The 56,331-nt window shown below is 63.6% G+C and carries 56 protein-coding genes and 1 other RNA gene (2 of these 57 running past the window's edge); 37 read left to right on the plus strand and 20 right to left on the minus strand.

Annotation, left to right across the window (positions count from 1 at the left end):
* The 6 genes in view from O0880_RS26435 to O0880_RS26460 are tightly spaced (at most 52 nt apart) and all read left to right on the plus strand, a layout consistent with a single transcriptional unit that may run on beyond the window.
* Positions 1-177 carry the final stretch of a hypothetical protein gene (locus O0880_RS26435; protein ID WP_289889455.1) on the plus strand. 1,311 nt of this gene lie to the left of the window's left edge, so 177 of the gene's 1,488 nt are visible here — the last part of the coding sequence; the start codon falls outside the window, past its left edge; the stop codon is at positions 175-177.
* Positions 174-1,643 (plus strand): hypothetical protein, encoded by a 1,470-nt coding sequence (locus O0880_RS26440; protein WP_289889456.1) that lies wholly within the window; start codon positions 174-176, stop codon positions 1,641-1,643. Before O0880_RS26435 ends, O0880_RS26440 begins: the two co-directional genes overlap by 4 nt.
* Positions 1,644-1,695: 52 nt before the next feature.
* Positions 1,696-2,142 (plus strand): hypothetical protein, encoded by a 447-nt coding sequence (locus tag O0880_RS26445; RefSeq protein WP_071325338.1) that lies wholly within the window; start codon positions 1,696-1,698, stop codon positions 2,140-2,142.
* 36 nt (positions 2,143-2,178) lie between these two features.
* A complete protein-coding gene (locus O0880_RS26450) occupies positions 2,179-5,898 on the plus strand; it encodes a tubulin-like doman-containing protein (RefSeq protein WP_289889457.1) in 3,720 nt (1,239 codons plus the stop codon).
* A 33-nt stretch (positions 5,899-5,931) separates the two neighbouring features.
* Entirely contained in the window at positions 5,932-7,224 is a 1,293-nt protein-coding gene (locus tag O0880_RS26455; protein WP_289889458.1) for a hypothetical protein, read from the plus strand.
* Positions 7,225-7,237: 13 nt separating this feature from the next.
* Positions 7,238-7,996 carry a hypothetical protein gene (locus O0880_RS26460; protein ID WP_289889459.1) on the plus strand — a complete coding sequence of 253 codons (759 nt, stop codon included), beginning with the start codon at positions 7,238-7,240 and terminating at the stop codon, positions 7,994-7,996.
* Positions 7,997-8,109: 113 nt separating this feature from the next.
* Here O0880_RS26460 and trmL read toward each other — a convergent pair whose 3' ends face one another.
* Together trmL and O0880_RS26470 are read right to left on the minus strand one after the other, a co-directional pair.
* The gene (trmL, locus tag O0880_RS26465; protein ID WP_289889460.1) at positions 8,110-8,580 is read right to left on the minus strand and encodes a tRNA (uridine(34)/cytosine(34)/5-carboxymethylaminomethyluridine(34)-2'-O)-methyltransferase TrmL; all 471 of its coding nucleotides are present in this window, start codon (positions 8,578-8,580) and stop codon (positions 8,110-8,112) included.
* Positions 8,581-8,630: 50 nt separating this feature from the next.
* Complete coding sequence (locus O0880_RS26470) at positions 8,631-9,380, minus strand: ComF family protein (protein WP_289889461.1); 750 nt, start codon at positions 9,378-9,380, stop codon at positions 8,631-8,633.
* Positions 9,381-9,464: 84 nt separating this feature from the next.
* On the opposite strand from O0880_RS26470, the gene O0880_RS26475 reads away from it, so the two are divergent.
* From O0880_RS26475 to O0880_RS26505, 7 genes are all read left to right on the plus strand, one after another.
* Positions 9,465-10,361: a methyltransferase domain-containing protein gene (locus tag O0880_RS26475; RefSeq protein WP_289889462.1), complete on the plus strand. Its 897-nt coding sequence runs from the start codon at positions 9,465-9,467 to the stop codon at positions 10,359-10,361.
* Between the two features lie 465 nt (positions 10,362-10,826).
* Positions 10,827-12,035 carry a cytochrome c oxidase subunit II gene (coxB, locus tag O0880_RS26480; RefSeq protein WP_071325330.1) on the plus strand — a complete coding sequence of 403 codons (1,209 nt, stop codon included), beginning with the start codon at positions 10,827-10,829 and terminating at the stop codon, positions 12,033-12,035.
* Positions 12,036-12,048: 13 nt separating this feature from the next.
* On the plus strand, positions 12,049-13,653 hold the full coding sequence (gene ctaD, locus O0880_RS26485) for a cytochrome c oxidase subunit I (protein WP_289889463.1): 1,605 nt from the start codon (positions 12,049-12,051) through the stop codon (positions 13,651-13,653).
* Between the two features lie 55 nt (positions 13,654-13,708).
* Entirely contained in the window at positions 13,709-13,825 is a 117-nt protein-coding gene (locus O0880_RS26490; RefSeq protein WP_232250973.1) for a cytochrome oxidase small assembly protein, read from the plus strand.
* A gap of 1 nt (position 13,826) precedes the next feature.
* Positions 13,827-14,399 carry a cytochrome c oxidase assembly protein gene (locus tag O0880_RS26495; RefSeq protein ID WP_083412010.1) on the plus strand — a complete coding sequence of 191 codons (573 nt, stop codon included), beginning with the start codon at positions 13,827-13,829 and terminating at the stop codon, positions 14,397-14,399.
* Positions 14,400-14,408: 9 nt separating this feature from the next.
* Complete coding sequence (locus O0880_RS26500; RefSeq protein WP_289889464.1) at positions 14,409-14,615, plus strand: DUF2970 domain-containing protein; 207 nt, start codon at positions 14,409-14,411, stop codon at positions 14,613-14,615.
* Positions 14,616-14,671: 56 nt separating this feature from the next.
* Positions 14,672-15,532 carry a cytochrome c oxidase subunit 3 gene (locus tag O0880_RS26505; protein WP_071325327.1) on the plus strand — a complete coding sequence of 287 codons (861 nt, stop codon included), beginning with the start codon at positions 14,672-14,674 and terminating at the stop codon, positions 15,530-15,532.
* Between the two features lie 122 nt (positions 15,533-15,654).
* On the opposite strand, the gene O0880_RS26510 is transcribed toward O0880_RS26505, so the two are convergent.
* Positions 15,655-15,855: a twin transmembrane helix small protein gene (locus O0880_RS26510; protein ID WP_034748996.1), complete on the minus strand. Its 201-nt coding sequence runs from the start codon at positions 15,853-15,855 to the stop codon at positions 15,655-15,657.
* Between the two features lie 78 nt (positions 15,856-15,933).
* On the opposite strand from O0880_RS26510, the gene O0880_RS26515 reads away from it, so the two are divergent.
* The 6 genes from O0880_RS26515 to O0880_RS26540 are packed head-to-tail and all read left to right on the plus strand — an operon-like array spanning position 15,934 to position 21,049.
* The gene (locus tag O0880_RS26515) at positions 15,934-16,647 is read left to right on the plus strand and encodes an SURF1 family protein (protein WP_354669908.1); all 714 of its coding nucleotides are present in this window, start codon (positions 15,934-15,936) and stop codon (positions 16,645-16,647) included.
* Positions 16,648-16,663: 16 nt separating this feature from the next.
* A complete protein-coding gene (locus O0880_RS26520; RefSeq protein WP_289889466.1) occupies positions 16,664-17,251 on the plus strand; it encodes a cytochrome C oxidase subunit I in 588 nt (195 codons plus the stop codon).
* 18 nt (positions 17,252-17,269) lie between these two features.
* Complete coding sequence (locus O0880_RS26525; protein ID WP_071326700.1) at positions 17,270-18,439, plus strand: COX15/CtaA family protein; 1,170 nt, start codon at positions 17,270-17,272, stop codon at positions 18,437-18,439.
* Positions 18,440-19,339, plus strand: a complete 900-nt coding sequence (gene cyoE, locus O0880_RS26530) for a heme o synthase (protein WP_289889467.1) — start codon at positions 18,440-18,442, stop codon at positions 19,337-19,339.
* Positions 19,336-19,929, plus strand: coding sequence for an SCO family protein (locus O0880_RS26535; RefSeq protein ID WP_071325323.1), 594 nt, complete (start codon positions 19,336-19,338; stop codon positions 19,927-19,929). Before cyoE ends, O0880_RS26535 begins: the two co-directional genes overlap by 4 nt.
* Positions 19,930-19,972: 43 nt before the next feature.
* The gene (locus tag O0880_RS26540) at positions 19,973-21,049 is read left to right on the plus strand and encodes an AI-2E family transporter (protein WP_071325322.1); all 1,077 of its coding nucleotides are present in this window, start codon (positions 19,973-19,975) and stop codon (positions 21,047-21,049) included.
* Here O0880_RS26540 and O0880_RS26545 read toward each other — a convergent pair whose 3' ends face one another.
* The 3 genes from O0880_RS26545 to nhaR form a co-directional block, all read right to left on the minus strand.
* Positions 21,050-22,390 (minus strand): hemolysin family protein, encoded by a 1,341-nt coding sequence (locus O0880_RS26545; protein ID WP_071326699.1) that lies wholly within the window; start codon positions 22,388-22,390, stop codon positions 21,050-21,052.
* Between the two features lie 117 nt (positions 22,391-22,507).
* Complete coding sequence (locus tag O0880_RS26550) at positions 22,508-23,842, minus strand: MFS transporter (protein WP_289889468.1); 1,335 nt, start codon at positions 23,840-23,842, stop codon at positions 22,508-22,510.
* Positions 23,843-23,964: 122 nt separating this feature from the next.
* Positions 23,965-24,879 (minus strand): transcriptional activator NhaR, encoded by a 915-nt coding sequence (gene nhaR, locus O0880_RS26555; RefSeq protein WP_071325320.1) that lies wholly within the window; start codon positions 24,877-24,879, stop codon positions 23,965-23,967.
* A gap of 115 nt (positions 24,880-24,994) precedes the next feature.
* Between nhaR and O0880_RS26560 the strand changes: the two genes are divergently transcribed.
* From O0880_RS26560 to O0880_RS26580, 5 genes are all read left to right on the plus strand, one after another.
* Positions 24,995-26,074, plus strand: a complete 1,080-nt coding sequence (locus O0880_RS26560; RefSeq protein ID WP_289889469.1) for a DUF475 domain-containing protein — start codon at positions 24,995-24,997, stop codon at positions 26,072-26,074.
* A gap of 151 nt (positions 26,075-26,225) precedes the next feature.
* The gene (locus O0880_RS26565; protein WP_071325318.1) at positions 26,226-26,801 is read left to right on the plus strand and encodes a TerD family protein; all 576 of its coding nucleotides are present in this window, start codon (positions 26,226-26,228) and stop codon (positions 26,799-26,801) included.
* 191 nt (positions 26,802-26,992) lie between these two features.
* Positions 26,993-27,688 (plus strand): TIGR00266 family protein, encoded by a 696-nt coding sequence (locus O0880_RS26570; RefSeq protein ID WP_071325317.1) that lies wholly within the window; start codon positions 26,993-26,995, stop codon positions 27,686-27,688.
* A gap of 34 nt (positions 27,689-27,722) precedes the next feature.
* The gene (locus O0880_RS26575; protein ID WP_034784902.1) at positions 27,723-28,304 is read left to right on the plus strand and encodes a TerD family protein; all 582 of its coding nucleotides are present in this window, start codon (positions 27,723-27,725) and stop codon (positions 28,302-28,304) included.
* A gap of 80 nt (positions 28,305-28,384) precedes the next feature.
* A complete protein-coding gene (locus tag O0880_RS26580) occupies positions 28,385-28,603 on the plus strand; it encodes a hypothetical protein (RefSeq protein ID WP_010394888.1) in 219 nt (72 codons plus the stop codon).
* Positions 28,604-28,694: 91 nt separating this feature from the next.
* On the opposite strand, the gene O0880_RS26585 is transcribed toward O0880_RS26580, so the two are convergent.
* The 7 genes from O0880_RS26585 to O0880_RS26615 form a co-directional block, all read right to left on the minus strand.
* Entirely contained in the window at positions 28,695-29,687 is a 993-nt protein-coding gene (locus tag O0880_RS26585) for a zinc ribbon domain-containing protein (protein ID WP_289889470.1), read from the minus strand.
* Positions 29,688-29,736: 49 nt separating this feature from the next.
* Positions 29,737-30,078: a hypothetical protein gene (locus O0880_RS26590; protein WP_289889471.1), complete on the minus strand. Its 342-nt coding sequence runs from the start codon at positions 30,076-30,078 to the stop codon at positions 29,737-29,739.
* A gap of 254 nt (positions 30,079-30,332) precedes the next feature.
* Complete coding sequence (locus O0880_RS26595; protein ID WP_289889472.1) at positions 30,333-31,985, minus strand: patatin-like phospholipase family protein; 1,653 nt, start codon at positions 31,983-31,985, stop codon at positions 30,333-30,335.
* Between the two features lie 72 nt (positions 31,986-32,057).
* Positions 32,058-34,382 carry a CPBP family intramembrane glutamic endopeptidase gene (locus tag O0880_RS26600; protein ID WP_289889473.1) on the minus strand — a complete coding sequence of 775 codons (2,325 nt, stop codon included), beginning with the start codon at positions 34,380-34,382 and terminating at the stop codon, positions 32,058-32,060.
* The gene (locus tag O0880_RS26605) at positions 34,379-35,110 is read right to left on the minus strand and encodes an ABC transporter ATP-binding protein (protein ID WP_289889474.1); all 732 of its coding nucleotides are present in this window, start codon (positions 35,108-35,110) and stop codon (positions 34,379-34,381) included. The genes O0880_RS26600 and O0880_RS26605 overlap by 4 nt, the downstream gene beginning before the upstream one ends.
* A gap of 73 nt (positions 35,111-35,183) precedes the next feature.
* On the minus strand, positions 35,184-36,029 hold the full coding sequence (locus O0880_RS26610; RefSeq protein ID WP_289889514.1) for a DUF3667 domain-containing protein: 846 nt from the start codon (positions 36,027-36,029) through the stop codon (positions 35,184-35,186).
* Positions 36,030-36,258: 229 nt separating this feature from the next.
* A complete protein-coding gene (locus O0880_RS26615; protein WP_289889475.1) occupies positions 36,259-36,957 on the minus strand; it encodes a helix-turn-helix transcriptional regulator in 699 nt (232 codons plus the stop codon).
* Between the two features lie 76 nt (positions 36,958-37,033).
* Here O0880_RS26615 and O0880_RS26620 point away from each other — a divergent pair, with 76 nt between their 5' ends.
* Together O0880_RS26620 and O0880_RS26625 are read left to right on the plus strand one after the other, a co-directional pair.
* Positions 37,034-38,197: a cytochrome P450 gene (locus tag O0880_RS26620; protein ID WP_289889476.1), complete on the plus strand. Its 1,164-nt coding sequence runs from the start codon at positions 37,034-37,036 to the stop codon at positions 38,195-38,197.
* A complete protein-coding gene (locus tag O0880_RS26625) occupies positions 38,194-38,547 on the plus strand; it encodes an antibiotic biosynthesis monooxygenase (protein WP_289889477.1) in 354 nt (117 codons plus the stop codon). The genes O0880_RS26620 and O0880_RS26625 overlap by 4 nt, the downstream gene beginning before the upstream one ends.
* Here the strand turns inward: O0880_RS26625 and O0880_RS26630 are convergent.
* Positions 38,544-38,996 (minus strand): hypothetical protein, encoded by a 453-nt coding sequence (locus tag O0880_RS26630; RefSeq protein ID WP_289889478.1) that lies wholly within the window; start codon positions 38,994-38,996, stop codon positions 38,544-38,546. The two genes, O0880_RS26625 and O0880_RS26630, sit on opposite strands and share 4 nt — an antisense overlap.
* Before the next feature lie 178 nt (positions 38,997-39,174).
* Here O0880_RS26630 and O0880_RS26635 point away from each other — a divergent pair, with 178 nt between their 5' ends.
* Positions 39,175-39,441, plus strand: a complete 267-nt coding sequence (locus tag O0880_RS26635) for a hypothetical protein (RefSeq protein WP_071325305.1) — start codon at positions 39,175-39,177, stop codon at positions 39,439-39,441.
* A gap of 90 nt (positions 39,442-39,531) precedes the next feature.
* Here O0880_RS26635 and rpoH read toward each other — a convergent pair whose 3' ends face one another.
* The 5 genes from rpoH to O0880_RS26660 all read right to left on the minus strand — a co-directional run bounded on the left by rpoH (position 39,532) and on the right by O0880_RS26660 (position 44,736).
* Positions 39,532-40,431: an RNA polymerase sigma factor RpoH gene (rpoH, locus tag O0880_RS26640; protein ID WP_198043802.1), complete on the minus strand. Its 900-nt coding sequence runs from the start codon at positions 40,429-40,431 to the stop codon at positions 39,532-39,534.
* A 456-nt stretch (positions 40,432-40,887) separates the two neighbouring features.
* Positions 40,888-41,808, minus strand: a complete 921-nt coding sequence (gene ftsX, locus O0880_RS26645) for a permease-like cell division protein FtsX (protein ID WP_071325303.1) — start codon at positions 41,806-41,808, stop codon at positions 40,888-40,890.
* Positions 41,805-42,554 (minus strand): ATP-binding cassette domain-containing protein, encoded by a 750-nt coding sequence (locus tag O0880_RS26650; protein ID WP_071325302.1) that lies wholly within the window; start codon positions 42,552-42,554, stop codon positions 41,805-41,807. The genes ftsX and O0880_RS26650 overlap by 4 nt, the downstream gene beginning before the upstream one ends.
* Before the next feature lie 8 nt (positions 42,555-42,562).
* Positions 42,563-43,630: a signal recognition particle-docking protein FtsY gene (gene ftsY / locus O0880_RS26655; RefSeq protein WP_289889479.1), complete on the minus strand. Its 1,068-nt coding sequence runs from the start codon at positions 43,628-43,630 to the stop codon at positions 42,563-42,565.
* A 155-nt stretch (positions 43,631-43,785) separates the two neighbouring features.
* Positions 43,786-44,736 carry a MerR family transcriptional regulator gene (locus O0880_RS26660; protein WP_289889480.1) on the minus strand — a complete coding sequence of 317 codons (951 nt, stop codon included), beginning with the start codon at positions 44,734-44,736 and terminating at the stop codon, positions 43,786-43,788.
* A 200-nt stretch (positions 44,737-44,936) separates the two neighbouring features.
* Here O0880_RS26660 and O0880_RS26665 point away from each other — a divergent pair, with 200 nt between their 5' ends.
* The 9 genes from O0880_RS26665 (at position 44,937) to O0880_RS26705 (ending at position 54,122) form a co-directional block, all read left to right on the plus strand.
* Positions 44,937-46,247: an FAD-dependent oxidoreductase gene (locus O0880_RS26665; RefSeq protein ID WP_289889481.1), complete on the plus strand. Its 1,311-nt coding sequence runs from the start codon at positions 44,937-44,939 to the stop codon at positions 46,245-46,247.
* Between the two features lie 16 nt (positions 46,248-46,263).
* A complete protein-coding gene (locus O0880_RS26670) occupies positions 46,264-47,034 on the plus strand; it encodes a DUF1365 domain-containing protein (protein WP_289889515.1) in 771 nt (256 codons plus the stop codon).
* Positions 47,031-48,260, plus strand: coding sequence for a cyclopropane-fatty-acyl-phospholipid synthase family protein (locus O0880_RS26675; RefSeq protein WP_289889482.1), 1,230 nt, complete (start codon positions 47,031-47,033; stop codon positions 48,258-48,260). The genes O0880_RS26670 and O0880_RS26675 overlap by 4 nt, the downstream gene beginning before the upstream one ends.
* A gap of 2 nt (positions 48,261-48,262) precedes the next feature.
* On the plus strand, positions 48,263-48,811 hold the full coding sequence (locus O0880_RS26680; protein ID WP_289889483.1) for a chalcone isomerase family protein: 549 nt from the start codon (positions 48,263-48,265) through the stop codon (positions 48,809-48,811).
* Positions 48,808-50,094 carry an MFS transporter gene (locus O0880_RS26685; protein WP_289889484.1) on the plus strand — a complete coding sequence of 429 codons (1,287 nt, stop codon included), beginning with the start codon at positions 48,808-48,810 and terminating at the stop codon, positions 50,092-50,094. The genes O0880_RS26680 and O0880_RS26685 overlap by 4 nt, the downstream gene beginning before the upstream one ends.
* A gap of 55 nt (positions 50,095-50,149) precedes the next feature.
* A complete protein-coding gene (locus O0880_RS26690) occupies positions 50,150-50,917 on the plus strand; it encodes an SDR family NAD(P)-dependent oxidoreductase (RefSeq protein WP_289889485.1) in 768 nt (255 codons plus the stop codon).
* Positions 50,918-50,931: 14 nt separating this feature from the next.
* The gene (locus O0880_RS26695) at positions 50,932-51,375 is read left to right on the plus strand and encodes a nuclear transport factor 2 family protein (RefSeq protein WP_071325296.1); all 444 of its coding nucleotides are present in this window, start codon (positions 50,932-50,934) and stop codon (positions 51,373-51,375) included.
* A 976-nt stretch (positions 51,376-52,351) separates the two neighbouring features.
* A complete protein-coding gene (locus O0880_RS26700; RefSeq protein WP_071325295.1) occupies positions 52,352-53,416 on the plus strand; it encodes a porin in 1,065 nt (354 codons plus the stop codon).
* A 151-nt stretch (positions 53,417-53,567) separates the two neighbouring features.
* Complete coding sequence (locus O0880_RS26705; protein ID WP_289889486.1) at positions 53,568-54,122, plus strand: hypothetical protein; 555 nt, start codon at positions 53,568-53,570, stop codon at positions 54,120-54,122.
* A 70-nt stretch (positions 54,123-54,192) separates the two neighbouring features.
* Here O0880_RS26705 and O0880_RS26710 read toward each other — a convergent pair whose 3' ends face one another.
* On the minus strand, positions 54,193-55,896 hold the full coding sequence (locus O0880_RS26710; protein ID WP_289889487.1) for a thiamine pyrophosphate-binding protein: 1,704 nt from the start codon (positions 55,894-55,896) through the stop codon (positions 54,193-54,195).
* A 243-nt stretch (positions 55,897-56,139) separates the two neighbouring features.
* Between O0880_RS26710 and rnpB the strand changes: the two genes are divergently transcribed.
* Positions 56,140-56,331, plus strand: an RNA gene (rnpB, locus tag O0880_RS26715) — RNase P RNA component class A; it runs 170 nt beyond the window's last position.

Consider the following 56,331-nt stretch of genomic DNA (forward strand, 5'->3'; position numbering starts at 1 on the left):
CGCTCGACGGACCGCCTGGCGGCGCAGCTGGTGCAGGACGACGAGTTGCGCGAAACGGTGTTCCACACGTTCGCCGTCAGCGAGCCGTGGCGCGTGCGCCTGTTTGTCAGCGAAGGCAAGCTGTGGGCCTACCACCCGCTGCTGTCGCGCATCGATGGCTGGAACTTGCAGGCATGAAGGCGCGCTTATTGACCGTGCTTGCGGCCCTGGCCGTGTCGGCCGGCGCCGCGCACGCGGCTGGCATCCAGCAGGCGTTCCTGGTGCAGAATTCCGGCTGGATGGAACCGTTCTATACGGACGAGCATTCGCAGCTGAAGGCCCTGGTGGGCGCCGTGGCGCAGGCGGCCACGAGTCCGTCCGACAAGGTGTATACGCTGGCCTTCAGCCAGAGCAGCGGCGCGCATGTGTCGCCGTCGCTGCTGGGCCAGGGCCAGGGCGGCGCCGGCGTGGCGGGCCAGCTGGCCAGCCTGGGCCTGGCGCGCAAGGGCAATGGCGGCGCGCTGGCCGACACGGATTTCCAGGAAGCCGTGACGAAGACCATCACGGGGCCGTTCCAGTCCGCCTCCGGCATCGTGTGGATCTTCACCAACAACAAGAACAGCCCGAACAACGACAGCCAGACGGCGGAACGCAACCGCGACTTTTACCGCCTGCTGCACCTGGAACCGTCGATCACCAAGACGGTGGTATTTCCGCTGCGCATGCCCGTGCAGGGCAAGCTGTACAGCGCCAAGGGCTTGATGGTGTATGCGCTCGCGTATGGCCAGCCGGCTTCCGATGCGCTGAACCGCATCCTGGCCGAAGGGCGGCTGTCGCAAGTGCTGACGCGTCCGCCCGCGCGCCTGAAACCGGTCGACCAGGATGCCGTGCGCATCGTGCCGCAATCCGTCAAGAACAGCGACAACGTGCACGCCAGCCTGGGCCGCGACGGTCGCACCATCGTGCTCGACGTCGATGCGGCCAGGCTGGTGCCGCAGGTGGTGCTGCAGGCGTCCCTGCAAAACATGTTTTTCCCGTACGTGATCGACAGCGCCAGGGTGCACGCCACCCTGGCCGGCCAGAACGCGCCGCTGCAGGTGACGCCGGACCGGATCCGCCAGCTGCAGCCGGGCGCCAGCCAGTCCGTGCAGGTGCAGTTTGCGTTGCCGATGGCGCAGATTCCGTCGCCCTGGTCGGGTCAGGCCATCGCCGCCATGGGCAAGCAGGTGATGCTGCCGATGCAGGCGCAGGTGGGCCTGTCGGAACAGCGGCTGGCGCTGGCCTCCAGTTTTGGCAAGGATTTGCAGGAACTGTTCCCCGGCGACCCGATCTCGGACATGTTTACGCCGCCCGACAGCGTGCGCGCGTCGCAGGCGACGATACCGCTGCTGGTGCGCATCCAGTATCCGCTGCTGCCCGTGCTGGTGATCCTCGGCGGCATCCTGGCGCTCGTGCTGGGCTTGCTGGCGCTGGGACTGCTGGGCACGCGCGCCACGCGCTACAAGGTGCTGGCCGATGGCGTGCAGCGGCAAGTGCTGCTGCATCCGTTCAAAAGCGTGCAGATCCGCGACGATGACGGCCGCGACATTGGCGAGCTCAAGCGTGGCCTGGGCAAGCCGGCCGTCGTGCGCGTGGCCGATGGCCATACGCTGAGCGTGGCTTGAGCCAGATCCATCACTACTTATAAAAACATTTTTAATCCACCAGAGGCATACCATGGCTCAAGACACTCCAAAAGACAACGCAGGTTTTACCTTGCCAGCCCCGGCCTCCGCGCCGCCGGCAGCGGACGCTACCGCTGCGCCGGCGGCAGCCAGCGCCACGGCCGGCACCACCGAGCCGGCGCCCGCGTTCGATGCGGCCGGCACCACCGACACCTCGTCGCGCGACACCCTGGTGGGTGGCGTGGTGCTATTGCTGCTGTTCATCGCCTTTTTCTTCGCCAAGAATGCCTATGCGAATGGCCTGGTGGCCAAGCGCGTGCCGCCGAACAAGGCCAACGCCTCGGGCTGGTGGCTGTTCATCTTCCTGGCCAGCCTGGCGACCGGTGTCGTGCTGGCTGCCGTGAACGCGCATAAATTCCTCGCGCCATTGTTCATGGGACCGCTGGTACTCGTGGGCCTCGTTGCCCTGTTGCTCACATTTACCTCCAGCCGCCGCTAAGAAAACGCCGTAACACGCTTTATCCAAGGAATCACCATGGCAGAGAACCTGAACCAAACCATCACCGGCGGCGCCAGCGAGCGCAAGCAGGACAAGATCATCGAACTGCGCCCGACCCTGTTCATCGGCATCGGCGGCACGGGCATGCAGGTGCTGATGCGCGTGCGCCGGCGCATCCTCAACACCCTGTGGGGCGGCGCGGGCAACCGCACGCGCATCGAGGGGCTGGCGGACTTTCCCATCGCGCAATTCATCCATTTCGACCTCGACAATGGCGCCGTGATCGAGAGCGGCGAATCGCAGGCGAAAGACTTGCAGTTCGACCAGGTGAAGTTCACGGATGACGACAAGGTGGTCGAATCGTTCGACATGGACAAGTACAGCCGTGATGAAGATTCCTTGGAGAAATATCCGCATATCAAGGAATGGCTGCCGCTGACGCCGCAGCGCATCCGCGAACTGCGTTTCGACATGAGCAGCGGCGCCGGCCAGATCCGCGCCGTGTCGCGCCTGTACTTCTTCGACAAGTACGCAAAGATCCGCGACAAGATCCGCCTCAAGCTCAAGGCGCTGAAGGCGGGCCTGTCGCACGAGCGCCAGCTGGCCGAACTGGGCTTGCGCATGGAAACGAACCGTTTCCGCATCGTCATCGTCGGCTCGGTAGCGGGCGGCACGGGCTCCGGTTCCTTCCTCGACATGGGCTTGCTGGCGCGCTGGCTGGCGCGCAGCGAAGTGGGCGCGGCCGACGTCGAACTGATGCTGTTCTTGCCGACCGGCTACACCAAGGCCAACAAGGACCGCGTCGAGGCCAATGGCTATGCGGCGCTGATGGAACTGGAATCGGCGATGATGGGCAACAAGGGCTACGTGGGCCGCTGGGATGCGTACGACCGCCCGGAACTGTCGCGCGAGCCGTACAGCGAGGTTTACCTGATCGATTCGGGCAACCTGGCGCAGCAGCACACCAAGGATGTCAGCGACGTCTACCACATGGTGGCCGATTCGCTGTTCGAGGATTTCGCCTCGGCCGACTTCGCGCGCGCCAAGCGCTCGATCGCCGTCAACCAGGCGCAGCACAAGAATTCCCTGTACAACGCGCCCGTGCCGCAAGACCGCTTCGGCGACATGCGCCTGTATTTCTCGAAGCGCTTTTCCTCGTTCGGCATGGCCGTGCTCGATACGCGCCAGGAAGCGGCGCGCGACGAGCGGGCCCACCGCTGGGCCGGCGCCATGCTGCAAGCCTTCTTTGGCGTGGGCGGCACCGATGCCGGCGCCAACCGCGCCACGGATGCGCAGCGCGACAATTTCCTCGCGGCAAATATGTTCCTGAAGGGTACGCCGTTCAGCGATTTCCCCGAGTTTTCCGACAAGAGCATCGAACTGAAGCGCTCCAGCGGCGACTTCATCGATTACCGCGCCGTCGAGGAATTGCTGGAAGACCGCCACGGCCACCTGCTGGCCGGTGTGGAAAACCGGGTCAATACGCGCATCAACGATATCCGCACGGGTTTTGAGCGCAGCGAATGGCCGGCCCAGGTGCGCGATGCCATGAAGCATCTGGAGCGTGACGCCGTGCGCGACCAGGATTCCACGGCCGACACGACGGAAGACCGCATCAGCAAGCGCCGCCGCGAAGTGCTCGACGATATCAAGAAAGTCGTGCGCGACCAGCTGTATGGCTACCTGGACAACAAGGAATTCGGCGGCCTCGAATACGTGCTGTCGCTGGTGGAACAGATCAAGGACCGCATCGAGGCGCCCGGCAGCGGCTTGACGGCGCAGATCGGCGCGAATGCCGAGCGCTACCGCGAGATCAAGGAAGCCGTGCGCTCGCGCGAATACGAGCGTCTGTTGAACAACCTCGAGCAGACGCGCAGCACCTTCGGCTTCCTCAGCAACAGCGAGAAGCAGGCGGGCGTGGTGATGGACCATCTGCGCACGGAAATGGCGAATGCGCTGAAATTCCACCTGCGCGCCAAGGCGGCCGACGAAGCCGTCATCCTGCTGGGCGAACTGTCGCGCTGGCTGGGCAACCGCATCGGCGTCGATGGACAGGGCCGCGCGCAATGGAATGGCCTGGTGGGCGAGCTGCAGGCGGGCCGCGAAGGCGTGCTGGCCATGCTGGCCGAACTGAAGACGGCCAATACCATCCTGCGCAAGGACCTGGACAAGGAACACGCGACCCTGATCGTCATTCCCGTCACGGAAAAAGACGTGGCGTTGCCATCGGCGTCCACCTTGCGCCAGTGGGCCGATGAAGCCTTCAAGGACATGGGCGGCTCGAAAGCGCTGTTCCCCATGCTGGGCGAACCGGCGCAGCGCGCCTTGATCCTGGCCAAAGTCACGCGCATGGCTGAAAACATGATTGCCAGCACGGGCCTGGCCGAAGGCGCCACCAGCGTGCCGGACCCGCTGTTCGAGGCGCTCGAGCAGATGGATGTGTCCGAACGCCTGGACCGCTTCCGCAAGCTGCTGGCCTGCTCCATGCCGTGGATCGACGCCAACATGGCGGGCGACTTCACGGTGGTGTCGGACCAGTTCAAGTGCGTGATCGGCGTGGCCAACGCGGCCGCCTTCAAGGCGAAATTCGGCGCCGAACTCGAATCGTGCGTGCCGACCCAGGTGGGCATCACGGTGAGCCAGCTGGAAATCGTCGAGACGGGCTTGCGCGGACGCGCCGTCTGCTATTGCGAGCTGGCCGGCGTGCCGATGACGGTGCTGCGCGGCCTGGAAGGCTGGCGCACCAGCTACCGCAAGGAAGGCGACAACGACAAGGCGCCGACGCACACGCATATCGATCCGACGCAATTCACGCATCCGATCGCACCCAATACGGACGAGATGAAGCGCCTGGCCGAAGACTTCGGCGAATTCCTGCAGGCGATCATGCTGGGCGTGCTGACGCGCCACACGGGCCGGGTCGTGCCGCCGGGCCAGTACCAGTTTGCCGTCGAACCGGGCGACTTGCGCCGCATCGGCAACGAGCGCGCCATCCGCCAGAACGGCATGCCCGCCTCGTACGAGAAAAATATCGCGTTGCGCATCGAAGAAAAACTCGCTGCGCTTGATGCCGTGCAGACGGCGGCCATGGCGGCGCTGGCAAAATACTACGAGCGGGGCGTGTATGCGCCCAAGCTGGTGGCGCAAGCCGATGGCTCGCAGCTGCCGTATATCGGCTTTGGCAGCGCTATTTCCGCCGAGGTGGGCGCGCGCCTGCGCGAGTCGGCGCGCCGCAAGGGCATGGCCAGCGATGAGCTGGACCGTACCGTGACGACCCTGCTGGGCCGCCTGAAGGAGTGGGCGAACGTCATCGGCGACTCCGACAGCGACGCCTACGACTGGGAAGTGCGCGAGCCGGAAGACGATGGCCAGCCGCGCCTGAAGTACGCGATCAAGGCGGAAATGCTGGAAGCGGGGCGCCTGGAGCAATTGCTGCGTCCGGCCGGCAGCGCGGCAGCCGCAGCGGCGCCGTTTGGCGCGGTGGCCCCCGCCTTCGGCATGGCGCCCCCGCCGCTGGGTGGCATGCCGCCGCCCCTGGTCGAGCATCAGTATTTCCTGGGGATCAATGGCCAGCAGCAGGGACCGTTCACGGCACAGCAGATCGTGCAATACGTGCAGGGCGGGCAAGTGCAGCCGGCCACGGCCAAGGTGTGGCGCGCCGGCTTGCCGGCCTGGGTCGACCTGGCCCAGTTCGCCGAGCTGGCCCCCCTGTTTCACAGCGCGCCGCCACCGCTGATGCCGCCGCCATTGGGCTGAACGCTGGAATGACGTTGCAATGAAGGATTAGTTTTGGATATCTGCATCAAATGTAAGGGCGGCCTGTTCAGCGCTGTCAGCCATTGTCCGTATTGCGGGCAGGCGCTGGCTGGCGCCGCGCAGCCGTCGGCGCCGTTGCCGGCCGCCGTCGACCACAAGCCGCCACCGCTGCCAGTGACGCCTGTGACGCCGCCGGCGCCGGTGAAACCGCCTGCGGTGGCCGCGCCTGCGCCGAAGCCGCCACCCGTGCCGGTATCGGTGCCGAAAGTCGAGCGGTTGAAGGAAGCTCAGCCGGCACCGGCACCGGCGCCGGCCGCGCCACCGCCTAAGCCAAAGGCGCCGACAGCGCCGACACCACCGGTACCGCCTGCGTCGCCACCGCCGCCACCGCCATCGCGCGCGTGGCTCAAGTGGATAGCCGGCCTCGCCGTGCTGGCGGCCGTCATCGCCTACATGAATGGCAAGCCGGGCGGCAAGAACGCATCGGCCTGCAACGACGCCATCGACAGCGGCCTGAAACTGGTGGCGAATGGCAGCCTCGACGGCGCGCGGCAAAAGCTGGCGACGGCGAAAAACGTTTGCACGGGCAAGTCCAGCGCCAAGGCGGACGATTTGCAGGCGGCGATCAGCAAGGCTGGCGCCGCCTCGGGCGGCTGCCAGCGCAGCGTGCGCGCCATCGAACGCCATATTGACGGTCATCAATTGCAAAGCGCCGCCAAGGGTGTCGCCGCGCTCGATGCCGATTGCGCGGGCGCATCCACGGTGGACCAGCTGCGCAAGCAGCTGGCGCGTCAGCAGGCGGCGGCCGCGTCGGTGCAGGTGGGCGTGCGCCAGGCGCTCGACGGCAAGGATGCGGTGGCCGCGCAAAACGGCATCGGCAGGCTGGAAGCGATCGACCGCGAAGCGCCGGAATTGCCCCGGCTGAAGGGGGACTTGCAAGCCCTGTCCGCTGCGACAGCGGCTGCCGCGGCTGCGGCGGCGCCGTCCGAGGCGCCGGTGTCAACGCCGGCGGTGCTGGAGACGGCTCCCGTCCCGGCCCCCGCTCGTGTCGCGCCGCGGGAACCCGTGCCTGCGCGCGCGGTCGAACGAGCAGCCGTGGCGGAGGCGGCGCCGGCCGACAATGGCGCCGCCATGCGCAACGAGATGGCGCTATCGTTCCTGCGCGACGCCGAGCGTTCGCTGGCGGAGGGCAAGTTCGATGCGGCCAAGACTTACCTGGACAGCGCGCGCCGCATCGACCCCGCCAATGCGCGCATCGACAGCCTGTCGCGCCGCATCCGCGAGCGCGAACGCCAGGTGCTGCAGACGGAAACAACGATCAAATAGACTTGGAGCGAGCATGTTCAACCAGACCACCCTGCGCGCGGCTGCCGCGCTGACCATCACGGCCATGCTGGCCGGCTGCGCCACGGCGCCGATGAATCCGAATGGCGTGCGCCAGGACAATACCTATCCGCAAGGCGGGCAGGCGCCGCAGGCGGGCGCGACGGACGACGATCCGTGCAGCGTGGGCGCGACGGCGGCCGCCGGCGCGGCCGTGGGAGCCTTGCTGGGAGCGCTGGTCAGCGGCAAGAATGGCGCGCTGAAGGGCGCGGCCATCGGCGGCGGCCTGGCGGCGGCCGGTTGCCTGGCGATCAATGTCAATTCGCGCCAGACCAAGACGGCGGCGCAGGCCGACCGCGACTACATCCGCGCGCGCGGTGCCTTGCCGCGCGAACCGCAAGTGGTGTCGTACACGCCGCAGCTGAGCGCGTCCACCGTCAAGCGCGGCCAGCCGTTCAAGGTCACGTCCGTGGTGGAGCTGGTCAATGGCAGCGCGCAAAGCGTCAACGACGTGCGCGAAGAGCTGGTGGTGCTTGATCCGCAGGGTCAGCCGTTCAAGTCCGGTTCGAAAGCGCTGGCCAGCAACAATAAATCGGGCGGGCGCTTCGAGAACTCGTTCGAGCTGACCTTGCCTGCGGGCGTGTCGCAAGGCGTATATGGCGTCAAGACCAACCTGTATGTCAACGGCAAGCTGGCCGCCACGCGCGACTTGCGCACGCAGCTGGTGATGCTGGATGCGGATACGGGCGTTGACGCGCAGCTGGCGCTGCGCTGATTGCCGTATGCAAACGCGTAGGTCGGATGAGCGGGGTAAGGCCCCGCGTAAGCCGACAACACCACTAACGCCAACAATGTTGTCGGATTACGGCCTCTTGGGCCTAATCCGACCTACGCGCCGCCCGCGTAGCCATGCTGGCGCCACGCTTCATAGACGACCACGGCCACCGTATTCGACAGGTTCAGGCTGCGGTTGTCGGGGCGCATGGGCAGGCGGATGCGCTGCTCCGCCGGGAAGCCGTCGCGCAGGGCCGGATCCAGGCCTTTCGTCTCCGAACCGAACACAAACACGTCGCCGGGCAGGAAGGCCACCTCGCCGAACGGGCGCGAGCCGCGCGTCGTCATGGCGAACATGCGGGCCGGGTCGGGCTGGGTGTCGGCCAGGAACGCTGCCCAGTTCTTGTGCACCTTCATGCTGGCGTAGTCGTGGTAATCGAGGCCGGCGCGCTTCATCTTGGAATCGTCGAGGGGAAAGCCCAGCGGTTCGACCAGGTGCAGCTGCGCGCCCGTGTTCGCGCACAAACGGATGACGTTGCCCGTATTGGGCGGGATTTCAGGTTCTACCAAAACGACGTGAAACAAAATACTCTCCTTGTTAACCTATCTACTATCCAATCGGTGCTTCAGCGGCTTCAGCGCGGCGGCGTGCGCGCCACGGCCAGGATGCTGACTTTCCCTGCCCCTGCGCCCTTGCAGGCGGCCGCCAGCGCGTTGACGGTATGGCCGCTGCTCATGACGTCGTCGACGATGCCGACATGGCATCCTTGCAATAGCGCCACATAGTCCGGCGCGATGACAAACGCATGGGCCAGGTTGGCTTGCCGTTCCTGCGGCGCCACGCCGCTTTGCGCCCGTGTTTCGCGCAGCCGCAGCGCCAGCCGAGGCTGCAAGGGCAGCTGCAGCAGGCGCGCCAGCGGACGGGCGATTTCCAGCGCCTGGTTGAAACCCCGCTCGGCCAGGCGGGCAGGGCCGAGCGGCACGGGACACAGCAGTTGCGGCCGCTCCCAGTCAGACTGTTGCTGTATGGCTACATATAGCAATTGCGCAAGCAGGGGCGCCAGCGCCAGGCGCGCACCGAATTTCAGCTGCAGCAGCAACTGGTCGACGGGCGCCGCATAATCAAACGCCGTGATCGTGGCGTCAAACGCGGGCCGCTGGCGCAGGCAGCGTCCGCACAGCTTTGCCGCGTCATCGAGCGGATTGGCGCATAGGCGGCAGCGCGGCCGCAGCTGTCCCAGGTACTGCGCGCGGCAGGGCGGGCACAGCACTTCCGCGCAGCCCATGCCGCACAGCGCGCACTGCGCCGGCAGCAGGCAGGCGCCCAGCCGCAGCTTGAGCGCCTGCCATGCGGCATCAAGGCTGGGCCTGGCGGCGTTCCGCATCGCGATGGCGTCGTTCCATGTACACTGCCGACATTATCTCACCTCACCCGATTCAACATGCCAGTTCCCACCAGTCCGCCCAAAATGAGTGCGCCCATCGATGCGGTGCAAGTACGCGATTTCTTTTCCCGTCCGGCGCGCGTCGCGCCGTCGGACTTCCTGCGCCGCGAAGTATCAATGCGCATGCACGAGCGCCTGGAGCTGGTGAAGATCGCCCCCTTGCGCGTGCTCGACGCCGGCTGCGGCCCCGGCGCGGATCTGGCGCAGTTGCACAAGGATTATCCCGCCGCGCAGATTATCGGTCTCGATGCAGCGCAAGCGATGATGCAGGCGGCGCGCGCGCCGGCGTCGAAACTGGCCAGCCTGAACCAGTTCCTCAGCAAGCTCCTGCCGGCCAAGGCGGGCGTGGACTTGCTGTGCGGCGACCTCGGCGACTTGCCGCTGGCGCAGGGCAGCGTCGACCTCGTGTGGTCGAACCTGGCGCTGCACTGGCATGCCCAGCCCGACCGCGTGTTTGCCGAATGGCGCCGCGCGCTGCGCCTCGACGGCTTGCTGATGTTTTCGTGCTTTGGGCCCGACACCTTCCGCGAAGTGCGCGACGCCTTTGCCGCGGCTGACCTGTATCCGCATGCCTTGCCCTTCGTCGACATGCACGACTTTGGCGACATGCTCGTCGAGACGGGTTTTTCCACGCCCGTGCTGGACATGGAGATCATCACCGTCACCTACGACACGGCGGACAAGCTGCTGGCCGACGTGCGCGCGTTTGGCGGCAACCCGCTGACGACGCGCCGGCGCGGCCTGATGGGCAAGGCGGCCTGGCAGCGCATGCTGGCCGCGCTGGAAAAGATGCGCCGTCCCGACGGCAAGCTGGGCCTGAGCTTCGAGGTGATCTACGGCCACGCCTTCCGTCCGGCGCCGCGCGTGACGCGCAATGGGGAAGCCATCATCCGTTTCGACCTGCCCAGAAAACCCAAATAAAAGCCGAAAGAAACCGACACTTGGTCGCCATCGGCATGCCGCTGTCGCGGCAACCGTTGCAAAGCGCGCGGCGACGGGGCCAGGGGTGCGCACGATGCCGATTATTGCTTGATGGATTCAAGTTTACTTGATTATAATCGTTGATTGTTTGTCAGCTTGCTAAGCTTAAAAAACAAGGGCTGCATACAAAATAAAAAAAACAAAGCAAGACTTAATTGAAGTTACTGCATTAGTATAGTAACCATCTTCCACGCAGGGCCATTTAATGGCGGGGAAGGAAAACAGGATTCCAGCATGCTTGTCCGCCGTCGTTTTTGACAGGGCAGTCAGCATGGAATTCGCTGGTGCTTGAGGCGCAGGGCCATGTTTTGGCCGTGTTGCTTTCATGGAGGAGCGGCAGCGGTCCAGTACGGAGAAGTCCGCAGCCGTTTAAAATATCATTATTTTTGGGTGGTTGGGGAAAACATGAAACATGCAAAGCGACTTCAATCGTTGCTGCTCGGGCTGTCGCTGACAGCGTTTGGCATCGGGCGATGGGCCACGGCGGCACCGGCTGCCGGCACCTATCCAGGCACCGGTGGTCCCGTGCCGTTCGAAATGAATCTGCAACCGCCGGCGACACAGATCGCCCATGAAATCTACGATTTGCACACCTGGATGATGATCATCTGCCTGGTGATCTTCGTGGCCGTGTTCGGCGTCATGTTTTACTCCATCTTCAAGCATCGCAAGTCCCTGGGCCACAAGCCGGCCACCTTCCACGAAAGCACCACCGTCGAGATCGCCTGGACCGTTGTGCCTTTCCTGATCGTCATCGGCATGGCCCTGCCTGCCACGCGCACCGTGGTCGGCATGAAGGATACGTCGAACGCCGACATCACGATCAAGGCTACCGGCATGCAGTGGAAATGGGGCTACGATTACCTGAAAGGCGAGGGCGAAGGCATTTCCTTCCTCTCCAACCTGGCCACGCCGCGCGCGCAAGTGGGCGCGCCGGGCGTGCCGCCGACGGAAAAACGCGGCGAGAACTACCTGATCGAAGTCGACAATGAAGTCGTGGTGCCGGTCAACAAGAAGATCCGCATGGTGCTGACGGCCAACGACGTCATCCACGCCTGGTCCGTGCCCGCCTTTGGCGTGAAGCAGGATGCGATTCCCGGCTTCGTGCGCGACACCTGGTTCAAGTCCGACCATATCGGCACCTTCCGCGGCAATTGCGCCGAACTGTGCGGCAAGGAACATGCGTTCATGCCCATCGTCGTCAAGGTCGTCTCGGCCGACGATTACAAGGCCTGGGTTGATGTGAAACAAAAGGAAATGGCCGCACTGGCCGATGATCCAAGCAAGGTGTGGACCATCGACGAATTGAAGGTCAAGGGCGAGAAAGTGTATGCGGCCAACTGCGTGGTCTGCCATCAGGCGACGGGCAAGGGCGTGCCGGGTGCATTCGCGCCACTCGACGGCTCGGCCGTGGTGAACGGTCCGAAGGCGGAACAGATACACGTCTTGCTGAACGGGCAAAAGAGCGGCAAGTATCCGGCGGAAATGCCCGCCTGGAAACAGCTGTCCGACACGGAAATCGCCGCAGTGATCACTTACACGCGCAATTCCTGGTCGAACAAGGCCGAAGAGAACATCGTTCAACCAGCCGAAATCGTGGCTGCACGCAAGTAATTAGGAGCCGCATATGAGTACTAGCACGAGCACTAGCACCTTGGACCACGCCGGTCACGATCACGACCATGCCCACGATCAGCCCACCGGCTTGCGCCGCTGGCTGTTTGCCACCAACCACAAGGATATCGGGACCCTGTACCTGTGGTTCTCGTTCATCATGCTGCTGTCGGGCGGCGTGCTGGCCCTGATGATCCGTACGGAACTGTTTCATCCCGGCTTGCAATTCTTTCACCCTGAATTCTTCAACCAGCTGACCACCATGCACGGCCTGGTGATGGTGTTTGGCGCCATCATGCCGGCCTTCGTCGGCTACGCCAACTGGATGATCCCGCTGCAAGTGGGCGCTTCCGACATGGCGTTTGCGCGCATGAACAACTTCTCGTTCTGGCTGCTGCCGCCGGCCGCCATCCTGCTGGCCACGTCCTTCCTCGTGCCGGGCGGCGCCACGGCTGCCGGCTGGACCCTGTATGCGCCGCTGTCGACGCAGATGGGCCCTGGCATGGACATGGCCATTTTCGCCATGCACTTGATGGGCGCCTCGTCCATCATGGGCTCGATCAACATCATCGTCACCATCCTCAACATGCGCGCGCCGGGCATGACCCTGATGAAAATGCCGATGTTCTGCTGGACCTGGCTGATTACCGCGTATCTGTTGATCGCCGTCATGCCGGTGCTGGCTGGCGCCATTACCATGACCCTGACGGACCGCCATTTCGGCACGTCCTTCTTTAATGCGGCAGGCGGCGGCGACCCCGTCATGTACCAGCACATCTTCTGGTTCTTCGGCCACCCCGAGGTCTACATCATGATCTTGCCGGCCTTCGGCATCGTCTCGCAGATCCTGCCCGCGTTTGCCCGCAAGCCGCTGTTCGGCTATGCGTCGATGGTGTACGCCACGGCCTCGATCGCCATCCTGTCGTTCATCGTCTGGGCGCATCACATGTTTACCACCGGTATGCCGGTCACCAGCCAGCTGTTCTTCATGTACGCGACCATGCTGATCGCCGTGCCGACGGGCGTGAAAGTGTTCAACTGGATCGCTACCATGTGGAAGGGTTCGATGACGTTCGAGACGCCGATGCTGTTTTCGGTGGGCTTCATCTTCGTGTTTACCATGGGCGGCTTCACGGGCCTGATCCTGGCCGTGACGCCGATCGACATCCAGCTGCAGGATACCTATTATGTGGTGGCGCACTTCCACTACGTGCTGGTGGCCGGCTCCCTGTTCGCCCTGTTCGCCGGCTTCTACTACTGGTCGCCGAAATGGACGGGCCATATGTACAACGAGACGCGCGGCAAGATCCACTTCTGGCTGTCGCTGATCACGTTCAACGTCACCTTCTTCCCGATGCACTTCCTGGGCCTGGCCGGCATGCCGCGCCGCTACGCCGATTATCCGGCGCAGTTCACGGATTTTAATATGATCGCTTCGATCGGCGGCTTCGGCTTTGGCCTGATGCAAGTGTACTTCCTCGTGTTCGTCGTGATCCCGACGATTCGCGGCGGCAAGGCTGCCCCGGCGAAACCATGGGAAGGCGCGGAAGGCCTGGAATGGACCGTGCCGAGCCCGGCGCCATTCCACACGTTCGAGACGCCGCCCACAGTGAAGTAATGCCAGTGTCACGGGCCGGGGTGTCCTCCGGCCCGCCTTGAATAGAGTGCCTGCCATGACCGAAGTGAAAACTGAGCGTAAAAAACCGAACAACCTGCGCACCGGACTGATACTGGGGGGCCTGGCGGCCTTCTTCTTCCTGTCCGTGTTCGCCAAGCGCCTGTGGTTCTGACGTGACGACCCCGGTGCAACAGGAAACGCGCGGCCTGAACCGCAAGATGCTGGGCAAGCTGATCGTCATTGCCATCCTGATGTTCGGCTTTGGCTATGCGCTGATTCCCGTCTACAAGCAGATTTGCGAAGTGATGGGCATCAATGTGCTGACGCAAAAAGATGGCACGGTGGCCTACGACAACAATACGCAGGTCGACACGACGCGCAGCATCACCGTCGAGTTCGACGGCAATGCGCAGGGGCCGTGGCGCTTCCGTCCCGTCGTTTCGAGCATGCAGGTGCATCCGGGCGAACTGGTGACGGTCATGTATGAAGTGGTCAACACGCAGAACCGCATCGTCAATGCGCAAGCCATTCCCAGCTACGCGCCGCAGAGCGCGACGCCGCATTTCAAGAAAGTCGAGTGCTTCTGCTTCAAGCAGCAGACCTTGAAGCCGCACGAGGCGCGGCAGATGCCGGTGGTGTTCTTCCTCGATCCGGCCCTGCCGAAAGAGGTGAAGACCATCACCCTGTCGTACACGTTTTTCGAGATTGCCGGTCTGAGCCAGGCTCAAACGCCGGCCGTGCAATAGGAGAGTGCCATGGCTGAGCCAGCGAAACCTGAAAAAGCGTCGTTCCTGTATTCGCTGCGGGCCGTCGTCTGGTCGTTTACGGGCTTGCGCCGCAAGAGCGATTTCGATACGGATTCGGTCAAGCTCAATCCCGTGCACATCGTCATCGCCGGCTTCCTCGTGGTGGCTTGCCTGATCGGCGTCCTGCTTACCATCGTTAAATTCGCTGTCTCATGATTTCGCAACATCTATAACGTATAAAAACCACCCTACAAGTTTTTGAGGAGATGATGATGAGTTCCAACCACGCCGCCGTACCCTATTACTTTGTGCCGGGGCCTTCGCGCTGGCCCATGCTGGGCGGCGCCAGCCTGCTGCTGACCATGATCGGCGCCTCGGCCTGGGTCAACGACGTCTCCTGGGGCCCGTATGTGAATTACCTGGGCCTGGCCGGCATCCTGCTGGTGCTGTATTTCTGGTTCGGCGACGCCATCAGCGAGTCGGAGCAGGGCCTGTACAGCGAACGCATCGACCACTCCTTCCGCTGGAGCATGAGCTGGTTCATCTTCTCGGAAGTCATGTTCTTCGCCGCCTTCTTCGGCGCCCTGTTCTATGCGCGCAGCATCTCGATGCCCTGGCTGGCCGACCTCGACCACAAATTCATCTGGCCCGATTTCGCCGCCCACTGGGGCAATACGGGCCCGGCCGGCACGGTGCAGGAATTCACCACCATGACGCCGTTCTGGATTCCGACCATTAACACGGCCCTGCTGCTGCTGTCGGGCGTGACCCTGACCATCTCGCACCACGCGCTGCGCGCCGGCCACCGCGGCATGACGGCCCTGTTCCTGTTCGCCACGATCTTGCTGGGCGCCATCTTCATGGGCTTCCAGGTCTACGAATACATCCATGCCTACAGCGAACTGAACTTGAAGCTGACGTCCGGCATCTACGGCGCCACCTTCTTCATGCTGACGGGTTTCCACGGCTTCCACGTGACCCTGGGCGCCATCATGCTGTCCGTTATCCTGTACCGCGTGCTGAAAGGCCACTTCACGCCCGAGCACCACTTCGGCTTCGAAGGCGCCGCCTGGTACTGGCACTTTGTCGACGTCGTCTGGCTGGGCCTGTACGTGGTCGTGTATTGGTTATAATGGCGGGGCAGGGCGCGCGCTATTGAGGGGCGCGCCGTCACCATGAAAAAAGCCGTACCGGGAGATCCCGGGTACGGCTTTTTTCATAGTTTGAAGATTTTGCCAATCAGGCAATGCCTAGCCTAATGGATGCCCGTCGGCTGGATATAGCCGAGCTTGTGCGCCAGCAGGATCAGCAGGAACAGGGTGATCGACAGCCCCACGCGCAGGGCCAGCGCCTGCACGGTGCGGTTGCTCTTGCCCTTGTCGCGCATCAAGAAGAACAGGGCCGAGCCCAGGCTGCCCAGGATCAGGATGAAGGCGATGGCAACGAGGATTTTCATGGATGGTAGCGCCAGGCTTGAGGAGGTTTCATTGTAATGCGTATCCGCTTCCATTTTAGATGGATTCCATTTGTTGTAATGCTGCTACTGGTGGCGCTGGGGCTATCGCTGGCGCAATGGCAGCAGCGCCGCGCCGACGAGAAAATCGCCCGCGCCGCCCGGCTGGAAGCGGGCAACCTGGCCGCGCCCCTGGCCTTGAGCGCCGCGCCCCTGCTGCCGGCCGATGCGCAAGCCATCGAATATCGCAGAATCACCGTCACGGGCCGCTTCGTGCCCGCCTGGACGGTGTACCTGGACAACCGCCCGTACAAGGGCCAGGCCGGCTTCCACGTGCTCACGCCATTCCAGCTCGATGGTTCGACCATGCACGTGCTGGTGGCGCAGGGCTGGTTGCCGCGCAACAATGCCGAGCGCACGCGCATCCCCGATTACAGCACGCCTGCGGGCACGCTCACCATCACCGGCATCGCGCGCCTGAACGCGGGCCATGTGATGGAACTGGGCACGGCGCCTCCGCTGGCGCCGCATGCCATCGTGCAAAATGCCGATATCGGCCAGCTGGCGCAGGCCAGCGGCCTGGCCCTGCAGCCATTGATCCTCGAACAGACAGTTAACCCAGTTGATCCGACAGCGGCGCCAGCGTCCAGCCAGCTTCCCGTGCGCGACTGGCCGGCGCCCGACCTGGGCGCCGACAAGCACCGCGGCTATGCATTCCAGTGGCTCGCCCTGGCACTGATGGCTTTTTTATTTTTTGTCTTTACAGGATTTCGACGTGCAAACAAACAGCCCTGAAACAAACCAAGACAGCATGAGCAAACAGACACAAGGACGGTGGAAACTGCTGGCCGTGGTGGCCGTGTGCGCGTTTCCCATCATCGCCTCGTATTTCACCTACTACATCATCAAGCCGTCGGGCCGCAACAACTATGGCGCCCTGATCGACCCGCGCCTGTACCCGATACCCGAGGCGCAATTGCACGTGACGGAACTCGATGGCAAGGACGCGCCGCTGGCCCAGTTCAAGGGCAAGTGGGTGATGCTGCAAACGGGACCGTCCGATTGCCAGGAAGCGTGCAAGAAGCAATTGTTTGACATGCAACAACTGCGCCTCATGCAGGGCAAGGAACGCGAGCGCCTCGAGCGCGTCTGGCTGGTGACGGATGCGCAGCCGCTCGACACGCTTGTGATGCGCGAATTCGACGGCACCAGCATGCTGCGCGTGAATGGCGACGCGCTGAAAGCGTGGCTGCCGGTGGAATCGGGCGGCAAGAGCAGCGATCACCTGTATCTGATCGACCCGCTGGGCAACCTGATGATGCGCTTCCCGAAGGACGCGGACCCGAACAAGATCAAGAAAGACATCGCCAAGCTGCTCAAAGCTTCGGCGATCGGTTGAGGGGTATCCATGCCGACGATGCATCTTTCCGCGCTGGCCCAGCTGGGCTTGACGGGTCTGCTGGTGGCGCTGTTGCCCTTGACCATGGTCTGGGTATCCGCGGACGCGAATAAATACCGCAAGCTCGTGTGGATCGCCGTCTTTTTGACGGTCGACCTGATCATGTTTGGCGGCTTCACGCGCCTGTCCGATTCCGGCCTCGGCTGTCCCGACTGGCCCGGCTGTTATGGTTCTGCCAATCCCTTCCTGGCGCACGAGCACATCGTGGCCGCGGAAACCCTGATGCCGACGGGCCCCGTGACGGTGGTGAAAGCGTGGATCGAGATGACGCACCGCTACCTGGCCATGGCCATCGGCGTGCTGATCGTGGCGATGATGGTGCAGGCATGGCGCCAGTGGAGGAAGAGCAGGCGCGCGGAATTCGCCCCGGCGCTGCCGACGGCGCTATTCCTGTTTGTGTGCCTGCAGGGCGCGTTCGGCGCCTGGACCGTCACCCTGAAGCTGCAGCCGGTGATCGTCACCATCCATTTGCTGCTGGGCATGGGCTTGCTGGCCATGCTGACGTGGCTGGGCGGACGCCAGGATTACGCCGTGCAACCCTTGCTGCGCGCCGATGCGGATGCGTCCGTGCTGCGCCCCGTGCGCGCGCTGGCCATCGTGTCGCTCGTGCTCCTGACCGTGCAGATCGCGCTGGGCGGCTGGGTGAGCACCAACTACGCCACGCTGGCCTGCACGGATTTCCCCCTGTGCGGCGGGAAAGTCATTCCGGAGATGGATTTCGAGCATGGTTTCCATTTGTGGCGCGAGCTGGGCAAGACGGCCGCCGGCCACTACCTGCCGTTTTCCGCGCTGACGGCCATCCACTGGGTGCACCGCAACTTCGCCTTCATCGTGCTGGCCGGCATCGGCTATACGGTGTGGCGGGCCTGGCGCCTGCCGTCGCTGCGCGGCACGGCGCGCTGGGTCGCCGTGGTGCTGCTCCTGCAGGCGGCCACGGGTCTGGCGACGATTTACCTGAGCTGGCCGCTGTCGATTGCCGTCCTGCATAACGGCGGGGCGGCGCTGCTCGTGTTGTTGCTGACCATGTTAAACTACAAGGCTAAATTCCAACTCGATGTTGCGCGGACTTCCGCTTCCGCCTCCGCGACAGTGCCCTCGGCACCAGCCAGTACTTCCCGTATCGCATAAATGACTACTCAGACCATCAGCCGTAAACCATCCCCCCGCATCGCCCAGTATTGGGCGCTGACCAAGCCCCGCGTGACGCAACTGGCCGTGTTTTGCGCCGTCATCGGCATGTTCCTGGCCAGCGAGGAATTGCCGGACTGGCATGCGGTGGTGTTCGGCACCGTCGGCATCTGGCTGCTGGCCGGTGCCGCCTTTGCCGTCAACTGCCTGGCCGAGCGCGAAATCGATGCGCGCATGGCCCGCACGGCGCGCCGCCCGATGGCCATGGGCGACATCACGGTAAAACAGACGGTAGTGTTCGCGCTGGTGATCGGCGGCCTCGGCATGGCGATCCTGTACCACCTCGTCAATCCGCTGACCATGTGGCTGACCTTTGTCACGTTTGTCGGCTATGCCTTGATCTACACCATGGTGCTGAAACCGGCCACGCCGCAAAATATCGTCATCGGCGGCCTGTCCGGCGCCATGCCGCCCGCGCTGGGCTGGGCCGCCGTCGCCAACGACGTGCCGATGCAGGCGTGGCTGCTGGTGCTGATCATCTTTGTCTGGACGCCGCCGCACTTCTGGGCGCTGGCCATGTACCGCCGCGACGATTACGCGCGCTCGGGCCTGCCCATGCTGCCCGTCACGCACGGCTTGAAATTCACGCAATTCCACGTCTGGCTGTATTCGATCGCGCTGGCCGCCACCACCTTGCTGCCGTATGCCGTGCGCATGAGCGGGCTGATCTACCTGGCCTCGGCCGTCGTGCTGAACGCCGGCTTCCTGTATTACGCGTGGAAGATGTACCGCCACTACACGGACTTGATCGCGCGCAAGGCGTTTACGTATTCCATCATTTACCTGGCGCTGCTGTTCGTGGCGCTGCTGGTCGACCACTACCTTCCCTTCGGCACATGAAAAAATACCTGACCCTGTTGTTGGCGGCCGCGCTGGCCGTCGCCCTGGCCGGCTGCGGCAAACCGGCCGCGACCAAGCTGGAATTCAAGAACACGGACGTGACGGGCCTCGGCTATGCGCGCGAGTTCGCCTTGACGGACCATACGGGCCACCCGCGCACCCTGGCCGACTACAAGGGCAAGCTGGTGCTGATGTTCTTCGGCTACACGCAATGCCCGGACGTCTGCCCCACCACCATGGCCGACATGGCCCAGGTGATGCAGGAAATGGGCCCGCAGGCGGACCAGGTGCAAGTGCTGTTCGTCACCGTCGACCCCGAGCGCGACAAGCAAGCCTTGCTGGCCGAATATGTGCCGGCTTTCGACAAGCGCTTCGTGGGCCTGTATGGCGATGCGGCGGCGACGGCCAAAGTCGCCAAGGAATTCAAGGTGTATTACGCCAAGGTCGAGGGCGAGACGGACGACAGCTATACGGTCGACCACACGGCCGGCACTTATGTGTTCGACCGCGAAGGCAAGATCCGCCTGTTCGTGCGCCACGGCGAGAAGCCTGCCGCCATCGCGCACGATCTTAAACTTCTGCTATCCTGATCCGGTCGCGCCGTTCAGGCGCCATCTTCAGGATTAGCGGTACATGGACAAACGTTTCGAGCCTTACGCCCGCCTGGCGGCCTTCATCTTCCTCCTGATCGGCTGCTTTTTCGTCTTGCGGCCCTTCCTGGCCGCCATGCTGTTTGCCGCCTGCGTGGGCATCTCCAGCTGGCCCCTGTACCTGCTGCTGCTCGAACGCCTGAAAGGCCGGCGCAACTTGGCGGCCGCCATCATGACCCTGTCGCTGGTGCTGGTCATCGTCCTGCCGCTGGCCCTCGTCACCTACAACCTGGCCGACAATGTGTCGCGCATCTATGAACAGTTGCGCGCGGCGCTGGAAACGGGCGGCCTGCATCCGCCGGCCTGGCTGGCCAGCATCCCCGTGGTGGGCGAAACCATCGCTGGCTACGTGGAACGCCTGCTCGCTGACCGCGAGGAACTCTTGAATTTGGGCAAGACCATGCTGGAACCGGCGCGCCATTTCCTCGCCTCGGGCGGCATCCTGCTGGGCACGGGCCTGGCGCAGACCAGCCTGGCCGTGTTCGTCAGCTTCTTCCTCTACCGCGACGGCCAGCAGCTGAGCCGTGCCCTGATGACGGGCGCGGGCCGCATCATCGGCGACAGCGCGCCCGGCGTCGGCCTGACCGTCAGCCGCACCGTGCGCGGCGTCATGTATGGCTTGCTGGGCACGGCGCTGGCGCAGGCGCTGGTGGCCGTGGTGGGCTTTTTGATCGCCGGCGTGCCGGCCGTCGCGCTCCTGGGCGTGGCCACCTTCATCTTTTCGCTGATCCCCGTCGGCCCGCCCCTGATCTGGGGCGGCGCCGCCATCTGGCTGTTCAACGACGGCCAGACGGGCTGGGGCATCTTCATGCTGGTGTGGGGCGCCGTGCTGATCAGCGGCGTGGACAATGTCGTCAAACCCATGCTGATCAGCCGCGGCAGCAGCCTGCCCTTCCTGCTGGTGCTGCTCGGCGTGCTGGGCGGCGTGCTGGCCTTCGGCTTCGTCGGCATCTTCATCGGGCCGACCCTGCTGGCGGTGCTGTACAGCTTGCTGCAAACGTGGACGGTGGGCGAGACCACCGTGCCGCAGGGCAAAGATAAGATTACGCTGAAAAAATAATCAGTCCCTGAGGTCAGCGTCGAGATCGCGTTCCTGCTTCGGGATCACCTTGATGAGCACGATGCGCGGCCCGTTCATCTTCTTGACGACGATGTCGAAGTCGACAAAGGTGATGCGCTGGCCCTGTTTCGGAATGTCGCCCAGCTTGACCATGATCAAGCCGCCCACCGATTCCACGTCGTCCAGCCCCAGTTCCTCGTTTTCGATATCGATGCCGAGGATGCGTTCGAGCGAAAAGATGGGCAGGCTGGCCTTGCCGATCAGGGTGCCGTCGCTCTGCTTGAGCCAGTCGTTTTCATTGCGGCGGAATTCGTCGCGGATTTCGCCGACCATGGCGCCCAGCAGGTTGTCGAGCGTGATGAAACCCAGCGGGCGCTTGCCCTTTTCGCCGATCAGGGCGAAGTGCGGCGCGCCGTCGCGGAAGCGGCGGAACAGTTCCAGCGCCGGCGTGCGCGCGGAAATAATGTCGACGGGGCGCAAAAACGGCGTCAGCGAGGTGATGGGCTTGCCCGCCTGCTGCGCGAAAAACAGGTCCTTCAGGTGCACCACGCCCAGCACGTCGTCTTCGTTGACGTCGAAATACGGATAGCGGCTGAAGCGGTTGCGCAGCACCGTGTCGAGGTTTTCTTCCAGCGTGCTCGAGGCGTGCAGGGCGATCACTTCATTGATCGGGCGCATCAGGTCCGACACCGTCATCTGTTCGAAATCGAGCGACTGCGCCAGGATGTTGCGCTCGTCGCGCGTGAATTTCTCGCCGGGCTGGCTGGTGCGCAGGATCAGTTTCAGTTCCTCGGAGGAGTAGTGGGCGTCGTGGCCGCCCTTGCCGGACAGACCGGCCATGCGCAGCACCCAGTTGGCGCTGGCGTTGAGCAGGTAGATGGCCGGGTACATGGTCCAGTAGAAACCGTAGAGGGGGATGGCGCTCCACAGGCCGACGGCTTCCGGATTGCGGATGGCCATCGACTTCGGCGCCAGTTCGCCCACGACGATGTGCAGGAAGGAAATGACGCTGAAGGCGACGACGAACGAGACGCCGTGGATCAGCTCTTGCGACGTGACGCCGATGGCGCCGAACAGCGGTTCCAGCAGGCCGGCAAACGCCGGTTCGCCGACCCAGCCCAGGCCCAGCGACGCCAGCGTGATGCCGAGCTGGCAGGCGGACAGGTAGGCGTCGAGCTGGCCATGCACCTTGGACAGGATGCGGCCCCGCAGTCCCTGTGTCTTGGCGATGGCGCGGATGCGCGTGCGCCGCAATGTGACGATGCCAAACTCGGCGGCAACAAAAAAACCGTTCAGCGCGACCAGGAAGAGGGCGAGCAGGACTAGCAAGACATTGTGCATGGGGGCGCTGAAGATGGGCTGTAAAAACGTCATCTTAAACGACGAAGGGCGCCATAGCCTAATTTTGCCGCGCGCGCGCCGTGAAAGCGGGCGCGCGGCGCGCTTTGCCAGCCCTGGTCAGCCCTGGGCGGCCGTTTGCGGCCCGCCGCGCATGGCAAAGACCATGATGGCAGAAACGATGGCGGGGATGGCGACGACGAGGAAAATTGTGCTGTTGGGCCAGTTCAGGCGTATCAGCTCGCCACCGAGCACGGGGCCGATGATGGAGCCGATGCGGCCCACGCCCAGGCTCCAGCCGATGCCCGTCGAGCGCAGGGTGGTCGGGTAGTAGCTGGCCGCCAGGGCGTTGACGGCCGGCTGGCCGCCCACCACGCAAAAGCCGGCGATGAAGATCGTGATGAACAGGAAGGCCAGCGAGACGTCGGGACGGCCGATCAGGGCGATGGCGACGGCGGCGACCAAAAAGCACGGCAGCAGGATGCGGCGGAAGCTGGAGCGGTCGATCAGCTGGCCCATGACGAGGGTGCCGATGGTGCCGCCCACTTGCAGGGCCGTGCCGGCCAGCACGGCGTTGGCCGTCGACAGGCCCGCCTCCCTGGCGATCGTCGGCAGCCAGTTCGACAGGAAATACAGGTTCAGCAAGTTCATGAAGTTGATGACCCACAACAAAATCGTCATCTTCGCGCGGCCGCCCGTAAACAATTGCAGCACGGGCGCGCCCTTGTGTTCTTTCTCGTGCACGACGTATTGCGTCTCGGCCGTGATGGTGACGGTGGGGTCGATGCGCTTGAGCCACCTGGCGACTTTATCCAGCTTACGTTTTTTCAGCACCAGGAATTGCATCGACTCCGGCAGCAGGAAGAACATCAGCACGCCGATGAGCAGCGGCACGACGCCGCCCACGTAAAACACGGATTGCCAGCCAAACGCGGGAATCAGCGCGGCCGACAGCAGCCCACCGAGCACGGCGCCCAGGGTAAAGCCGCACGAGACCAGCATCATCAGGGTGACTTTCTTGCGCAGCGGGCTGTATTCGCCGGCCAGCGCCATGGCGTTCGGCATCACGGCGCCCAGGCCCAGGCCGGTAATGAAGCGTATCAGCTGCAATTGCTCGATGGTGGTGGCCAGCGGCGTGACCAGCATGCACAGCGAGAAGAAGATGGTCGAGCCGATCAGCACGGGGCGGCGGCCGAACTTGTCGGCCGTGATGCTGAAGACGAGCGAGCCCACCAGCATGCCCAGCAAGCCGGCGCCAAACACGGGACCGAGGTTGGCCTTGCTCACATGCCAGTCGGCGATGATGGCGGGCGCCACGTAGCCCATCGCCTGCACGTCGAAGCCATCCATGATGACGCACAGCCCGCACAGGATCAGCATGCCGATCTGAAAGGAGCCGATCTTGTTGTTATTGATGAGATCGGGAATATCGATCGTCTTGCCTGCCGTGGACATGGTGCCGCTCCTGTTCTTATGGTGATCGCGCCTTGCCGCCGGGCGGCGGGCGCATGTCTGTCTCAGGTCTCATTACAATCGCTTTTGATTGATTATTCAAACGTTATTTTCGAATGGATTTATCAGGTTTCCTTGTGAATCTTCGGATGACCCTGGATGGCGGCCAGGATCACGTCGAGCGCCGGGTGCATGATCTTGCGTTCGTTGGAAATCACATAGAACTGCTCGCGCAAGGACGAGGCGTCACCGACCAGCACGGCGCCGAACTGCTCCTCGATATCGGCCGCCAGGCTGGCCGGGGCGAAGAACAGGCCCAGGCCCTTGCGGCCGAACGCGTTGAGCATGGCGTTATCCTCGAATTCGCCCACCACGTCGGGGCGCACGCCCTGCTGCACCATCCACTCGTCGATGCGGCCGCGCAAGGCGTTATTGCGCGCCGGCAGCAGGAAGGGCGCGCCCGTCAGGCGCTGCGGGAAGCCGTCGCGGTAGCGCTCGGCCAGCGCCGGCACGCCGAACAGCTTCATCGCGCTTTCGCCCCACAGGTGGCTGGAGACGCGCAGGCTGGCGCCGGCCGGTACGGCGCGGTCCGTCAAGACCAGGTCCAGCTTGTGCAGGGCCAGGTCGGCCAGCAGGGATTCGAATTCATCTTCCAGGCACACCAGCTTGACGGGCTGGTCCAGGCTGCGCGTGGCGTCGAGCATGCGGTAGGCCATCAGTTTCGGCAGCGAGTCGGAAATGCCCACCGTCAAACGCATCTTGTCGACGTCGGCATCGGCCAGCGCATCCTGCATCTGCTCGCCCAGCAGGAAGATCTGGTCCGCATAGCCGAGCGCCAGGCGGCCCGCTTCCGTCGGCACCAGGCGCCGTCCCTGCGGCTGCAGCAGCGAGCGGCCCAGTTCCTTTTCCAGCAGCGCCAGCTGGGTGCTGATGGTTTGCACGGCCAGGCCCAGGCGTTCAGCCGCGCGCGTCACGCCGCCTTCCTTGGCGACGACCCAAAAGAAATACAAATGGCGGTAATTGAAACCGGTAGTTTTCATCGCGACCTCCAATCTTCTGTTTTTACGAAGTAATACTTCCATTATCTTCTATTTTTAAATGTGTCACACGTCCCTATACTACGTTCCATTGAATTTGCATAAAGGGGAACTATCGATGAAACATTTCAGAGTGTCATTTCTAGTGACATTTATCTGCCTGGGTATTTCCGCCTGGTGGGGTTACACGCACGGCGGCGTGCAAACCATGCTGGCGGCGCTCGGTATCGCGGTGATCCTGGGCGTGATGGAAGTCTCGCTGTCGTTCGACAACGCGGTGGTCAACGCCTCGGTGCTGAAGAATTGGGACAAGTTCTGGCAAGGACTGTTCCTGGGCGTCGGCATCATCATCGCCGTCTTCGGCATGCGTCTGGTGTTCCCGCTGGTCATCGTGGCGCAGGCGGCCGACCTGGGGCTGATGGAAGTATGGAATCTGGCACTGAGCAATCCTGAACAGTATTCGATGCACCTGACGAATCACCATGCGGAAGTGGCGGCCTTCGGCGGCATCTTCCTGCTGCTGGTGTTCCTGAACTTCCTGCTGGACGCGGAGAAGGAAACGCACTGGCTGGGCCGTATTGAAGAGAAACTGGGCGCGCTGGGCAAGATCTCGTCGATTTCCGTGATGGTGGCCCTGGGCACCCTGATGGCCAGCCTGAGCATGATCGAAGAAGGCCAGAAACTGGTGGTCTTGACGGCCGGCCTGTGGGGTATTTTGACCTACGTGGGCGTCGATGTGGTCAGCGGCTTGCTGGAAGGCGATAACGGCGACGGCAACGTGGGCGACATCGTCAAGCGCGGCGGTATTGGCGGCTTCCTGTACCTGGAAGTGCTCGACGCTTCGTTCAGCTTTGACGGTGTGATCGGCGCATTCGCCATCACCAAGGATGTCGTGATCATCATGCTGGGCCTGGCCATTGGCGCGATGTTCGTGCGCTCGATGACGGTGTTCCTGGTGCGCAAGGGCACGCTCGACGAGTTCGTTTATCTGGAGCACGGCGCGCACTATGCGATCGGCATCCTGGCCGTGATCATGTTGGTCAGCATGAAGTTCCACATTCCCGAGATCTTCACGGGTCTGATCGGGGTGGCCTTCATTCTCGCCTCGCTGTGGTCGTCGATCCGCTACAAGCGCAGGATGGCCTTGCTGGAAGGCGATGACGACAAGCAGCCTGCGCTCGAAGCGAAGGCAGTGTAAGGAATACGCGGCAAACGCCACACCCGTTTGCCAGCGTGATGCAGCAAGCGCCGCCTTTGGTCCGGGGAGTCGGGCCGGAGGGGGCGCCAGGTGTTAGCAAGTAGTGAGCAATTATTCGCTGGACTTTTATTTCACATAGGAGAAATACATCATGGCAATCAGTCTGCAAAAAGGCGGCAACGTCAACCTGAGCAAGGAAGCTCCCGGCATTTCGAAGATGATCATCGGCCTGGGCTGGGATGCGCGCGCCACCGATGGCGCCGCGTTCGACATCGACGGTTCCGTCTTCCTGTTGAAGGCCGACGGCAAGGTACGCGCCGACGTCGACATGATTTTCTACAACAACCTGAAATCGAGCGACGGTTCCGTCACCCACTCGGGCGACAACACCACGGGCGCCGGCGATGGCGACGATGAAACCGTCGTCGTCGACCTGGCCACGGTGCCAGCCGAGATCGACAAGATCGCCGTCTGCGTGACGATTCACGATGCCGAAGCGCGCAAGCAAAACTTTGGTATGGTATCGAAGGCGTATGTGCGTTGCGTCAATGCCAACGGCAACACGGAAATCGCCCGCTTCGACCTGTCGGAAGACGGTTCCGCGGAAACGGCCATGGTCTTCGGTGAAATCTACCGCAACGGCGCCGATTGGAAATTCAAGGCCATCGGCCAGGGCTACAAGGGCGGCCTGGGCCCCCTGGCAGCCTCGTTCGGCGTCGGCGTGTAAGGTCGCCACACCAAACCTGCTGCGCGGTGCGCCTTGCGGCCGGCGATGCGCGCTGTACTCAACTACAGCGCTGCTTCTCAGCCACAAATCACATCCGCTCGCCATGGTTTTGTGCGGCACCATGATTTTGTAGTCAAAGCGGCCCGCTCAGTGGGCCGCCCCATCATTATCTCGTTGAGGAAGGAACAGATATGCCAGTTTTCAATATTACCGGGGACGTCGATCCCTTCCTGCATGTGTCGCTTGCCAAGGGCGAGAAGATTTATTGCGAATCCGACGCGATGGTGATGATGGAAACCAATCTTGAGCTGAAAGGCAAGATGACTGGCGGCATCGGCGCCGCGTTGATGCGCACCTTTGCCAACGGCGAATCGTTCTTTCAGCAGCATATCGAGGCTTTGCGCGGCGATGGCGACTGTCTGCTGTCGCCCACCTTGCCCGGCGCGATGCGGGTGCTCGAGGTGGGCGCCCAACAATACATGATCAGCGACGGCGCCTTCGTGGCGGCCAGTGCTGGCGTGGAATTGAAGGTGCGCACGCAAAGCCTTGGCAATGCGCTGTTTGCCCAGAGCGGTGGCTTTTTCATCACCGAGACGGCAGGCAGCGGCCAGTTGGCGGTCTCCGGTTTTGGCGCGATGTCGGAACTGGAAGTGACGCCTGGCAAGGACGTGGTGATCGATAACTCGCACGTCGTGTGCTGGGACAACCGCCTGCAATACGAGATTTCCATGACGACCGGCAGCAGCGGCGGCTTTCTGGGTAACCTGATCAACAGCCAGACCAGCGGCGAGGGCATGGTATTGAAGTTTTCAGGCACGGGAAAAATCCTCGTGTGCTCGCGCAACCGCGCGGCCTTCCTCGCCTGGACCCAAAGCAAGCCGGCGTAATCAAGCAGTAACTAACCCAACAGGAGCTATGCGTATGTCTGTCAATTTGAGCAAGGGCCAGAAGATTTCTCTGGACAAAGAAGCTGGTACCACCCTGACCCGTATCACCATGGGCCTGGGCTGGGATGCGGCCAAGACCAAGGGTTTCCTCGGTTTCGGTTCGAAGACGGAAGCCGTCGACCTGGACGCCTCGTGCGTCATGTTCGATGAAAACAAGAGCACGTCCGACATCGTCTGGTTCCGCCAGCTGAAAAGCAAGGACGGCAGCATCGTCCACACGGGCGACAACCGCACGGGCGCGGGCGATGGCGACGATGAACAGATCAATGTCGATCTGTCGAAAGTGCCGGCGAACGTGAAAAGCCTGGTCTTCACCGTCAACAGCTTTACGGGCCAGAACTTCTCGCAGGTGGAAAACGCCTATTGCCGCATCTTGAATGCCAGCAATAACCAGGAAGTCGCGCGTTTCAACCTGTCTGTGCAAGGTTCCCACACGGCACAGATCATGGCCAAGCTGTACCGCCATAACGGCGAATGGAAGATGCACGCCATCGGAGAAAACGGCAACGGTCGCACGTTTGACGACCTCATGCCCCAGATTTCCGTGCATCTATAAGGAGCAGTACGCAGCGGGCGGGGGACGGACCGGATACCGGCCCTTGTCCGCTGCTCTTTATTGAAGGAGAGTATGTCGTGATGCGATTGCTGATAGCCCTGCTACTGCCGTGTCTCACGTTTTTCATGCTGGGGCGCCCGCTGGCCGGCGCCGCCGCCTTGATCTTGCAGTGCACTGTGATCGGCTGGGTGCCGGCGGCCCTGTGGGCCCTGTACACGGTCAACCAGCATAAAACGGAGCAGGAACTGGAGGGTGCGTTAAGCCGCAGCTACATGCGCAGGCGCAGTCGGTTGATCTAGGTCAACCGGGCGCCGGGTATCCTTGCGCTAAAGCCCGCACGAGCGATCGTGCGGGCTTTTTCTTATGCGGCGCACTGCGCCGCTTGCTCCCTTATTGGGAGGGATCGTTGCTATCCAACAGGTCCACCACCTTGCCGTCTTCCCTCACGGTGTTGCCGTCGAACACGATTGTCGAGTGTCCGCCCATCATGGGCAGCGTCAGCGTGACCTTGCCGCCGTCTTGCGTGTACGTGCCCTGGGGCGAGCAGGTGCCGAATTCCGGCGTGGCCCGCACGCCGGAACGGTCGGCGATCAGGAAGTAGAACAGGGTTTCGCAGCTGTTGCCACGGCCGCCGCTGCTGGCCATCAGGATGTATTCGCGCTGGTCGGGCAGCTTGAACACGCGTACGGGTTTTTGCCAGTGCGCATCATCACCGCTGAACAGCAGCCGCTCATTGAGGGCGACGCCGTTCTGGCCATTCTGCAGTTCCACCTTCGACAGCGTGCCGGCCACGGTGTCCAGTGGCATTGGCAGCGCATCCGCATTGCTGTCCAGGGAGCCGCTTTCCGTGCGGGCCGCAGGCAGCGCCGCCGTCGTCATGCTGCTTGCCTGGCTGTCGTTGGTGCCGGCAAGAATGGCCGCCATTTCCGCGTTCAGCTGCTCGTCCCCGGCACTGTGGCTGCGGCTCTCGTACATCGCGGCGCCGACGCCGATCAGCAGACCGATGACGCAGCTGGCAAGCAGGATGCCCACGCCCCACTGCGACCACTTTTTCTGTACGCGGTTGAAATGGTCGACGCTTTGCCATTGCCCGTTTTTCCAGGCCATTTCGCGGCCCTTGATGCCCAGCCAGATGGCCACGCCGAGGCCGACATAGGGAATCAGCGCCAGCAGACCGATCCAGGTGCGATTGCCCACGGCCCAGATCCAGTTCAGCAGGAACGCGCCCCAGCTCCAGCCCTTGATGCCATCTGGCACGGTGTCCGCGATGGCGGGCGATGCCGCCGCAGGCTGGGCGGCGCCGGCAGGGAAGGCGGCTCCGCAGCCGGTGCAGAACTGCGCGTTATCGTCATTGCTCTTTGTACCGCATGCACTACAAAACATGTTGATCCTTTTGATGGTGGAATGGCTGCTCACAGCCGGAGGAGGCAGGCTACGGCTGCAGCATGCCGATCAATGCCAGAAACGAAATCGATGAAAGCACCACGGCGGCAATTGCCATTTTTTTTCCGGCAATGTATTTTTTGATGCTGACGGCGCCGAAGACCATGCCGGCCAGCGAAAAGAGAAATAATCCCAACATCGTTTCTTCATCCATGGCCTCATCGCTGAACAGCGCGAGGACGCAGATTATTCCCGACACGAGCGCCACGATCGCCATCCAGACCGGGCCTTCGCCTTGCGCCGGCGCCTGCCGGCGCTGCACCCCGCCACAGTGCGGACAGGTAGGGGCCGATTCGTGTAGTGGTTTTCCACAGCAACTGCAAAAGATCATTGTTTTTCCGTCATGAATTCCTGGCCTTGCAGTGCAAGCCAAAGTGGACTGAGACGCTGGCAGTGCCATGCCGATGGCGCGGACGAGCGGCGCTCAGTTGAATGAGCAAGGAAATATTTCCAAGGGGAAACATGATAACAAAGAAACTTGTGTGAAATATATCGAATACTCACAACGGGGCGAAAGGAGCCTCTGCAACAGGGGACGTTCCTGCTGCATGCCGGTTCACTGGGTGCGGTGCGGGCAATTGCCGCTTATTTCTTGCAGCGGATGGGCACGTTGACGGAGTTGCCATCCGAACTCAGGTTGCGGTATTGCAAATCTTCGCTTTCGATGGCGAAGCGGGGCACGGCGTGCACGTAGCGCTGCTTGCAGATGGTGTCGTCATTGATCAGCTGACTCGCCAGCATGTAGTCGCACAGGGCGAAGCGCGATTCCTCGTCGTCGAGGATCAGCACGCGCGCCGCGCTGTACAGGGCCGATTGCAAGACGTCCGGGCTGCAATTTTCCGGCCCCGTCAGCTTCAGATGGGTTTTCGTCTGCGTGGCCAGGCGCTGCAGCTTGACGAGGGCGGCGCGTTCGTCCTTGCGCGCACGATCGACTTGCGCATCGCCGCTGGACAGGCGCAGCGCCAGCGAAGCGATCTGGTCGATGGAGATATGCCAGGCAAAGCCTTCGAGCCGCGTGCGGAACTGGCCCGGCAGCGGATCGGCCGCATCGACTTCGCAGCGGAACTGGCCCAGGTGCGGACGGCACAGCACGGGAATGGCAAAGGCCGAGGTGCGCTTGCCTTTCACGAATTTCTGGCTCAGGTCGCCGAAGCTCTCGTGCGTGATGGTATCGAAGCGGGCTTGCCCAAAGCCCATCTTGACGAGGTTTTCCTTGCGCTGGCGCGAAAACAGGGCGTCGACGGCGTCGTAGATATTCTTGTTGAAGATGCGGTCCAGCGGCTGGCGCTCGTCCGACATCTTTTCGAATACGGCGCTGGAATTGGGCGCGTTGGCGTCGATGGAAATGAGGATGAAGGGCTTGCTGTTCAGGCGTGGCGGCACGAAGGCCATGTCATTGCCGTACAGCTGGGTCAGAGCCACGTCCCACAGGGTTTCCACGCCCAGGTTGTCGGCCGCGCCGCCATCGAACAGATGCACATACGACGGCGACTCGCGCGATTCGGAACCGAGTTCCGGCACGAAACTGTTTTTCGGCCGGAAACGCTCGAACGTGACGGAGTCGAACACGCCGGGAAAGGCGGCCGAGGTGGCCACGGCCGTGGCCAGGCGGATATCCTTGATCGGCGAGTGCAGGGTGTTGTAAAAATATTCATAGGAAAACACCACGCGCTTGCCGCCATCGGTGGCGTCCGTCGCGTTGGCCAGGAAGATGGGGCCGTCGTGCGGCAAGTCCTCATAGGTTTTCTTGTCGTACAGCACATCATCGAGCACGTCGGACAGGAAGGAGGTACGGGTCTTGTTGGTCAACAACATCGTCGTCAGGTTGGCCGGTTTCAGGATGGTCTGGCCGAAGAAATCCGTTTTCAGTTTGCTGCGCAGCAAAGGCCAGTCCGTCTGCCGGCCATGCAGGGCGTAGTAGCCGCCCGCGATGGCGCCGCCCGAGACGCCGGAGATGGCCGAGGCGCCGCTGACGAGGCCGAACTGTTCCAGCTGCTCCAGCGAGGCGGCCGAGAAGTTCGCCGCGCGGCTGCCGCCACCGGACAGGGCGATGCCGATGAAATGGTCGCTGGGCAAGGGATTCTGGATGCGCGCCTTGGGCGCATCGATGCGCAGGCGCGGGGTTTCCTGCACGGTAAACGTGCGGTTCTCGACGCCGCTGTTGGGGCGCAGGGCAAGCAGCGTGCAGCCGCTCAGCGGCGCAACGAGGCAGAATAGGGCAAACAGGCGTGGCTTCATGCGTGATCTGTGCGTAGTCAGGTTTGGGGATACGGACGGAAACGTGTGCGATTCTAGCAAACCCGGCAACGATCACCTATTCAGCTGGTAGCCGAGCATGGCGGCGTTGCAGAGCGCGTGCGTGAGCATGGGCGCCAGCAGCGCGCCGCTGCGCTCGTAGGCATGGCCTGCGCACAGGCCCAGCACGAAGACGGGCAGCATGGCGGCGGGCGGATGCACGATGGCAGACAGCGCCGCCGCGATGACGATCGCCTGCCAGGCCGGCAGCGAACGGCGCAAGCCGCCCTGCAGCAGGCCGCGGAAGATGAATTCCTCGCACAGCGCTGCGGCCAGCACGCCCACGGCCAGCAGCCAGATTCCGTTTTCGTTGAGATGCATCAATGGCGATGATGCCGGCGGCAACAGGGCCGCGTAGCCGATACCGAAGGCGGAGGCGGCCAAGGCGCCTATGCCTCCCCGGCGCCACGGTTGGCGGCCCCGTCCGATGCGCGGCCCGCCCGTCGTCCTGCGGCGCCAGTAGACGAGGCGCGCCAGTCCATACGTGAGCGTGCCGGCCGCGCCGAAGGCGATGGCGGCCTGCGCCAGCGGCATCGCATCCGTACCTTCGAGCAGGAGCAAGGCCAGTGTCTGCAGGGTAAAAAACAGCATGGCGGCGATCAGGCCGTCCGCCGCCGATACCGTGGCCGGCGGCGAGGCGCCGGGGTCGAGCAGGTAAGGCACGGCAGCGCGCGCCTTTTGCCACAGGGCCACGGACAGCGCCGCCGTGAGCACGACGAACGCCAGCTGCTGCGCCAGGCTGCCGGCGGCCAGCGCGGCAATATACAGGCTGGTCAGCAGCAGATACAAATACATATGGGCAGGCCGCACCTTGGCCGCCGCCTCGGTAGCCAGCGGGTCGCTGGCAAACACGCCCAGCGCCACGGCGATCATCGCATACAAGGGAATGCCGGCCAGCGCCAGCAGCATCAGGCCCATCGTCTGCCATTCCCAGGCGGGCAGCCAGGCCAGCGCCGCGCCGAACAGGGCCAGCGGATACAGCAGGGCCAGCACGGCCCACAGCTGGGCCTTTTGCCGCAGCGCCTGCTCGACGGGCACGGGAAACGTGTACAGCAGCCACAGCGCGCCGCCTTCCTTGTTCAGGGTCTGGAAGGCCGACATCATCAGGACATAGCTACCGAGGAAAAAGCCGGTGGAGGCCAGCAGGGCGGGGCTGGCCAGCAGCGCCTGCACGTCGCGCGCCTGGCCCGTGAACAGGGCCTGGCCGCCGAGGATCAGCAGCGGCATCAGCAAGGTTTGCACGAGGAAATTGCGGTCGCGCCCGAGCAGGGTCAGCTCGCGCCGCTGGATCACCGTGCCCAGGCGTGGGAAGCGCCAGCGTGCCGGCCGCGCCGCCGGCGCGCGCTTGCGCACGCCCTCGCGCTGGCCCGCGCCCACGACGCCGTGGCGCAGCTGGCGGCGCAGCATGGCCATGCCGAGCAGCATCAACAGCGCCGCTTGCGCCAGCAGCAGGGAGGCCGGCAGCAAGGCGGCCGCTACGCCATCGGCATTGAGCACGCGCACCAGCAGGCCCGGCGGCGTCCAGCCGCTCCAGGCGGGCATGGCCGCTGCCCAGCCATAGGCGAAGCCGCCCATGCCCATGCCGAAGGACATGCCCATGTACATGGGAAACAGGCCGGCCAGCGACAGCAGCGCCTGCAGGTTGCCCAGCCGGGATGGCGTCAGCGACAGGCGCAAGCCCGTGTCGACCAGGGTGCGCAGCATGGCGGCCAGGGCCAGCAGGACGAGGCTGGCGAGCAGGCCGGACACGGGAGCGAGCCAGCCCTGGCCCGAATACCAGGCGAGCATGGTGGTGCCGGGCCACAGGGCCAGCAAGCCGGACGGGTTGACGACCGTGCGTTCGAGCACGCGCGCCCACAGCACGGTGCTTTTTTCGACGGGCAGGGTGATCAGCCATTCCAGGTCGCAGTCCGGTTTCGACAACTCCCCCATACCCAGCGGCAACAGCACGCTGACCAGCCACAGCAGCGCCAACTGCAGGGTCAGGCCGCCGACCAGCGCCGCGCTGAACGGTTGTCCCATCAGCTGGGCGATGACGGGATCGAGCAGGTGCTTGTCCGTGTGCAGGCTGCCGCGCGCCTGGCAGGCCGCCACCTGGTCCAGCAGGCAATGCATGTTCAGTATGCTGTGGTGCGCGATGCTGGCGAAAGCGAACAGCATGGGCAGGAGCAGCAGCGCGCCCGGCAGCCAGCGTGCCCGCTTCTTGCCCGGCGTGGCGGGGCGGCTCTTGCTGCTCTTCTTCCACGCAAAACCCTTGCCGCTGACGTTGAGCAGGCGCTGCAGGCGCAAGCGGGTCAGCAGCCAGACGGCGCGCCAGCGTGGGGGCGGCAGCGGCGTCACGCGGAGTCCGCTTCGTCGGTGAGTTGCAAAAAGATGTCTTCCAGGCTGCCAGCGCTGGACAGCTGCTGGCGGATATCGTCGAGGCTGCCCGTGGCCGCCAGCGCGCCGCGGTGGATGATGGCGACGCGGCTGCACAGCCTTTGCGCCATGTCCAGCAAATGCGTGGAAACAAAGATGGTGGTGCCGGCCGCGGCGGCGCGCAGCAGCCGTTCCTGCACGTCGCGCGCGGCGCGCGGGTCGAGGCCGTTGATCGGCTCATCGAGGATCAGCACGGCCGGATCGTGGATCAGCGCGCACGCCAGGCCCAGTTTCTTTTTCATGCCCAGCGAGTAATTGACGGCAAAGTCCTCGGCCGCTTCGTCCAGGCCGAACTCCGTCAGCAGCCGCGCCGCGCGGGCGGCCGCTTCGGCGCGCGGGTAGCCATGCATTTCGGCCACGAATTGCAGGATTTCGCGGCCCCGCAAATAGTCATAAAAGATGGGATGGTCGGGCAGGTAGCCGACCTTGCGCTTGACGGCGGCGCCGTCGCGGTGGCAATCGAGACCATCGATCAGCACGCGGCCGCCGCTGGGCACGAGGATGCCCATCAGCATGCGGATGGTGGTGGTCTTGCCAGCCCCGTTCGGTCCCAGGAAGCCGAAGACCTCTCCCTTGCCGACTTGCAGGGTGAGCGGCTTGACGGCCTCGAAACTGCCGTAGCATTTGGCCAAACCTTCGAAGGCGATCATCCTGCATCCCGAAAAATAGATAGGTGCAGGATGATAGCCTGATATTTGACGCCGCTTCTACCCGGACGCGTTCCTAATGGCGCAGCATGACGCCGGTGGCGATGCAGGCCACGATCGCCAGGCTCATGGCGAGGCTGTAGGCGGCCATCAGGAGCGCCCAGCGGCAGACGGTAGCGAGCTTGCCGCCGCCATACACGCGCCACATGGCCCACGGCAGATAGGCGAGCAGCCACACGCCCAGCGCGAGGCGGATCAGGTCGACGGGAATCAGGGTCATCAGCGCCATCGTGATGAAGGCGAAGGCATTCGTATGCAGGGCGAACAGGAAATGCTCGCCATAGCGCCGCCCGCTGCCCAGGTAGAGGATTTTCAGGAACAGGGCGAACAGCGGCATCAGGCAAAACATGGCGTACGGCGCGTAATGGAAAAAGCTGTCCGCCACGAGCTTTTGTTTCTCGGCCGTGGACAGTTGCACAAAGTCTTGCCACTGGTGCGGCAGGGCGGGGGTCTGGCCCAGGATGCTGAGCTGCATTTGCGCAGGCCCGTTTGCCGTGGCCGGGTGGGGGCCGTGGGCGCTGACCCGGACCTGTTCGTCGTGGACGGTGAGGAGCATGTCGCCGCTGCCGAACTTGAGGATGGCAAAGAACAGGATGCTGAACGTCAGGTACACGCGCAGCGGCTCCACGTAGCGCACGCGGCGTCCCGCGATGTATTCATTGCTCAGTGCACCGGGACGCAGCAGCAGCAGGGCCAGGGTGCGCCAGAGCTTGCCTTCGAGCGCTACATAGTGCGCGACAAATTCATGCAGGAATTCACGTGCGCTGGGCATGTGCACGGCGGTGGTCTGGCCGCAGGCGCTGCAGAAATTGCCTGGCGCGTCGGTATTGCAGTTATGGCAGGTGCTGGCACCGGATGACACTGTTTTCAAGATGGACTCTTTCTATATCCGAAAGGTAATCATGCTGGCGGAGCCGGCTGGCTCAGCCAGGCTCGCGCAAGGGCGCGGCAGCGTGGCGGCGCGCGTACGCAGCATATGATGGATGAAAACAATGATAAAAGGCCATCTTTTTTCTCTTTGGTTGCTTCAGAGATACAAAATTCTGGCGTCGGCCGGAGCGTCCCTGTTGCGTGCCGCCTGATGGCGCCGTTCAGCGGCCGCCGAATGCGGCCAGCAGGCGACGCTCGCCTTCGGGCGCGAGGCGCAGGGCGCGGCTGTCGAGTTCGCGTTCGGTCCAGCGCTGGCGCAAGGCCAGCTGCAGGATGGCCGCCCCCAGCGCGCCGCCCAGGTGGGCACGCCGTTCGCTCCAGTCCAGGCAGGCACAGGCGAAGCGGCGGCGCTGGCGCTGCAATTGCGGCACGTCGATGCCCAGCGCCGCCATGCCGGCCGCACCCGCTGCCGACAGCTGGTAATCGTCGCCATCGGCCAGCAGCCAGCCTTGCGCATGCAGCTGGTCGTGCACGGCGACGGCCACCGTGCCGGCCATGTGGTCGTAGCAGGTGCGCGCGTGGCGCAGGCGGTCCGGCGTGGTGGGGGAAAACGGCTGGCGCGGCACGCCGGCCACCACCAGTAGCGCTTCGAGCGCCTGGCCCACGTCGGCGCTGGCCAGGCGGAAATAGCGGTGCTTGCCTTGCGCCACCATGCTCAGCAAGCCGTCCTCGCGCAGGCGCGACAAATGCGCGCTGGCCGTCGAGGCGCCCACGTCGGCCAGCGCGGCCAGTTCCGTGGCCGTGCGCGCATGGCCATCGAGCAGGCTGCACAGCATGCGCGCGCGGGCCGGCTCGGCGATGGCGCCGGCCAGTTGCGCCAGGCCCATGTCGGCCGTGGGAGCTCGATGGCTGTCATCCATGATTCGTTCTCCGGCGAAGTGTTGTGGTGAAGGAGCCAGCATACTCGCCTCCTTTCACCACTGCAATGGAAGCCGCATGCCCTTCGCCGATCCCGCCCACCCGCTCGCCGCCGTCACCCACGCGGCGCCCTATGACTACTATCGCCGCCTGGCGGCAGGTCCGCCGCTGCGTTTCGAGGCGTCGCTCGATTGCTGGCTGGCGACGGGCGCGGCCGGCGTGTGCGCCGTGCTCGAGCATCCGGCTTGCCGCGTGCGGCCGCCCGGACTGGCCGTGCCCTTGAACCTGGCGGGCACGCCATGCGGCGCGCTCTTTGCGGAACTGGTGCGCATGAACGACGGCGAGCGGCATGCCGTGCCGAAGCAGGTGCTGGCGCGCGCGCTGGGCCAGGTGGACCTGGCGCGCCTGCAGGCGCGGACATTGCGGATGGCCGGCGAGCGCGTGCCCGCCAGCGCCGCGCAGCTGAACGAGGCATTGTTCGAACTGCCGCTGTTTGCCATGGCCGATGTGCTGGGCTTTGCGCCAGCGCAATGGCCGGCGCTGGCCGCCTGGACGCGCGATTTCGTTGCCTGTCTGTCGCCGCTGAGCAATGCAGAAGAACTTGCCGGCGCGCAGGAAGCGGCCGGCGCCTTGCTGCACGGTTTTGGCTGTTTGCTGCGCGAGGCCGATGCCTTGCCCGACAGTTTGCTGGGCAGCATCGTGGCACAGGCGCAAGCACTGGGCTGGCATGCCACGGGCGGCCTGCAGGCCAACCTGGTCGGCTTGCTGTCGCAAACCTGCGAAGCGACGGCCGGCCTGCTTGGTAATGCCATCGTGGCCTTGCGTACGCAGCCGGGGCTGTACGGGCAACTGCGCGCCGCACCGCAGCTGTGGCAGGCCATGCTGGGCGAGGTCAGCCGGCACGATCCCGCGATCCACAACACGCGCCGCTATACGGCGGAAGACGTGGACATCGGCGGCGTGCGGGTGGCCGCCGGCCAGACGGTCATCGTCGTGCTGGCCAGCGGCTGCCACGATGCGAGCGTGCAGGCGGAGCCTGGCGCGCTGCAGCGAGCGGTGGCGCTGACGCCAGGCTTTGGCCATGGACGCCACGCCTGTCCGGGCCAGTCCATCGTGCACGCCATCGCCGCCGCTTGCATGCAGGCATGGGCCGATGGGCTGGAAGACATGCCGCTGGCGTGGACGTACCGGCCGTCGCTGAATGCCCGCATCCCTGTTTTTAGCGCAGGAGCAGCATCATGATCGCCGTGATCTTTGAAGTCTGGCCCGGTGCCGAAGGCCGCCAGGCATACCTGGACCTGGCGGCCGCGCTGCGGCCCTTGCTCGACCAGGTCGATGGCTTCATTTCCATCGAACGCTTCGGCAGCCTGAGCGAACCGGGAAAATTGCTGTCGCTATCGTTTTTCCGCGACGAGGCGGCGCTGGCGCAGTGGCGCCAGCTCGAGGCGCACCGCGCGGCGCAGTCGGCCGGGCGGCATGGCGTGTTTGACGATTACCGCTTGCGCATCGCCACGGTGGTGCGCGATTACGGCATGCTTGAGCGGCAACAGGCGCCAGCCGACAGCCAGCGGCGCCATGGCGCCAGCGTTTAGCGCGGCAACGCGCCTTGCGTGATCTTGACCTTGACCCGGTAGATGGGCTCGGCCGCATTCAGGGCCGGCGGCGTGGCCGGGTCGACGTCGAGCAGGGTGAACGTCAGGTGGTTGACGGTGACGGAACTGGCGCCGCCCGGCATGGAATCGGACAGGACGATATCCGTCGCGCCTGCACTGTTGAGCAAACTGAAACTGTAGCTGACGTAACCTTTCCACACGCATACGGCGCCCTTGCGGCAGCGGCTATCGTTGACGCGCTCGAGTTTCAGCGTATCGGTGGCCGTGATGGCGACCTGTTCGCCCGGCGACAGCACGTGGGTGACGCTGCGCGGCGTGTTTTCCGCGTCGCCGGCGCTGCCTGCCGCGCCGCAGCCGGCCAGCACGGCCAGGCAGGCGATGAAGATGGGTAATAACAGGCGACGACAGGAGTGATGAAGGTAAGACATATTTTTCCTTTCAGATAGTGCGTCCCCGGCATGGCGTGCACGCGAGAGATGAAAATGATAATAACAAAATGATATTTTCCCGGCGCGCGTTTGGCGTGCTGCGGGTGAATTGATGCGTCGGCCACGCGGCGCACCGATTACTGCGTAGAATGGCTGTTTTGAAAATCAGGAAACAACCATGAAAAAAACCGACCTGGCCAAAAGCGATGCCAAGAAACTGATGGGAAAGATGAATGTTCCCGGCGCCGGTGCATTCGGTAAGGAAGCGGTGGTCGTCGACCGCCGCGAGCAGCGCAAGCGCGACCAGGCCCTGGGCCTGGTGCCGTTCGCCGTCAAGCTGAACAGCGATCTGGTGTTGCAATTGCAGACCCTGGCCAAGGAACGCGGCGCGGATCTGAATGAATTGGTCGCCGAAACCCTGGTCAAGGGTTTGGCTGCAGCTTAACTGCTGACAATGTTTATCTGTTGATAAACATCAAACTACAAAACTAAAAGGCGCCTTGCGGCGCCTTTTTACTGCGGCCTTCCCCTGCTATTAGACGTAGGCGGCCAGGGCGCCCTTCATTTTTTTCAGCGCCGCCACTTCGATCTGGCGGATGCGCTCGGCCGATACGCCGAACTCTTCCGCCAGCGCGTGCAGGGTGGCGCCGGAACCGTCGTCGTTGGCCAGCCAGCGCGCTTCGATGATGCGGCGCGAACGGGCGTCCAGCTTGCCCAGGGCCGTTTCCAGGCCTTCCGATTGCAAACGCGTCACCTGTTCCGCTTCCAGCACCTTGGTCGGCTCGCTTTGCTCCGACGACAGGTAGGCGATCGGCGAAAACTTGTCGTCTTCATCGTCGGTCGGCGATTCCAGCGCAATGTCGCGGCCGCTCAAACGCGTTTCCATCTCGATCACTTCTTCGCGCTTCACGTCGAGCAGCTTGGCCAGCGCATCGATCTGCTTCGGCGTCATCGCGTCCAGGCCCGTCTTGTGGCTGCGCAGGTTGAAGAACAGCTTGCGCTGTGCCTTCGTCGTCGCGACCTTGACCAGGCGCCAGTTTTTCAGGATGTACTCGTGCATCTCGGCTTTCACCCAGTGCATGGCGTACGACACCAGGCGCACGCCCTGGTCCGGATCGAAACGTTTCACGGCTTTCATCAAGCCGATATTGCCTTCTTGAATCAGGTCGGCATGCGGCAAGCCATAGCCCAGGTAGCCGCGGGCAATCGAGACCACCAGGCGCAGGTGCGACAGCACCAGCTCTTGCGCGGCGGCCAGGTCATTTTTTTCGCGCAGGCGTTTCGCCAGCGAAATTTCTTCGTCGTGGGTCAACATGGGCAGGCGGTTCACGGCCGAGATATAGGCGTCGATATTGCCCAGATTGCCAGTGAACCCGAGGCCCAGCGCATTATTTTTGGTCGGAACCAATGCGGACGTTGCGGACATCATAGTCATGTTTTCTCCCTCGTAGTCTTGCTTTGTTCCAGTTGGCCACGTCACGCGACATGGCCCTGCTTGTCTTGTTTTTACGTATTCGGTCTTGCACTTCGCCTGTCGCGGCACCATCTACATCTGGTGCTCATGGCGGTCTTGCTTGGGTATGTCCCTATATTAGCACTCTCTGCCTGAGAGTGCCAATCAGCACATTTAATCGCTCTGATAGCCTAAAAGCTATAACGATTTAATACTTGATGAATTATCTAAAACACCACGCCAGTACGCCTGGCGGGGCAAGGTGCGGCGCTGCGCGCTCACTCCTTTACGACACATGCATAGTCTACGGCCGCAAGCTGAAGCGAGCCTTAAGAATACTTGCTAAATATCAAGATGACCACAGTATGGGGCGAATAGCAAAAAAACAAGAGGGGGAGACGCATGGCGACGCCAGGGGCGCCGCCATGGAAGGGCAGGTCAGTTCAGGCGCGCCAGGTGGCGCTGCACGCAGAGGAAGGCGCCGATCAGGCCGAGGCCGGCACTGAGGGCCAGCAAGCCGGCCATCGGCAGCGGCGCCAGCGGCACCAGCTGGAATTCGGACGCGTACAGGCGGGCAAATTCGGCAATCGCCGTATTCAGCGGCTGCAGGGCCAGCGCCACGGCACCCAGGGCGAGGGCGCCCGCGCACAGGCCCAGCAGGGCGCCCGTGTAATAGAAGGGGCGGTGGATGAAGGTGTCCGTCGCGCCGATCAGCTTTGAGATGCTGATTTCATCGCGTTGCTGCATCACTTGCAGGCGGATGGTATTGAAGACCACGGCGATGACGGCCACGCCCAGGGTGATGGCCAGCAGCAGCAGCACCAGGCGCAGCACGCCCAGCAGGGCCGCCAGGCGCTTGACCCAGGCCGAATCGACTTGCGCCGATTCCACGCCTGGCAGGTGGCGCAACTGTTCCGCCACGGCATCGACATCCTGCGCTTCGCTGGCGCTGCTGAACGCGTCGAGCTTCAGCACATAGCTGTCGGGCAGGGGATTGTCGCCCAGGGTGCTCAGCACGTCGGCCAGGCCGCTCTTGTTTTTCAGCGAATCGAGCGCCTGTTCGCGCGCAATGAAGACGATCTTGGCCTTCTGGTTGCGCACGATCTTGCGCATTTCGCCCGCCAGGGCCACGGCCTGCTCGCGCGGCGTGTCGATTTTCAGGAAGACGCTGATTTCCGGGTCGACCGACATCTGTTCCGACATGGGGCGCACATTGTCGAGCATGGTCAAGCCGGCGAACGGCAGCGACAGGGCGATGGCGACGACGAGCACGTTCAATAAAAAGCCGCCCGGCGACTTGCGCAAGTGAATCAGCGCCGAACCGAGCGCGAAACGGTGTTGACGGAACCAGCCTCTCATGCGCGTTCTCCTTCGCCGTCATCGGCGCCCGGCGCGGGCGTAGGCGAAAAGTCGGGGTCGGGCGGGGCAAACACGGGCGCCTGCGTGGCCTTGTCGATGGCCACCAGCTGGCCATTTTTCAGGTGGATCACGCGGGCGGCGGCGTCGAGCATCTGTTCGTCATGGCTGGAAATGAGGCAGGTCACGCCCACGGAATGGAACGCTTTCAGCGCGTCGAGCACCTTGTTGGCGCTGGCGCGGTCCAGGTTGGCCGTCGGTTCGTCGGCCAGGATGATTTGCGGCCGGTTGACGATGGCGCGCGCGATGGAGACGCGCTGCTGCTCGCCGCCCGACAGCGACAGCGGACGCGCGAGGGCGCGGTCGAGCAGGCCGACTTTGTCGAGCGCGGCGCGCGCGCGTTGCTCTGCGGCAGCCTTGTGGGCGCCGACGACGAGCAGCGGCAGCATGACATTGGCCAGGATGGAGCGGTCGTTGAGCAGTTTTTGCTGCTGGAAGATCAGGCCCATGTTGCGGCGCAGGAAGGGCACGCCGGCCGGCTTGATCTTCGCCATGTCCTGGCCATTGACGATCAGCTTGCCGGAAGTGGGGCGTTCCATGGCGGCGATCATTTTCAGCAGGGTGGATTTGCCGGCGCCGGACGGGCCGGCCAGAAAGACCAGCTCGCCCTTGGCAATGCTCAGCGAAATGTCGCTGAGCGCCACTGCATCGGGGGAGTATTGCTTGGAGACGTGCTGAAATTCAATCATGTATGGGCTTATCCGAGCAGCGCTTCGACAAATTCGGCAGCCACGAAGGGCTGCAAGTCTTCAATTTTCTCACCGATGCCGATGAAATACACGGGCACGGGGCGCACGCGGGCAATCGCCGCCAGCACGCCGCCCTTGGCCGTGCCATCGAGCTTGGTGATCACCAGGCCGCTCAGCTGCAGGGCGTCATCAAACGCCTTGACCTGCGTCAAGGCGTTCTGGCCCGTGTTGCCGTCGATGACGAGCAGGGTTTCATGCGGCGCGCCTTCCATGCCCTTGCCGATCACGCGCTTGATTTTCTTCAATTCTTCCATCAGGTGCAACTGCGTCGGCAGGCGTCCCGCCGTGTCGACCATCACCACGTCGATGCCGCGCGCCTTGGCCGACTGCACGGAGTCGTAGGCCACGGCGGCCGGGTCGCCCGATTCCTGCGAAATCACGGTCACGTTGTTGCGCTCGCCCCACACCATCAGCTGCTCGCGCGCGGCGGCGCGGAAGGTGTCGCCCGCGGCCAGCAGCACGGACTGGTTATTCGACTGCATGTGCTTGGCCAGCTTGCCGATGGTGGTGGTCTTGCCGGCGCCATTCACGCCGGAAATCATCATCACGAGCGGCTTATGGCGGCCCAGCTCGAAACGCTTTTCCAGCGGTGTCAGCAGGTCGATCAGCAGCACTTTCAGCGCGGCCTTGACGGCGGCGGCGTCGAGCAGCTTGTCTTCCTTGACCTTTTTCTTCAGTTCCGTCAGCAGGAATTCCGTGGCGTCGATGCCGGCGTCGGACATCAGCAGCGCCGCTTCCAGCTCTTCGTACAGGGCGTCGTCGATCTTCGCGCCGACGAACAGCACGGACAGGGTATTCGACGTCTTCGACAGGCCCGCCTTCAGGCGCGTCATCCACGATTTTTTCTCGGGTTCGGCAGCCACGACCACGGGCACGAGCTCGGCCGGCGCGCCGCTCAGGGGCGCAGCGGCAGGGGCGGCAGGCGGCGGGACAGTGGCGGCGGGAGGGGTAGCAGGCTCGACACTGACAGGCAGGGCTTCAGGGGCGGCGGGTTTTTTCTTGAAGAAACTAAACATGGATGTGTGGTGGCGGGTGCTGACCTTGGGCCCGGCGGCGCCGGACACTGTCGATACGGGCTATTCTACCAGAGCGCGCCCGGCGCTTCATGCTTTACTGTTCGATTGGCAACATTGCGCGCGTTTCCACGGAGATCGCCGCAGTTCTCCCGTGTTCAGTGGGTTTGCAGGGCATCCGCCTGATGGCGGCGGCGCCAGTCGGCGATGCTTTCCTCCACCTGGCGCAAGTCCAGCACGTGCAAAAAGGGCGGCGGGCGCTTGTGCAGCGCGGGGCTGCGTCCGCCGGCCCACACTTCCACGGTGGCCGGCAAGCCGGCCTGCAACTGGCGCAGGCTGTCGCGCGTCTGGCGTTCCTTGCTGGCGCTGGAAAACGACAAGGCGACGATATCGGCCCGCTGCGCGCGGGCGGCGGCGACGATGTCCGTCAGCGGCGTTTCCACGCCCAGCGACATGCAATGCGCGCCAGCGGCCACGCACAGGGCCTCGGCCATCAACAGCCCCAGGCCATGGCGTTCCTGCGGCAGGGTGCTGAGGACGATGCGCGGCGTGCGCAGGCTGGGATTGCTCTGTTGTGGCAGGGAAAAAATCGCGTGGCGCATCACCGTTTGCAAGGTTTCGCTATACAGATGCTCTTCGTACACGGCCAGCTCGCCGCAGGCCCACGCTTCGCCCACCATGGCCGTCAGCGGCGCGATGATGTCGATGGTGAAGGCCTTCAAGCCCAGCCTGGCCAGCGCCTGGCGCAAGGCGTCGCCCAGCTCCGTCATCTGGTGGCTGCGGCACAGCGCCAGGTAGTGCTCGAGTTGCGGTTGGGCCTGCTGGAGAGGCGCCGCGCCGGCACTGGCCAGTTGCTGCAGCTGCAAGGTGCTGTGCTGCATGATCTTGCCGGGGCGAAAGCCCAAGTCCAGCAAGCGCTTCACCATGCGCAGTTTTTGCACCTGTTCGGCCGGGTAGCTGCGTTCGCCAAAGGCATCGCGTTGCGGCTGGGGAAAGGCGTAGCGGCGCTCCCAGACTCGCAAGGTTTCCTTGGCCAGCCCGGTATCGCGCTCGACATCGCTGATGCTGAAGGCGGAAGGTGGTTGCAGTGCTTGCAGGTCAGTGTCCATACCAGGGGCTTGCTCGCATACCGAAAGAACGTGGTGTGCATTCTACGCCTTCCCTTGCCCCGTATAAATAGCTGAATCCGATTGGGAAAGGCTTGCGTATAAGTTCATGAAGCGCGCAAGCCATTGTTGACATAGCTCAATATTTAACTGATTATCGGTCCAGGTGGTTTTGTCCAGGACAAACTAATACGGGTGCAACCATGAAAATCGCCGTCGTCGGTGCGGGAATCGCAGGCCTGTCGTGTGCCTATCGGCTGGCGCAGGCTGGCCAGGATGTCACCCTGTATGAGGCGGGCGCCTATTTCGGCGGCCACAGCCATACGGTCGACGTCACGCTCGATGGCGCCACGCATGGCGTCGACACGGGTTTTCTCGTCTTTAACCACGCCACCTATCCGCAACTCGTGCGGCTGTTCGACGAGCTCGGCGTGGAAGCGGCCGACAGCGACATGTCGTTTTCCGTGAAAATGCCGCTGGGAGCCTCGCCCGGCGCGCGTGTGCTGGAATGGGCCGGCGCCAATCTCGATACCGTGTTTGCCCAGCGCGGCAACCTGCTGCGTCCCGCCTTCCTGCGCATGCTGCGCGACATCGTGCGTTTCAACCGGCAAGCCAGCGCGCTGGCCACGGCCGCGCTGCCGGCGCCGGCCCTGTCGCTGGGCGAATTTCTCGACCTGCACGGTTATGGCAGCGAATTTCGCCACTGGTATCTGTTGCCGATGGCCGCCTGCATCTGGTCGTGTCCGGCGCGTCAGATGCTGGCCTTTCCGCTGGCCACCTTCATCCGTTTTTGCCACAACCACGGTTTGCTGCAAGTCAACGACCGGCCCCAGTGGCGCACGGTGCGCGGCGGCGCGCGCGTGTATGTGGAGAAATTGCTGGCCGCTATCCCGCAGCAGCGCCTCGCGTGTCCCGTGCTGGCCGTGCGCCGCCAGCCGCACGGCGGCGCCCGCATGGTCGAGTTGCACACGGCCGCCGGCATCGACCATGTCGACCATGTCGTGCTCGCTTGTCACAGCGACCAGTCGCTGGCCTTGCTGGCCGACTTGCGCGATGATGAACGCACGGTGCTTGCCGCCGTGCGCTACCAGCCGAACCGGGCCGTGCTGCACACGGACGCATCCTGCCTGCCGCGGCGCCGCAAGGCCTGGTCGGCCTGGAATTACCAGGGCCGGGCGGTGGCCGCTGGCGAGGCGCCGCAAGTGTGCGTGCACTATCTGTTGAACCAGTTGCAGCCGCTGCCGTTCACCACGCCCGTCATCGTCTCGCTCAATCCGCTCGACGAGCCCGATCCGGCCAGCGTCATCGACGCGTTTTCCTATGCCCATCCCGTGTTCGATGGCGCGGCCATCGCCGCGCAGGCGCGCCTGGCCGCTTTCCAGGGGGCGCAGCATACGTGGTTCGCGGGCGCCTGGACGGGCTACGGCTTCCATGAAGACGGCTTGAAGTCGGGCCTGGCGGTGGCCGAGGCGCTGAACGGCATGGCGGCGGCGGAGCTCGGTCGTGCCGCGTGATCCCGCCTTGCCGGCCATGTCGCAGCCGCAGCTGTGCCTGGGGCTGGTGCGCCATGCGCGGCTGCGGCCGCGCGCGCATGCGTTCAGCTACGGCATGTTTTATCTGCGCCTGCCCTTGCGCAGCATGGGCGCCCACGATTTCCCCGCCCGCCTGATCGCGCGCAACCGCGCCAATGCACTGTCCTTCCGCGACAGCGACCATGGCGACGGCAGCACGCCGCTGCTCGAATGGATAGACGGCTTGCTGCGCCAGCATGGCGTGCTCGATGTCGATGGGGAAATCTGGCTGCAAGCCATGCCGCGCGTGTTCGGCTATGTCTTCAATCCCGTCAGTTTCTGGTTTTGCCATCGTGCCGATGGCGCGCTGCGCGCCGTGCTGTGCGACGTGCGCAATACCTTCGGCGAGCGCCACCTGTATCTGCTGGAGCAGGGCGCAGCGATCGCGTATGGCAGCGAGTTGCGCGCCAGTAAGATTTTCCACGTCTCGCCGTTTTGCAAGGTGGAAGGCCAGTATCGCTTCCGTTTCCTGCGCAGCAGCGGCAAGGATGGCGAACGCCACCTGGCGAAGGTCGATTACGACGACCTCGATGGCCCGTTGCTACAGACGAGCTTGTCCGGCACGGCGCAGCCGTTGCGCGATGCCGCCATCGCCTGGGCCTTGCTGCGCTATCCCCTGATGACCTTGGGCGTGATGGCGCGCATCCATTGGCAGGCGCTGCGCCTGTGGCTGCGCCGCGTGCCTTTCTTCAGCAAACCGCTTCCCCCACAAGAAAAGGTGTCCCGATGAGCTCCGATTCCCTGCCGACCAGCCTCGATGCGCGCAGCAGCCTGCCCCTTGAGCACGTTCGCGTGCCCGCCGCCGCGCGCATGATCTTGCGCCTGCTGCAAGAATTGCAATTTGGCGCCTTGCGCCTGCGCACGCCCGATGGCAGCGTCTTGCTGTATGGCGACGGCGGTCACCCCGTCACGCTGGACTTGCATAACTGGCGCCTGTGCGCGGCCGTCCTGCGTTCGGGCGACATCGGCTTTGCCGAAACCTTCATCGCCGGCGACTGGCGCACGGACAACTTGCCGGGCCTGATCGAATTGATGGTACGCAACCGCGCGCAGATCGAATCCCTGATCTACGGCAATTGGTGGGGCAATCTGATGTATAAGGTCCGGCATGTGCTCAACCGCAATTCGCGCGCGGGCAGCAAGAAGAATATCCATGCCCATTACGACATCGGCAATGCCTTTTATCAGTTGTGGCTGGATCCGTCGATGACGTATTCGAGCGCCCTGTTCAGCGAGGGCGCCAGCCTGGAACAGGCGCAGGCGGCGAAATACGCGCGTATCGCCGGCCAGCTGCAGCTGCAGCCGGGCCAGCGCGTACTGGAAATCGGCTGCGGCTGGGGCGGTTTTGCGGAAACGGCGGCGCGCGACCATGGCGCCCATGTGACGGGGCTGACCTTATCCACCGAGCAACTCGCATACGCGCGCCAGCGCCTGCATGCGGCGGGGCTGGCGGCGCAGGCCGACCTGCAACTGTGCGACTACCGCGACAGCCATGGGCAGTACGACGCCATCGCCTCGATCGAGATGTTCGAAGCCGTGGGGCAAAGCTACTGGGCCGGCTATTTCGACTGCGTGGCGCGCAACCTGAAGCGGGGCGGACGGGCCTGCATCCAGACCATCGTCATCGCCGACGCCTTGTTCGAGCGCTACAGCAAGAGCACGGATTTCATCCAGCAGTATATTTTTCCGGGCGGCATGCTGCCTTCGCCGGCCGAGTTTTGCCGCGCCGCCGAGGCGCAGGGCTTGCGCGTGGTGGACGCCTTCAGCTTTGGCCTCGACTATGCGGAAACCTTGCGCCAGTGGCGCGCCAGCTTCCTGGCGCAGCGCGCGGCGCTGGACAGGCAGGGTTTCGATGGCCGCTTCCTGCTGACCTGGGAGTTTTACCTGGCGTACTGCGAGGCTGCCTTCGAGGCCCGCAACACGGATGTGATGCAATTTACCCTGATCAAGGACTGACCATGCGCCGTTTTCTTGTCCTCGCTTTGCTCTCATTGACCATGCTGGGCGCCAGGGCCGCGCCGCCGGACTTTGTCGGCGTCGACGTGCCCGAAGCACGCCTGGCGGGCGAGGGCGACTACACGTGGTTCGGCATGCGTATTTATCGGGCGCAACTGTGGGTGGGGCCGCGCGGCTACCAGGGCGCGGCATCCGAAACGGCGCCCTTCGTGCTGGAATTGCGCTACGCGCGTGCGCTCGACGGCAAGAAGATCGCCGAGGCCAGCCATGAACAGATGCAAAAGCTGGGCGTGGGCACGCAACAGCAGCGGCTGGCCTGGCTGGCCACCATGCAGCGCATCTTTCCTGACGTCAAGGAAGGCCAGCGCATCGCGGGCGCCTACCGGGCCGGCATCGCGCCTGGCGTGCGTTTCTATCTCGATGGCCAGGTGCTGGCCGATGTGACCGATGGCGACTTCGCGCGCGCCTTCTTCGCCATCTGGCTCTCGCCATCGAGCACGGCGCCGCAGCTGCGCGCGGCCTTGCTGCGGAGTGCGGCGCCGCTGCCATGAGCACCGGGGCCAGCGCGCTGGACTTGCCCGCCTTGTTCAGCTATGGCCTGTTCGGCTTGCCGCTGGCCATGCTGGCGTTGCCCATCTATATATATGTGGCGCCGTTTTATGCGCAGCGCAGCAGCCTGGACCTGGCGCAGATCGGCGCCGTGCTGCTGGCCGCGCGCATCGGCGCCGCTTTCATCGACCCGGCCCTGGGTGCGTGGATGGCGCATGGCCGGCGCAGCTATGCCGAGCTCATAGGCGTGTCGCTGCCCTTGCTGCTGCTGGGTTTTGGCGCCCTGTTTCATCCGCCCGCCTTGCCGGAAGCGGCCACCCTGGCCTGGTTCCTGGCCGCCTTGCTGCTCGTCTACGCCGCCTATGGCCTGGCCAGCATCGCCCACCAGAGCTGGGGCGCGGCGCTGAGCCAGGCGCGCGCGCAGCGCACGCGCGTCACGGCCGTGCGCGAAGGCTGCGGCCTGGTCGGCGTGATCCTGGCGGCCGGGCTGACGTCCGTGCTTGGCTATGAAGGCCTGTCGCTGGCCTTTGCCGCCTGCCTGCTGATGGCCGGCGCCTTGCTGCTGGCGCGCGCGCCGCGTCCGGCCCTGCGCCGCGACTCGGCGGCGCTGCCCGCTGGCGCCTGGCGCGCGCCATGGCGCCAGCGCGCGTTTCGCTGGCTCTTTGCCATCCTGCTCGTCAATGGCGTCGCGGCGGCCATTCCCGCCACCCTGTTCCTGTTCTTTGCCGGCGATTATTTGCATCTCGGCCATTACGCCGGACCGTTCCTGATCGTTTATTTTTGTGCGGCGGCCGCCTCGATGCCCGCGTGGGTGGCCCTGGCCCGCCGCTATGGCGAGGCGCGCGCCTGGCGCGGCGCCATGCTGCTGGCGGCAAGCGTGTTTGTCTGGGCGTATGGCCTCGACGCGGGCGCCGCCTGGGGTTTCGCCGCGATCTGCCTGCTGTCCGGCCTGGCGCTGGGCGCCGACCTGGCCTTGCCGCCGGCCCTGCTGGCAGGGCTGATCGGCGTGGCGGGCCATGCCGGCAGGCAGGAGGCGGCATATTTCGGCTGGTGGAACTGGGGTGTGCAAATGAGCCTGGCGCTGGCGGCCGGCATCGTCTTGCCCTTGCTGGCCTGGCTCGGCTATGTGCCTGGGCGGGACGGCGGCTTGCCGGCCCTGTCTGCCACCTATGCCTTGCTGCCCTGTGCCCTGAAGCTGCTGGCGGCGCTGCTGTTGTGGCGTGCGCCCTTACAACATATATATAGCGATAGTGGGCATATGGAGCATCGCGCATGCGTTTCGTGAGCTGTTTCTGCGCCGCCAGCACCGGCGGTGCCCACTCCTGTCCAAAGGCGGCGCCATGAATGGCAAGATAGATAACTGGGCCGGCAAGCGCGTGTGGATCATCGGCGCGTCCAGCGGCATCGGCGCCGCCTGCGCCACCTTGCTGCTGGAGCAGGGGGCCAGCGTGGCCTTGTCGGCCCGCCATCGCGCCAGCCTGGAGCTGCTGTGCGCGGGCCAGCCGCTGGCGTTGGCCTTGCCGCTCGACATTACCCAGCCCGTGCAGCTGCGGGCCGTTGGGGCGGAGCTGGCGCGGCATTGGCCGCAGATCGACCTGATACTGGTGGTGGCCGGCGGCTATCAGGCCATGCGCGCCGACACTTTTGACCTGGCCGCGGCGCAGAGCCTGCTGGCGCTGAATGTCGGTGGCGTCTTCAATTGCCTGGACGTGGCCTTGCCGTGGCTGTTGCGCCAGGGCCGTGGCGGCATCGGCATCGTCGCCTCGGTGGCCGGCTATGGCGGCTTGCCGCAAGCGCTAGCGTATGGCGCCAGCAAGGCGGCGCTGATCAATTTGACGGAGTCGCTGTACCTGGACCTGCACGGGCGTGGCATTGATGTGTATCAAATCAACCCCGGTTTCGTAGCTACGCCACTGACGGCCGGCAATGACTTCGCCATGCCCGCGCTGATGACGGCCCGGGACGCGGCCGCCGCCATGCTCGACGGCATCGAGCGGGGCCAGTTCCATATCCATTTCCCCAAGCGTTTTACCAATGCCATGCGCCTGGTGCGGCTGTTGCCGTACCGCGCTTATTTTTGGCTGATCCGCAAGGTGACCGGCTTATGACAGGAGAAGCGAGCATGACGCAGACGGCAAGCGTGGAGGGCCCGCTGGCGCGGCTGGTGGCGTTTTACGAGCACCTGAGCCTGGAGAATCTGGCCCAGCTGGGCGCCGTGTACGCGCCGGACGCCTGTTTCAAGGATCCGTTCAACGACGTCGTGGGGCATGCGGCCATCCTGGCCATCTTCGAGCACATGTTCGTGCAAGTCGATGCCCCGCGTTTTATCGTGCTCGACAGCATGGGACAGGGCAGGCAAGCGTTCCTCACCTGGGAGTTCCGTTTCCGCATGAAGCGCCGCTTAGCTGGCGAGCAATGTATTCGCGGTGCCACCCATATCCGTTTCGATACGCAGGGCAGGGTAGTGCAGCACCGCGACTATTGGGATGTGGCCGAGGAATTGTATGAAAAGCTGCCGCTGCTTGGCGGGTTCATGCGCATGCTGAAACGCGCAGGGCGGCGCTAGCGCTGCTGCGTGGCGCTTTTAAGCAAACATTACTCAAAAGAAAAAGCAAATACGCTGCGAGGGACGCCGAAAAGGCTTGATCTCGATCAATGTGTCGTTTTTTTGACACAAAACTATCAAAATATTTAGAAGGCAACATTGTAAGAAATTGTTTCAAGTGATGCGGAATTGCCAAGCAAGAGACGCCGATATCGCCACCTCGCGGGCAACAGGCAAAAGAACCGGAAAGCATGGAAAACATTTCTAGGTAGACAATTTAAATTACCGGAAAGTCAGTAATTCCATTGTCACTCTGCCTATTTTTTCCATGCGCGCGCCGACGCCGAAATTCTGCCCTACGCCCCTGAATAATGCGGCAACGCACCAAAATGGGACGTAATAATTCCCGTTTTTGGGCATCCGGCAGCAAACATTGGCGATGCGGTGTATGCTTCGTCCCGTTTATCCATTATCACCTTACAAATTGTGCGCTTTGTCGCGTAAATCTTGGACGGCCGATGGTGGGTAAAGCATGTTGATGTTTTAATCATGCGCCTGATACTGTTGCACTAATACAACGGGTGTCGACAAGGCATGCGCTATGATGGAATGGTCAATCAGGCCAATGCATTGATTGGCAAGGGGCACTGGCTCTGTCGCGTAGTACGGTTGGCGATGGTTGGGATGCCTGAAAAAGCCCCTGGCCTGGTACCGGAAGTAACATGTTGGAACTTGATGGAATGTGAAACGGTCGTTATAGTGCCGCTTCCGGTGCCCTTTGAGCACCGAACCGGCGCACGAAAATACGGTCGTTATGCAGCCTTCTAGCTTATCGGTGCAATAGCGTGCCGATACCGATATGAATTGTTCCTCTGACCGGAACAGCAATGTGGCAGGTGGAGACCTTGCCCTCACTCATAAAAAGCGCTCTGTTAGAGCGCAGCTCGAGATGCATAGGCTGTATTACTTTTTGCTTCAAAAATTAAAGGAAATTGCAATGAAAAAAACTCTGATCACCCTGGCAGTTCTGGCAGCAGCCACCGGCGTAGCCCAAGCTCAATCGAGCGTCGTAATCTACGGTACCGTTGACGCTGGTTTCGTCAGCGAGCGCGGCGGCGTTAACGGCAACGTTAACAAACTGGACAGCGGCATTGCTTCGGCATCGCGTATCGGCTTCAAAGGCACCGAAGATCTGGGCAGCGGCCTGTCGGCACTGTTCGTTCTGGAATCGGGCTTCGGCGTTGACAACGGTCAACAAGACGTTGCAGGCAGCCTGTTCAACCGTCAAGCTTACGTTGGTCTGAGCAGCAAAACGGCTGGTACGCTGACCCTGGGTCGTCAATACACCCCTTGGTACAACACCCTGTCGAAAGTTGCTGATCCATTCGCAGCTGGCTACGCTGGTTCCGCTAAGAACTTGTTCCCAGCGAACACCCGCACCAGCAACACCGTGCTGTACACCTCGCCAAACTTCAACGGCTTTGACGCTGACGTGGCTTACACCTTCGGCGAAAACGCTGATTCGAACAAAATCGGCCGCAAAATCGGCGCGTCGGCTGGCTACTCGAACGGTCCTCTGAACGCACGTCTGGCTTACAACAACACCAGCAACGACACCGCGACCATCGAACAAGGCAGCGGCCGTAACTACCTGGCTGCTGTTAACTACGATTTCGCAGTTGCAAAAGCTTACGTCGCTTACGGCGTGAACAAAGGCAACAACAGCGGCATCCGTAACAACGGCGCCGTCAATGCCTTCAACTACGTTTCGGCTGGTGCTAGCACCGACAGCAACAACATCCTGGTTGGCGCAACCGTACCTGTTGGCCCAGCTGGCACCGTAATGGCTTCGTTCATCCGCACGAACGACAAAACCAACGCGAATGCTGACGCTGATCAATGGGCACTGGGCTACTCGTACGCTCTGTCGAAGCGCACCAGCACCTACGCTTCGTACGCTAAAATCAAGAACAAAAACTTCGCTGGCTACACCGTTGGCAACAACGCCAATGTTGGTACGGGCGACAAAGCCTTCAACGTTGGCGTTCGTCACTCGTTCTAATATTCGCGCAAGCGAAGCTTAGTACCGCTGCAGGCATCCCTTCGGGGGTGCCTATCAGCAAAGAAACGCGTCTCCAGGCTAGTCCTGGCGGCGCGTTTTTGCATGTGCGGCGCCAGTTATAATGTTGCCGTTACTAAAGTAGAGGAATGCCATGTACCCATTCAAATCGCCACGCCTGGCCGCCATGCTGGCCGCACTGCTGCTGGCCGGCGCCACTGGCGCCGCCTTCGCCGCGGCCAAGGCAAGGAAGCCGGCCGGGCTGGAGCGTTATGGCGTGACCGTGTATTCGGACCTGTGCCTGCAAAAGGACAGCGGCGAGATCGGCGGCCAGCGCGTCACCCTGCATCGCTTCGCCGAAGCCGATTCCGTCATCTATGAATTCACGGCAGGGGCCCTGAGCTGGCCCATCGTGGCCAGTGACGTCAACCTCGATGCCGCCACGGGCGCCTTCGACTTCACCATCGCCGGCGCGGACAGCGAAGAGCGCACCATCGTCGGCAAGTTCTCGAAGGATGGGCAAACCCTGACCCTGGAAGGCGATTATTGCGGCGGCAACGTGCGCATGCCGATGAAGCTGAGCCGCGTGCGCGACTTTGGCCGTCCGCTGAAAAATTGCACGCCATGCCCGCCCATGCCGGAAGTGCCTGCCGAACCGGCGCCGGCAGCGGAAGCCGTGCCCGAGAGTTCGCTGGCGCCGGCAGCCTGATAGTGTCGTGACGCCATGAAAAAGGCCCGGTGGTGACCGGGCCTTTGTGATTTCTGCTGCAATCGACTGCTTACTTCGCCGCTTGCGCCTTTTCCGCCGTGGCGCGGATGGTGGCCAGCGTCGCGTTCGGCGTGATCAGGTTGCCGTCGTAGCGCAGCTCGATCAGGGCCGGCAGGCTGTGCGCCTTGGCATGCGCGAGCGCCCGCTGCAGGGCAGGAGCGAACTCTTCCGTCGTATTCACCACTTCGCCATGCGCGCCATACGCCTGCGCCAGCGCCGCGAAATCCGGATTGTGCAGGGTCGTGCCCGACACGCGGCCCGGGTAGTCGCGCTCCTGGTGCATGCGGATGGTGCCGAACATCTGGTTATTGAAGACGATGATGACCACGCCCGCCTGGTATTGCACGGCCGTCGCCAGTTCCTGGCCATTCATCATGTATTCGCCATCGCCGGCAAAGGTGATCACCGTGCGTTCCGGATGCACGATCTTCGCCGCCACGCCGGACGGCACGCCGTAGCCCATGGCGCCATTCGTCGGCGCCAGCTGGGTGCGCATGCCGCCGTAGCGGTAGAAGCGGTGCGCCCACGAGGCGTAATTGCCGGCGCCGTTCGTCAGGATGGTATCGGCGGGCACTTGCGCCATGATGTCTTGCGTCACTTGCCACAGGTCGAGCGGCGCCTGGCCATCCTGGAAGATCGGCGGCTGCTGCTGGTAGGCGGCCAGCTCGGCCTTGGCGGCGGCCGGCGTATGCTGCCAGGCGGCCGCGTCGACGGCGTCCATCGCAGCGAGCATGGCGCACGCTTGCGGCATGCCGCTGTTGATCATCAGCTCGGCCTGGTAGACGCTGCCCAGCTCCTCGGCATCCGTGTGGATGTGCACCAGGCGCTGGCGCGGCACGGGCGAATCGAACAGCGTGTAGCCGCCGGTGGTCATTTCGCCGAGGCGCGGACCGATGGCGATCACCAGGTCGGCGTCCCTGACGCGCGCGGCCAGCTTCGGGTTGATGCCGATGCCGACGTCGCCGATGTAGTTCGGGTGCGCATTGTCGAGCAAGTCCTGGAAGCGGAAGGCGCAGGCGACGGGCAAGTGATTCGCTTCGGCGAACTGCTGCAGGTCGGCGCACGCCTGCGGCGTCCAGGTGGTGCCGCCCAGCAGCAGCAGCGGGCGCTGCGCGCCGGCCAGCATGCTGCGCAACTGTTGCATCTGGGTATGGGACGGCGCCGCCTGCACGGGCTGGTAAGGGCGCGTGTCGGCCACGGCCGCCATGGAAATGAGCATGTCTTCCGGCAAGGCCAGCACGACGGGGCCGGGGCGGCCACTGGTGGCCACCTGGAAGGCGCGCGCCAGGTATTCGGGGATGCGCTCGGCGCGGTCGATCTGTGCCACCCATTTGGCCATCTGGCCGTACATGCGGCGGTAGTCGATTTCCTGGAACGCTTCGCGGTCGACGAAATCGTTGCCCACCTGGCCGATGAACAGGATCATCGGCGTCGAATCCTGGTACGCCGTATGCACGCCGATCGACGCGTTGGTGGCGCCCGGGCCGCGCGTGACGAAGCAGATGCCCGGCTTGCCGGTCAGCTTGCCGTAGGCTTCGGCCATGAAGGCGGCGCCGCCTTCCTGGCGGTTGATGATGAAGCGGATGCCCGAATCGTGCAGGGCGTCGAGCACGTCGAGGTAGCTTTCGCCAGGCACGCCAAAGGCGGTGTCGACACCGTGGATCTGCAGGGCATCGACCAGGATCTGGCCGCCGGTACGGGATTGTTGCGTCATGTTCGGCTCTTTATATTCTAGTTGGGTGGCAAAGAAAAATCGGGCAAGCGAAGCGCATGCGCCTGGTATACGCGCAGCTTGCGCCATTCTATGTGAGCCGATTTGGCCCGGCTTTTGAAATGGCGACACCGAATTACACAATCCCCCGGGGCGGGCCGCCCGGCAAGGCGCGGCTGGCGAGCGGCGCCGCGCGTGCGCAGGCCTTTTTGCAGAAACATGCTGCGGCGCGGTACAATGGCGGGTGAAGCAGGCCAGACAGTCGCTGGCTGGCGCAGCAATGCGCTGGCGGGAGGAAGGTCCGGACTCCATAGAGCGGGGTGACGGTTAACGGCCGTCCGCCGAAAGCCGACCCGGCGTACTTGTATGCCGGGGGAGTATAAGGCGAGGAATAGGGCCACAGAGACGAGCGTATTAAGTTACGGTGAAACGCGGTAA

This window comes from Janthinobacterium sp. SUN118 (genome assembly GCF_030397695.1).
In the GTDB taxonomy this organism is placed as follows: domain Bacteria; phylum Pseudomonadota; class Gammaproteobacteria; order Burkholderiales; family Burkholderiaceae_D; genus Janthinobacterium.

Coding starts and splice junctions, on each gene's coding strand:
- O0880_RS26440 (WP_289889456.1), top strand. CDS start 174: ATGAAGGCGCGCTTATTGACCGTGCTTGCGGCCCTGGCCGTGTCGGCC.
- O0880_RS26445 (WP_071325338.1), top strand. CDS start 1,696: ATGGCTCAAGACACTCCAAAAGACAACGCAGGTTTTACCTTGCCAGCC.
- O0880_RS26450 (WP_289889457.1), top strand. CDS start 2,179: ATGGCAGAGAACCTGAACCAAACCATCACCGGCGGCGCCAGCGAGCGC.
- O0880_RS26460 (WP_289889459.1), top strand. CDS start 7,238: ATGTTCAACCAGACCACCCTGCGCGCGGCTGCCGCGCTGACCATCACG.
- O0880_RS26470 (WP_289889461.1), bottom strand. CDS start 9,380: ATGCGGAACGCCGCCAGGCCCAGCCTTGATGCCGCATGGCAGGCGCTC.
- O0880_RS26475 (WP_289889462.1), top strand. CDS start 9,465: ATGAGTGCGCCCATCGATGCGGTGCAAGTACGCGATTTCTTTTCCCGT.
- coxB (WP_071325330.1), top strand. CDS start 10,827: ATGAAACATGCAAAGCGACTTCAATCGTTGCTGCTCGGGCTGTCGCTG.
- ctaD (WP_289889463.1), top strand. CDS start 12,049: ATGAGTACTAGCACGAGCACTAGCACCTTGGACCACGCCGGTCACGAT.
- O0880_RS26490 (WP_232250973.1), top strand. CDS start 13,709: ATGACCGAAGTGAAAACTGAGCGTAAAAAACCGAACAACCTGCGCACC.
- O0880_RS26500 (WP_289889464.1), top strand. CDS start 14,409: ATGGCTGAGCCAGCGAAACCTGAAAAAGCGTCGTTCCTGTATTCGCTG.
- O0880_RS26505 (WP_071325327.1), top strand. CDS start 14,672: ATGAGTTCCAACCACGCCGCCGTACCCTATTACTTTGTGCCGGGGCCT.
- O0880_RS26510 (WP_034748996.1), bottom strand. CDS start 15,855: ATGAAAATCCTCGTTGCCATCGCCTTCATCCTGATCCTGGGCAGCCTG.
- O0880_RS26515 (WP_354669908.1), top strand. CDS start 15,934: ATGCTGCTACTGGTGGCGCTGGGGCTATCGCTGGCGCAATGGCAGCAG.
- O0880_RS26520 (WP_289889466.1), top strand. CDS start 16,664: ATGAGCAAACAGACACAAGGACGGTGGAAACTGCTGGCCGTGGTGGCC.
- O0880_RS26525 (WP_071326700.1), top strand. CDS start 17,270: ATGCATCTTTCCGCGCTGGCCCAGCTGGGCTTGACGGGTCTGCTGGTG.
- cyoE (WP_289889467.1), top strand. CDS start 18,440: ATGACTACTCAGACCATCAGCCGTAAACCATCCCCCCGCATCGCCCAG.
- O0880_RS26535 (WP_071325323.1), top strand. CDS start 19,336: ATGAAAAAATACCTGACCCTGTTGTTGGCGGCCGCGCTGGCCGTCGCC.
- O0880_RS26540 (WP_071325322.1), top strand. CDS start 19,973: ATGGACAAACGTTTCGAGCCTTACGCCCGCCTGGCGGCCTTCATCTTC.
- O0880_RS26545 (WP_071326699.1), bottom strand. CDS start 22,390: ATGCACAATGTCTTGCTAGTCCTGCTCGCCCTCTTCCTGGTCGCGCTG.
- O0880_RS26550 (WP_289889468.1), bottom strand. CDS start 23,842: ATGTCCACGGCAGGCAAGACGATCGATATTCCCGATCTCATCAATAAC.
- nhaR (WP_071325320.1), bottom strand. CDS start 24,879: ATGAAAACTACCGGTTTCAATTACCGCCATTTGTATTTCTTTTGGGTC.
- O0880_RS26560 (WP_289889469.1), top strand. CDS start 24,995: ATGAAACATTTCAGAGTGTCATTTCTAGTGACATTTATCTGCCTGGGT.
- O0880_RS26565 (WP_071325318.1), top strand. CDS start 26,226: ATGGCAATCAGTCTGCAAAAAGGCGGCAACGTCAACCTGAGCAAGGAA.
- O0880_RS26570 (WP_071325317.1), top strand. CDS start 26,993: ATGCCAGTTTTCAATATTACCGGGGACGTCGATCCCTTCCTGCATGTG.
- O0880_RS26575 (WP_034784902.1), top strand. CDS start 27,723: ATGTCTGTCAATTTGAGCAAGGGCCAGAAGATTTCTCTGGACAAAGAA.
- O0880_RS26580 (WP_010394888.1), top strand. CDS start 28,385: ATGCGATTGCTGATAGCCCTGCTACTGCCGTGTCTCACGTTTTTCATG.
- O0880_RS26585 (WP_289889470.1), bottom strand. CDS start 29,687: ATGTTTTGTAGTGCATGCGGTACAAAGAGCAATGACGATAACGCGCAG.
- O0880_RS26590 (WP_289889471.1), bottom strand. CDS start 30,078: ATGATCTTTTGCAGTTGCTGTGGAAAACCACTACACGAATCGGCCCCT.
- O0880_RS26595 (WP_289889472.1), bottom strand. CDS start 31,985: ATGAAGCCACGCCTGTTTGCCCTATTCTGCCTCGTTGCGCCGCTGAGC.
- O0880_RS26605 (WP_289889474.1), bottom strand. CDS start 35,110: ATGATCGCCTTCGAAGGTTTGGCCAAATGCTACGGCAGTTTCGAGGCC.
- O0880_RS26615 (WP_289889475.1), bottom strand. CDS start 36,957: ATGGATGACAGCCATCGAGCTCCCACGGCCGACATGGGCCTGGCGCAA.
- O0880_RS26620 (WP_289889476.1), top strand. CDS start 37,034: ATGCCCTTCGCCGATCCCGCCCACCCGCTCGCCGCCGTCACCCACGCG.
- O0880_RS26625 (WP_289889477.1), top strand. CDS start 38,194: ATGATCGCCGTGATCTTTGAAGTCTGGCCCGGTGCCGAAGGCCGCCAG.
- O0880_RS26630 (WP_289889478.1), bottom strand. CDS start 38,996: ATGTCTTACCTTCATCACTCCTGTCGTCGCCTGTTATTACCCATCTTC.
- O0880_RS26635 (WP_071325305.1), top strand. CDS start 39,175: ATGAAAAAAACCGACCTGGCCAAAAGCGATGCCAAGAAACTGATGGGA.
- rpoH (WP_198043802.1), bottom strand. CDS start 40,431: ATGACTATGATGTCCGCAACGTCCGCATTGGTTCCGACCAAAAATAAT.
- ftsX (WP_071325303.1), bottom strand. CDS start 41,808: ATGAGAGGCTGGTTCCGTCAACACCGTTTCGCGCTCGGTTCGGCGCTG.
- O0880_RS26650 (WP_071325302.1), bottom strand. CDS start 42,554: ATGATTGAATTTCAGCACGTCTCCAAGCAATACTCCCCCGATGCAGTG.
- ftsY (WP_289889479.1), bottom strand. CDS start 43,630: ATGTTTAGTTTCTTCAAGAAAAAACCCGCCGCCCCTGAAGCCCTGCCT.
- O0880_RS26660 (WP_289889480.1), bottom strand. CDS start 44,736: ATGGACACTGACCTGCAAGCACTGCAACCACCTTCCGCCTTCAGCATC.
- O0880_RS26665 (WP_289889481.1), top strand. CDS start 44,937: ATGAAAATCGCCGTCGTCGGTGCGGGAATCGCAGGCCTGTCGTGTGCC.
- O0880_RS26670 (WP_289889515.1), top strand. CDS start 46,264: ATGTCGCAGCCGCAGCTGTGCCTGGGGCTGGTGCGCCATGCGCGGCTG.
- O0880_RS26675 (WP_289889482.1), top strand. CDS start 47,031: ATGAGCTCCGATTCCCTGCCGACCAGCCTCGATGCGCGCAGCAGCCTG.
- O0880_RS26680 (WP_289889483.1), top strand. CDS start 48,263: ATGCGCCGTTTTCTTGTCCTCGCTTTGCTCTCATTGACCATGCTGGGC.
- O0880_RS26685 (WP_289889484.1), top strand. CDS start 48,808: ATGAGCACCGGGGCCAGCGCGCTGGACTTGCCCGCCTTGTTCAGCTAT.
- O0880_RS26690 (WP_289889485.1), top strand. CDS start 50,150: ATGAATGGCAAGATAGATAACTGGGCCGGCAAGCGCGTGTGGATCATC.
- O0880_RS26695 (WP_071325296.1), top strand. CDS start 50,932: ATGACGCAGACGGCAAGCGTGGAGGGCCCGCTGGCGCGGCTGGTGGCG.
- O0880_RS26700 (WP_071325295.1), top strand. CDS start 52,352: ATGAAAAAAACTCTGATCACCCTGGCAGTTCTGGCAGCAGCCACCGGC.
- O0880_RS26705 (WP_289889486.1), top strand. CDS start 53,568: ATGTACCCATTCAAATCGCCACGCCTGGCCGCCATGCTGGCCGCACTG.
- O0880_RS26710 (WP_289889487.1), bottom strand. CDS start 55,896: ATGACGCAACAATCCCGTACCGGCGGCCAGATCCTGGTCGATGCCCTG.